This is a genomic window from Amycolatopsis sp. NPDC005003 (genome assembly GCF_053600695.1).
Genome location: NZ_JBSGAI010000052.1, coordinates 1 through 53,710 on the forward strand (window position 1 = coordinate 1; position 53,710 = coordinate 53,710).

General features: G+C 73.5%; 60 protein-coding genes (1 of these 60 cut by a window edge). 28 read left to right on the forward strand and 32 right to left on the reverse strand.

Going from position 1 to position 53,710, the window contains the following annotated elements:
- Positions 1–121 precede the first annotated feature (121 nt).
- The 6 genes from ACWED2_RS40360 to ACWED2_RS40385 all read right to left on the reverse strand — a co-directional run bounded on the left by ACWED2_RS40360 (position 122) and on the right by ACWED2_RS40385 (position 5,257).
- Positions 122–1,549, reverse strand: coding sequence for a glycoside hydrolase family 76 protein (locus ACWED2_RS40360; RefSeq protein WP_449695796.1), 1,428 nt, complete (start codon positions 1,547–1,549; stop codon positions 122–124).
- 93 nt (positions 1,550–1,642) lie between these two features.
- Positions 1,643–2,254: a plastocyanin/azurin family copper-binding protein gene (locus ACWED2_RS40365; RefSeq protein ID WP_449695797.1), complete on the reverse strand. Its 612-nt coding sequence runs from the start codon at positions 2,252–2,254 to the stop codon at positions 1,643–1,645.
- On the reverse strand, positions 2,251–2,703 hold the full coding sequence (locus ACWED2_RS40370) for a hypothetical protein (protein WP_449695798.1): 453 nt from the start codon (positions 2,701–2,703) through the stop codon (positions 2,251–2,253). The genes ACWED2_RS40365 and ACWED2_RS40370 overlap by 4 nt, the downstream gene beginning before the upstream one ends.
- A 56-nt stretch (positions 2,704–2,759) precedes the next feature.
- Complete coding sequence (locus tag ACWED2_RS40375) at positions 2,760–3,731, reverse strand: cupredoxin domain-containing protein (RefSeq protein ID WP_449695799.1); 972 nt, start codon at positions 3,729–3,731, stop codon at positions 2,760–2,762.
- 23 nt (positions 3,732–3,754) lie between these two features.
- On the reverse strand, positions 3,755–4,663 hold the full coding sequence (locus ACWED2_RS40380) for a copper resistance D family protein (RefSeq protein ID WP_449695800.1): 909 nt from the start codon (positions 4,661–4,663) through the stop codon (positions 3,755–3,757).
- A 3-nt stretch (positions 4,664–4,666) separates the two neighbouring features.
- On the reverse strand, positions 4,667–5,257 hold the full coding sequence (locus ACWED2_RS40385; RefSeq protein WP_449695801.1) for a hypothetical protein: 591 nt from the start codon (positions 5,255–5,257) through the stop codon (positions 4,667–4,669).
- A gap of 392 nt (positions 5,258–5,649) precedes the next feature.
- On the opposite strand from ACWED2_RS40385, the gene ACWED2_RS40390 reads away from it, so the two are divergent.
- From ACWED2_RS40390 to ACWED2_RS40405, 4 genes are all read left to right on the forward strand, one after another.
- On the forward strand, positions 5,650–6,186 hold the full coding sequence (locus ACWED2_RS40390) for a copper resistance CopC family protein (RefSeq protein WP_449695802.1): 537 nt from the start codon (positions 5,650–5,652) through the stop codon (positions 6,184–6,186).
- 29 nt (positions 6,187–6,215) lie between these two features.
- The gene (locus ACWED2_RS40395; RefSeq protein WP_449695803.1) at positions 6,216–6,554 is read left to right on the forward strand and encodes a hypothetical protein; all 339 of its coding nucleotides are present in this window, start codon (positions 6,216–6,218) and stop codon (positions 6,552–6,554) included.
- A gap of 4 nt (positions 6,555–6,558) precedes the next feature.
- The gene (locus ACWED2_RS40400; RefSeq protein WP_449695804.1) at positions 6,559–7,197 is read left to right on the forward strand and encodes a phosphoribosyltransferase; all 639 of its coding nucleotides are present in this window, start codon (positions 6,559–6,561) and stop codon (positions 7,195–7,197) included.
- Positions 7,198–7,280: 83 nt separating this feature from the next.
- A complete protein-coding gene (locus ACWED2_RS40405; RefSeq protein WP_449695805.1) occupies positions 7,281–7,703 on the forward strand; it encodes a DUF6292 family protein in 423 nt (140 codons plus the stop codon).
- Between the two features lies 1 nt (position 7,704).
- Here the strand turns inward: ACWED2_RS40405 and ACWED2_RS40410 are convergent, their stop codons facing one another.
- The 5 genes from ACWED2_RS40410 to ACWED2_RS40430 form a co-directional block, all read right to left on the reverse strand.
- A complete protein-coding gene (locus tag ACWED2_RS40410) occupies positions 7,705–8,067 on the reverse strand; it encodes a VOC family protein (protein WP_449695806.1) in 363 nt (120 codons plus the stop codon).
- Positions 8,064–8,492 (reverse strand): hypothetical protein, encoded by a 429-nt coding sequence (locus tag ACWED2_RS40415; RefSeq protein ID WP_449695807.1) that lies wholly within the window; start codon positions 8,490–8,492, stop codon positions 8,064–8,066. Before ACWED2_RS40415 ends, ACWED2_RS40410 begins: the two co-directional genes overlap by 4 nt.
- Complete coding sequence (locus ACWED2_RS40420) at positions 8,489–8,656, reverse strand: hypothetical protein (protein ID WP_449695808.1); 168 nt, start codon at positions 8,654–8,656, stop codon at positions 8,489–8,491. The genes ACWED2_RS40415 and ACWED2_RS40420 overlap by 4 nt, the downstream gene beginning before the upstream one ends.
- Positions 8,657–8,720: 64 nt before the next feature.
- Positions 8,721–9,158 carry a DUF4383 domain-containing protein gene (locus ACWED2_RS40425; protein WP_449695809.1) on the reverse strand — a complete coding sequence of 146 codons (438 nt, stop codon included), beginning with the start codon at positions 9,156–9,158 and terminating at the stop codon, positions 8,721–8,723.
- 165 nt (positions 9,159–9,323) lie between these two features.
- Complete coding sequence (locus ACWED2_RS40430) at positions 9,324–10,148, reverse strand: SDR family oxidoreductase (protein WP_449695810.1); 825 nt, start codon at positions 10,146–10,148, stop codon at positions 9,324–9,326.
- Between the two features lie 78 nt (positions 10,149–10,226).
- Between ACWED2_RS40430 and ACWED2_RS40435 the strand changes: the two genes are divergently transcribed.
- Together ACWED2_RS40435 and ACWED2_RS40440 are read left to right on the forward strand one after the other, a co-directional pair.
- A complete protein-coding gene (locus ACWED2_RS40435; RefSeq protein ID WP_449695811.1) occupies positions 10,227–11,246 on the forward strand; it encodes a Ppx/GppA phosphatase family protein in 1,020 nt (339 codons plus the stop codon).
- A gap of 60 nt (positions 11,247–11,306) precedes the next feature.
- On the forward strand, positions 11,307–11,495 hold the full coding sequence (locus tag ACWED2_RS40440) for a DUF2795 domain-containing protein (RefSeq protein ID WP_449695812.1): 189 nt from the start codon (positions 11,307–11,309) through the stop codon (positions 11,493–11,495).
- 37 nt (positions 11,496–11,532) lie between these two features.
- Here the strand turns inward: ACWED2_RS40440 and ACWED2_RS40445 are convergent, their stop codons facing one another.
- A complete protein-coding gene (locus ACWED2_RS40445; RefSeq protein WP_449695813.1) occupies positions 11,533–12,579 on the reverse strand; it encodes a glycosyltransferase family 9 protein in 1,047 nt (348 codons plus the stop codon).
- A complete protein-coding gene (locus tag ACWED2_RS40450) occupies positions 12,576–14,054 on the reverse strand; it encodes an HAD-IIIA family hydrolase (RefSeq protein WP_449695814.1) in 1,479 nt (492 codons plus the stop codon). Before ACWED2_RS40450 ends, ACWED2_RS40445 begins: the two co-directional genes overlap by 4 nt.
- 90 nt (positions 14,055–14,144) lie before the next feature.
- Between ACWED2_RS40450 and ACWED2_RS40455 the strand changes: the two genes are divergently transcribed.
- The gene (locus ACWED2_RS40455) at positions 14,145–15,494 is read left to right on the forward strand and encodes an aldehyde dehydrogenase family protein (protein ID WP_449695815.1); all 1,350 of its coding nucleotides are present in this window, start codon (positions 14,145–14,147) and stop codon (positions 15,492–15,494) included.
- A complete protein-coding gene (locus tag ACWED2_RS40460; protein ID WP_449695816.1) occupies positions 15,491–16,630 on the forward strand; it encodes an FUSC family protein in 1,140 nt (379 codons plus the stop codon). Before ACWED2_RS40455 ends, ACWED2_RS40460 begins: the two co-directional genes overlap by 4 nt.
- A 4-nt stretch (positions 16,631–16,634) precedes the next feature.
- On the opposite strand, the gene ACWED2_RS40465 is transcribed toward ACWED2_RS40460, so the two are convergent.
- The 9 genes from ACWED2_RS40465 to ACWED2_RS40505 all read right to left on the reverse strand — a co-directional run bounded on the left by ACWED2_RS40465 (position 16,635) and on the right by ACWED2_RS40505 (position 25,156).
- Positions 16,635–16,814, reverse strand: a complete 180-nt coding sequence (locus ACWED2_RS40465) for a hypothetical protein (RefSeq protein WP_308675666.1) — start codon at positions 16,812–16,814, stop codon at positions 16,635–16,637.
- A gap of 97 nt (positions 16,815–16,911) precedes the next feature.
- Positions 16,912–17,517, reverse strand: coding sequence for a flavodoxin family protein (locus tag ACWED2_RS40470; protein ID WP_449695817.1), 606 nt, complete (start codon positions 17,515–17,517; stop codon positions 16,912–16,914).
- Entirely contained in the window at positions 17,514–18,824 is a 1,311-nt protein-coding gene (locus ACWED2_RS40475; RefSeq protein WP_449695818.1) for a UDP-glucose dehydrogenase family protein, read from the reverse strand. The genes ACWED2_RS40470 and ACWED2_RS40475 overlap by 4 nt, the downstream gene beginning before the upstream one ends.
- Positions 18,817–19,767, reverse strand: a complete 951-nt coding sequence (locus ACWED2_RS40480; protein ID WP_449695819.1) for a glycosyltransferase family 9 protein — start codon at positions 19,765–19,767, stop codon at positions 18,817–18,819. The genes ACWED2_RS40475 and ACWED2_RS40480 overlap by 8 nt, the downstream gene beginning before the upstream one ends.
- Complete coding sequence (locus ACWED2_RS40485) at positions 19,758–20,444, reverse strand: SDR family oxidoreductase (RefSeq protein ID WP_449695820.1); 687 nt, start codon at positions 20,442–20,444, stop codon at positions 19,758–19,760. Before ACWED2_RS40485 ends, ACWED2_RS40480 begins: the two co-directional genes overlap by 10 nt.
- A gap of 36 nt (positions 20,445–20,480) precedes the next feature.
- Complete coding sequence (locus tag ACWED2_RS40490) at positions 20,481–21,848, reverse strand: PfkB family carbohydrate kinase (protein WP_449695821.1); 1,368 nt, start codon at positions 21,846–21,848, stop codon at positions 20,481–20,483.
- Complete coding sequence (locus ACWED2_RS40495) at positions 21,845–22,405, reverse strand: D-sedoheptulose-7-phosphate isomerase (RefSeq protein ID WP_449695856.1); 561 nt, start codon at positions 22,403–22,405, stop codon at positions 21,845–21,847. The genes ACWED2_RS40490 and ACWED2_RS40495 overlap by 4 nt, the downstream gene beginning before the upstream one ends.
- On the reverse strand, positions 22,405–24,078 hold the full coding sequence (locus ACWED2_RS40500) for a carbamoyltransferase family protein (RefSeq protein ID WP_449695822.1): 1,674 nt from the start codon (positions 24,076–24,078) through the stop codon (positions 22,405–22,407). Before ACWED2_RS40500 ends, ACWED2_RS40495 begins: the two co-directional genes overlap by 1 nt.
- Positions 24,079–24,190: 112 nt before the next feature.
- Positions 24,191–25,156 (reverse strand): UDP-glucuronic acid decarboxylase family protein, encoded by a 966-nt coding sequence (locus ACWED2_RS40505; RefSeq protein ID WP_449695823.1) that lies wholly within the window; start codon positions 25,154–25,156, stop codon positions 24,191–24,193.
- A 73-nt stretch (positions 25,157–25,229) separates the two neighbouring features.
- Between ACWED2_RS40505 and ACWED2_RS40510 the strand changes: the two genes are divergently transcribed.
- From ACWED2_RS40510 to ACWED2_RS40535, 6 genes are all read left to right on the forward strand, one after another.
- A complete protein-coding gene (locus ACWED2_RS40510) occupies positions 25,230–26,087 on the forward strand; it encodes a polysaccharide pyruvyl transferase family protein (protein ID WP_449695824.1) in 858 nt (285 codons plus the stop codon).
- Positions 26,084–26,950, forward strand: coding sequence for a glycosyltransferase family 2 protein (locus tag ACWED2_RS40515; protein WP_449695825.1), 867 nt, complete (start codon positions 26,084–26,086; stop codon positions 26,948–26,950). Before ACWED2_RS40510 ends, ACWED2_RS40515 begins: the two co-directional genes overlap by 4 nt.
- The gene (locus tag ACWED2_RS40520) at positions 26,929–27,819 is read left to right on the forward strand and encodes a glycosyltransferase family 2 protein (protein WP_449695826.1); all 891 of its coding nucleotides are present in this window, start codon (positions 26,929–26,931) and stop codon (positions 27,817–27,819) included. Before ACWED2_RS40515 ends, ACWED2_RS40520 begins: the two co-directional genes overlap by 22 nt.
- A 156-nt stretch (positions 27,820–27,975) precedes the next feature.
- On the forward strand, positions 27,976–28,233 hold the full coding sequence (locus ACWED2_RS40525) for an acyl carrier protein (RefSeq protein ID WP_449695827.1): 258 nt from the start codon (positions 27,976–27,978) through the stop codon (positions 28,231–28,233).
- Positions 28,234–28,274: 41 nt separating this feature from the next.
- Entirely contained in the window at positions 28,275–30,125 is a 1,851-nt protein-coding gene (asnB, locus tag ACWED2_RS40530) for an asparagine synthase (glutamine-hydrolyzing) (protein WP_449695828.1), read from the forward strand.
- A 53-nt stretch (positions 30,126–30,178) separates the two neighbouring features.
- Positions 30,179–30,733 carry a sugar O-acetyltransferase gene (locus ACWED2_RS40535; protein WP_449695829.1) on the forward strand — a complete coding sequence of 185 codons (555 nt, stop codon included), beginning with the start codon at positions 30,179–30,181 and terminating at the stop codon, positions 30,731–30,733.
- 15 nt (positions 30,734–30,748) lie between these two features.
- On the opposite strand, the gene ACWED2_RS40540 is transcribed toward ACWED2_RS40535, so the two are convergent.
- Positions 30,749–31,957 carry a glycosyltransferase family 4 protein gene (locus tag ACWED2_RS40540; protein ID WP_449695830.1) on the reverse strand — a complete coding sequence of 403 codons (1,209 nt, stop codon included), beginning with the start codon at positions 31,955–31,957 and terminating at the stop codon, positions 30,749–30,751.
- A gap of 23 nt (positions 31,958–31,980) precedes the next feature.
- Entirely contained in the window at positions 31,981–32,922 is a 942-nt protein-coding gene (locus tag ACWED2_RS40545) for a glycosyltransferase (RefSeq protein ID WP_449695831.1), read from the reverse strand.
- An 89-nt stretch (positions 32,923–33,011) separates the two neighbouring features.
- Between ACWED2_RS40545 and ACWED2_RS40550 the strand changes: the two genes are divergently transcribed.
- The 6 genes from ACWED2_RS40550 (at position 33,012) to ACWED2_RS40575 (ending at position 40,635) form a co-directional block, all read left to right on the forward strand.
- Positions 33,012–33,626 carry a DUF47 domain-containing protein gene (locus ACWED2_RS40550; protein ID WP_449695832.1) on the forward strand — a complete coding sequence of 205 codons (615 nt, stop codon included), beginning with the start codon at positions 33,012–33,014 and terminating at the stop codon, positions 33,624–33,626.
- On the forward strand, positions 33,627–34,622 hold the full coding sequence (locus ACWED2_RS40555) for an anion permease (RefSeq protein ID WP_449695833.1): 996 nt from the start codon (positions 33,627–33,629) through the stop codon (positions 34,620–34,622).
- A 63-nt stretch (positions 34,623–34,685) separates the two neighbouring features.
- Positions 34,686–35,870, forward strand: a complete 1,185-nt coding sequence (locus tag ACWED2_RS40560; RefSeq protein ID WP_449695834.1) for a zinc-dependent alcohol dehydrogenase — start codon at positions 34,686–34,688, stop codon at positions 35,868–35,870.
- A gap of 21 nt (positions 35,871–35,891) precedes the next feature.
- Positions 35,892–37,916 (forward strand): CocE/NonD family hydrolase, encoded by a 2,025-nt coding sequence (locus tag ACWED2_RS40565; RefSeq protein ID WP_449695835.1) that lies wholly within the window; start codon positions 35,892–35,894, stop codon positions 37,914–37,916.
- Between the two features lie 34 nt (positions 37,917–37,950).
- Entirely contained in the window at positions 37,951–39,024 is a 1,074-nt protein-coding gene (locus ACWED2_RS40570) for an NAD-dependent epimerase/dehydratase family protein (RefSeq protein WP_449695836.1), read from the forward strand.
- An 18-nt stretch (positions 39,025–39,042) separates the two neighbouring features.
- On the forward strand, positions 39,043–40,635 hold the full coding sequence (locus ACWED2_RS40575) for a phytoene desaturase family protein (protein WP_449695837.1): 1,593 nt from the start codon (positions 39,043–39,045) through the stop codon (positions 40,633–40,635).
- Positions 40,636–40,897: 262 nt separating this feature from the next.
- Here the strand turns inward: ACWED2_RS40575 and ACWED2_RS40580 are convergent, their stop codons facing one another.
- Positions 40,898–41,365 (reverse strand): SRPBCC family protein, encoded by a 468-nt coding sequence (locus ACWED2_RS40580; RefSeq protein WP_449695838.1) that lies wholly within the window; start codon positions 41,363–41,365, stop codon positions 40,898–40,900.
- Positions 41,366–41,450: 85 nt separating this feature from the next.
- Between ACWED2_RS40580 and ACWED2_RS40585 the strand changes: the two genes are divergently transcribed.
- Both ACWED2_RS40585 and ACWED2_RS40590 read left to right on the forward strand, forming a co-directional pair.
- The gene (locus tag ACWED2_RS40585) at positions 41,451–42,431 is read left to right on the forward strand and encodes a YihY/virulence factor BrkB family protein (protein WP_449695839.1); all 981 of its coding nucleotides are present in this window, start codon (positions 41,451–41,453) and stop codon (positions 42,429–42,431) included.
- 4 nt (positions 42,432–42,435) lie between these two features.
- Complete coding sequence (locus ACWED2_RS40590) at positions 42,436–42,816, forward strand: VOC family protein (RefSeq protein ID WP_449695840.1); 381 nt, start codon at positions 42,436–42,438, stop codon at positions 42,814–42,816.
- A gap of 67 nt (positions 42,817–42,883) precedes the next feature.
- On the opposite strand, the gene ACWED2_RS40595 is transcribed toward ACWED2_RS40590, so the two are convergent.
- Both ACWED2_RS40595 and ACWED2_RS40600 read right to left on the reverse strand, forming a co-directional pair.
- Complete coding sequence (locus ACWED2_RS40595; protein WP_449695841.1) at positions 42,884–43,213, reverse strand: hypothetical protein; 330 nt, start codon at positions 43,211–43,213, stop codon at positions 42,884–42,886.
- A gap of 81 nt (positions 43,214–43,294) precedes the next feature.
- Positions 43,295–44,308, reverse strand: coding sequence for a DNA topoisomerase IB (locus tag ACWED2_RS40600; protein WP_449695842.1), 1,014 nt, complete (start codon positions 44,306–44,308; stop codon positions 43,295–43,297).
- Positions 44,309–44,399: 91 nt separating this feature from the next.
- Here ACWED2_RS40600 and ACWED2_RS40605 point away from each other — a divergent pair, with 91 nt between their 5' ends.
- On the forward strand, positions 44,400–45,194 hold the full coding sequence (locus ACWED2_RS40605; RefSeq protein WP_449695843.1) for an SDR family NAD(P)-dependent oxidoreductase: 795 nt from the start codon (positions 44,400–44,402) through the stop codon (positions 45,192–45,194).
- Positions 45,191–45,715, forward strand: coding sequence for a DUF1360 domain-containing protein (locus ACWED2_RS40610; protein WP_449695844.1), 525 nt, complete (start codon positions 45,191–45,193; stop codon positions 45,713–45,715). Before ACWED2_RS40605 ends, ACWED2_RS40610 begins: the two co-directional genes overlap by 4 nt.
- Before the next feature lie 34 nt (positions 45,716–45,749).
- Here ACWED2_RS40610 and ACWED2_RS40615 read toward each other — a convergent pair whose 3' ends face one another.
- On the reverse strand, positions 45,750–47,252 hold the full coding sequence (locus ACWED2_RS40615) for an FAD-dependent oxidoreductase (protein WP_449695845.1): 1,503 nt from the start codon (positions 47,250–47,252) through the stop codon (positions 45,750–45,752).
- 83 nt (positions 47,253–47,335) lie between these two features.
- On the opposite strand from ACWED2_RS40615, the gene ACWED2_RS40620 reads away from it, so the two are divergent.
- The gene (locus ACWED2_RS40620) at positions 47,336–48,610 is read left to right on the forward strand and encodes an ATP-grasp domain-containing protein (RefSeq protein ID WP_449695846.1); all 1,275 of its coding nucleotides are present in this window, start codon (positions 47,336–47,338) and stop codon (positions 48,608–48,610) included.
- A gap of 70 nt (positions 48,611–48,680) precedes the next feature.
- On the opposite strand, the gene ACWED2_RS40625 is transcribed toward ACWED2_RS40620, so the two are convergent.
- The gene (locus tag ACWED2_RS40625) at positions 48,681–48,845 is read right to left on the reverse strand and encodes a hypothetical protein (protein ID WP_449666131.1); all 165 of its coding nucleotides are present in this window, start codon (positions 48,843–48,845) and stop codon (positions 48,681–48,683) included.
- Positions 48,846–48,997: 152 nt separating this feature from the next.
- On the opposite strand from ACWED2_RS40625, the gene ACWED2_RS40630 reads away from it, so the two are divergent.
- Both ACWED2_RS40630 and ACWED2_RS40635 read left to right on the forward strand, forming a co-directional pair.
- On the forward strand, positions 48,998–49,717 hold the full coding sequence (locus tag ACWED2_RS40630) for a methyltransferase (protein WP_449695847.1): 720 nt from the start codon (positions 48,998–49,000) through the stop codon (positions 49,715–49,717).
- The gene (locus ACWED2_RS40635) at positions 49,704–49,916 is read left to right on the forward strand and encodes a CDGSH iron-sulfur domain-containing protein (protein WP_449666129.1); all 213 of its coding nucleotides are present in this window, start codon (positions 49,704–49,706) and stop codon (positions 49,914–49,916) included. The genes ACWED2_RS40630 and ACWED2_RS40635 overlap by 14 nt, the downstream gene beginning before the upstream one ends.
- A 38-nt stretch (positions 49,917–49,954) precedes the next feature.
- Here the strand turns inward: ACWED2_RS40635 and ACWED2_RS40640 are convergent, their stop codons facing one another.
- Both ACWED2_RS40640 and ACWED2_RS40645 read right to left on the reverse strand, forming a co-directional pair.
- Positions 49,955–50,947 (reverse strand): iron-containing redox enzyme family protein, encoded by a 993-nt coding sequence (locus ACWED2_RS40640; protein WP_449695848.1) that lies wholly within the window; start codon positions 50,945–50,947, stop codon positions 49,955–49,957.
- An 8-nt stretch (positions 50,948–50,955) separates the two neighbouring features.
- Positions 50,956–52,089, reverse strand: a complete 1,134-nt coding sequence (locus ACWED2_RS40645; protein ID WP_449695849.1) for a carboxylate-amine ligase — start codon at positions 52,087–52,089, stop codon at positions 50,956–50,958.
- 113 nt (positions 52,090–52,202) lie between these two features.
- Here ACWED2_RS40645 and ACWED2_RS40650 point away from each other — a divergent pair, with 113 nt between their 5' ends.
- Positions 52,203–52,583: an STAS domain-containing protein gene (locus ACWED2_RS40650; protein ID WP_449695850.1), complete on the forward strand. Its 381-nt coding sequence runs from the start codon at positions 52,203–52,205 to the stop codon at positions 52,581–52,583.
- 68 nt (positions 52,584–52,651) lie between these two features.
- On the opposite strand, the gene ACWED2_RS40655 is transcribed toward ACWED2_RS40650, so the two are convergent.
- On the reverse strand, positions 52,652–53,710 hold the 3' portion of the coding sequence (locus tag ACWED2_RS40655; RefSeq protein WP_449695851.1) for a carboxylate-amine ligase. Its footprint extends 36 nt past the window's final position; only the last 1,059 of its 1,095 coding nucleotides appear in the window; its start codon lies beyond the right edge, outside the window; the stop codon is at positions 52,652–52,654.

Sequence of the window (53,710 nt, forward strand, 5' to 3'; positions counted from 1 at the left end):
TGGGTTGTTTTAAAACTGGTCTCGCAGGCGGATTTGGAGAAAACTGTTTTGGTTGTGGTCGGGTTTTTTTTGTTTTTTTGTTTTTTTAGGGTTCTAACCCGAATTACCACTCACGACACGGTCAGGGGGCGGCGTTCATCAGGTCCAGGGCGCTCTGCTGGCGGGCCGCGTCGGGCTGGTCGAACGGGCCTGCCCACAGCAGGCCGTAGGCGTCCGCGCTGTTCCGGTCGTTCGCGTACGCCGAGTTCGCCTGTCGCTGCAGGTAGGCCGTGTACGGGTGGTCGGAGAGGGCCGCGTTCAGCACCGCCAGGTCGCGGACGTACACGCCCTTGAAACTCGGGCCGTCGACGCCGCCACCGCCCGCCGTCTCGCCCGGGTCGCGGAGGATGCCGCCCGGGTTCAAGCCCGTGTTCGTCGTCGACGCGTTCGCCATCGCGCGGGCCTTCGCCAGCAGGCTCGCATCACCGGTGGCACGGGACAGCTCGGTCAACGCCGCCAGCGGCACGCCCTGGTTGTACGTCCAGGTGGGCTGGCCGTTGTTCGCGCAGGCCGACGTCAGGCCGTCGTTGACCAGGTTCGAACCGTTGATCATCCCGCTGCCGGCGAACCACGCCCAGCCCGCCCGGGCCCGCGCCAGGTACACCGTGTCGCCCGGGATCCGGTTGTGCAGGGCCGCGTTCAGCTGGACGTACAGCGAGTTCGGGATGGCGTTCTTGTAGGTGCGGCTCGTGCTCCACCACACCCCGCCGCCGCAGACGCCGTCCCAGTAGGCGTACATGTGGTCGGCGTCGGCGCGGGCGGTGTTCAGGTACTTGCCGTCGCCGGTCAGGTCGTAGGCGTCGACCCACGCGAGGCCCCACCACCCGGTGTCGTCGAGGTAGTCGTTGCGGAAGCTGCCACCCTGCGCCGCCAGGTTCTTCGTGTACGTCGTGTCGATCGCGTAGCGGTAGCTGCCCATGCCGCTGATCCGGACGTTGTCGATGATCGCGGTGAGCGCGTTCGCCGAGTTCCACCACCCGGTGGTGTCGAAGAGGCCGGTGCCGAGGTTGTACCGCTCCATCAGCGCCGTGGCGGCCGCGGTGCGGCGGTCCCAGGCGTTCCACGCCGGACGCGCCCAGCCGGTGCAGGCGATCGTGCCCGACCCCGCGGGCTGCCCGCACGCCCGCAGCACCCCGACGCCCTTGTTCGCCCAGTCGTCGGTGTTGTACATCAGCGTCCGCCAGCCCGTCGCGCCGGACGGTGTCGCGGTGTCGCCGAGTTTGCTGCCCGACGCCCAGGTGCGTCCGGCGTCGAACGAGCGGTCCAGCCAGACGTGGTCGCCGGCCGCGCCGCCGGTGATCGCCGCCCAGCCCATGGCGTCGCCGTCGTCGAGGTGCAGGGCGATCCGGCGGCCGCCGACGCCGGCCGACGAGCCCTCGCGGTCGCCCGGTGACGACGCGGGATCCCTTGCGTCGCAGTACTTGTTGCAGATCGTCGCGGCGGCCGCGGCCGACGTGGCGGTCGGCGTGGCGGCCAGGACGAGGGACAGCAGGGGAATGAGGAAGTGCATCAGTCACCTTCCGCGCTGAAGGGCGATGCTCCCCATTTTCCGGTGCCGATATTATTGGTCCAGTCCTTTTCGGGACAGGTTGCGGACAGGAATTCACACCCGCCGGGAGCTCAGCAGGAGCAGGCAGCCCACGGCGATCGCGGTGACGAGCCCGGCGACCAGCAGCATCGGGTCCAGGGTCGCCGGCGTGGCCGCGGTCGCCTGCTGGACGGCGGGCTGCGCAGCTGCGGGCTGGGTGGCGGTGGGCGTGGCGACGGCCGGGGATGTGGCGGGAGAGGGCGAGGGCGTGGTCACGGGGGCAGCGGCGGCCGGGGTGCCGGAGGTCCGCGGCGGCGTGGTCCGGGCAGCCGTGCTCGGCGGCGCCGACGTGGGCGCGGGCAGCACCGTCACCGAGGCCCGCATGTCCGGGTGCACCGAGCAGTAGTACTGGTAGGTGCCCGGCTGCCGGAACGTGTAGCTCCAGCTCTGCCCGGCCGAAAGCTGCGGGCTGCGGAACGCGACCGGCGCGCTCGTCGTGACGACGTCGTGCGGGGCTTCGTCGTGCTGCATCCACGTGACGGTGTCCCCGACCCGGACGGTCAGCGCCACGGGGGAGTAGGCGTAGCCCTGCATCATGACCTGTTGCGTCGCCGCGGCGGCCGGGCTCGCGAGCGGCACGTTCAGGAACACCAGCAGGCCGGCGACGGCCAGGGCGGCGCGCCTCATCGGACGAACTCGATCGCGATTTCGACGCGCAGCCGGCGCCGGGCCAGCAGCCGGACGAGCCGTCCCGCCCCCGCCGGTTTCCGGCGGGCCGGGAGCACGTACCCGCCGGCCCAGACGACGACACCGCCGGCGTCCCGGTGCCGGACGTCGCCGCGCAGGCGCACGGCCCGCCCGGCCACGGTGCCTTCGACGGCGAACGGGTCCTCGGTGACGTCGTCGGCGGTGAAGGTCAGCTCCTCGCCGCGGAACGCCCGGCCGAGGAACGGGATCGGCGTCCTCAGCGAGCCGGGGTCGAGGGTGACCGTGAGCGCGGCGCCGGGTGTCCAGTGCCCGCCGGTCGCGGTCAGCCGGCCGCGGACCAGCGGCGGGCGCGGGGAAACCTCGATGACGCAGCGGTCGCGGCGCAGGGCGTAGCCGGTCGGAGCGGGCAGGACGGCGGTGTCGGACATGTGGCCTCCGGGGAAGGGGTGCGGGTGGCCCGGCGCCGCCGGGCCACCCGCGGGGATCAGCAGCTCGCCTGGCCGAGCAACGGCGTGAGCACGTTTTCGAGCCACACCGTGTGCGTCTTGATGTACTGGTCGAGGTTCAGCAGGTCGGTCACCTGCTGTCCCAGCGACGTCTCCAGGTGCGCGCTCTTGATGTGCGCGACGATCGGCGCGAGGGTGTCGGTGAGCACCTGGCTGCCCGACCCGTCGAACGCCGGGGCGAGCACGGTCTCCAGCCACACCGTGTGGGTCTTGATGTACTGGTCCAGGTTGAGGATGTCCTGCACCTGCTGCCCGGGTGAGGTCTCCAGGTGCGCGCTCTTGATGTGGTCGAGGATCGGCTGCAGGACCGCCTTCGGCACGCAGGAGCCGCCGCCGGCCGGGGTGGACGGCGCCGGCATCGAGTGGCTCGGTGCCGAGGTCGGGGCGGACGTCGGGGTCGAGGCCGGCGGGGCACTGGTGGGGGCCGCGCCGGTCACGGTGACCGTCGCCTTCATGTCCGGGTGGATCGAGCAGTAGTAGGAGTACTTGCCCGCCTTGGTGAAGGTGTGGCTGAAGGTCTGGCCGGTCTGCAGGGTCGGCGAGGTGAACTTCTCCGGCCCGTCGGTGACCACGATGTTGTGCGGTGCGGTGTCGTGGTTGGTCCACGTCACCGTGTCACCGACGTCGATCGTCAGGTCGGCCGGCGAGAACTTGTAGCCCATGGCTTCGACCGATTTGCCGGACGGCGCCGCGGCCGCAGCGGCGCCGCCGGCCTGTTCCTGCACGAGTCCCTGGTAGAGCGGGACGGCCAGCGGACCCTGCTGGGCCAGCGCGGCGAGGTCGACGTTCGCGGCCTGGCTCGGCGCGGCCTGCTCGGTCTGCCCGCCGCGCAGCGCGGCCAGGCTGAACAGCGCCGTCGCCAGTGCGGCGATCGCCACGGCGACCGGCCAGTTCCGCCGTCGCCGCACCACCTCCGGCTGCTCGGGGGCGGTGGGGGTGGGGTTGTCCATCGAGGACTCCTTTCGCAGGGCGATCAGCGGCCGGGGCTGGCCGTGACGAGGAAGCTCGCCGCGAGGAGGACCACGAGCACGAGCGTGGTCTCGGCGGCGACGGAATGGACGAAGGGGCGCACGGTGCCGGCGTCCCCGCGCAGGACGACGGCGAAGTCGAGACGGCGGCCCACCCAGCGGCGGCTGAACTGGGCGGCCAGCAGCACCACGGCGAGCACGGCCAGCTTGACCAGCAGCGTCCGCCCGTAGGCGGTGCCGAACACCCGGGCGACGCTGCCGACGGTCTGCCACGCCAGCACCACGCCTGCGGCGACGACGACGGCCACCGACGTCATGGCCAGCTTCGAGTAGCGGGGGATCACGGTGGCGAGCTCGTCGGGGTCACGGCGGGCCAGGACGCCGAACAACAGCACGGCCAGGCCGCCGATCCACGCCGAAGCGCCCGCCAGGTGCGCGAAGTCCGCCAGCTGCGTCAGCCACGGCCTGGTGCTTTCGACGGCGTGGCCGGTGAGCCCGGTCGTGCGGAGGAGGCCGACCAGGACCGCTCCGGCCCCGACCCGCCAGGCCAACGCCGTGGCGGCGGCCCGGCCGCGCTGCAGCAGCCAGGCCAGCACCACCCCGCCGAGCAGCCACAGCAGCGCCCTGGCGAACCAGATCCGCCCGAACTGGCTGTCCAGTGCCTGGCTGAGCAGGTCCCAGGTCAGGGCGTCACCGGGCGGGCGCTGCGCGGCCCACGCCGCCTGCAGGCCCAGGCCGGCGAGCGTGCCGAGCAGGCCGAGGCCCCAGCCGGTGCCGAGCACCGAACGGGCGCCGCGGTGCCCGGCGCCCGCCGGCCAGAGCACGGCCAGGAACAGCAGGCCACCGGCGAACAGGGTGAGACCGGCGTAGTCGGCGGCGCGGGCGAGCACGTACCACGCCTTGACGGGTTCCACCCCTCACCGTCCACTGGGGACGGCCGGGGCGGGCACCATCGCGGGTTCCAGGCCGCCGTCGGGTGTGCGGCAGTAGCCGAGGACGAGCGCGCCGACCCCGCCCGGCCCGGTGACCCCGAGCCCGGTGGTGACGGCGCCGAGCAGGGGCAGCCCGCCGACGGTGTCCAGGACCTGTTGCGGCACACCGGGTTGGCACGCCGGTACGTCGGTGCCGGGTGGCGGGGGTGCCGGCGTGGTCGGCTCGGGCGGGGACGGGGCCGGGGAAGGACCGGGGTCGAGGGGCCCGGGATCCGGGACCGGCGCCACGCCGGTGTCGCCGGGCATCGACGGCATCGGAGCGCCCGGCTGGTCGCCCACCGGCAGCGCGGGCAGCGGGGAAACCGGGCCACCCGCGGGCGGCAGGCCGGCCGGAACGGTCTGCGGCGCCGGGGTTTCGGGGGCGGCCGGATGCCCGCCGTCCGCGACCACGGGTGGGGTGGCCGCGGCGGTGCCCGGGCGCAGGCCGATGCCGGACGCGTAGCCGACGACGACCACGACCGCGCCGGCCAGGCTCGCGGCGATGACGTGGTCACGGCGCAGGGCGGGTCCTCGCACGGGTTCGTCCTCCAAAGAACGGGAATGCGCTTCCCGGAAAAGGGTTCTCGGCAATTCCGGAGCGGCGGGGAAAGAAGTGGATGTGGGAGCAATAAACCAGCCGGCATGTTTCGTGGGGTGATGTTCACGTGAAGGCCGGGTAAAGTCGACCGGCCCGAAGGCGGCGCTCCGCGGTGAGATGCTGGGCCGAAAGCCGGTTCGACTGGGCTGTTCGGGGGTCCGGCGGTGCGGACTACCGGACTAGTGGCCCGATTTGCCCGGTTGCCGGGCCGCGCTCCGCCCCGGCGGTGAGAATTGCTTAACACAGTCGTTTCACGGCCTTCCGCGGCGGCACCCGATCCGGTCGTTACGGTTCCGGGCATCGCGCGAATTCCGAGAAGGCGAGAAAACACATGACTTCCCGCTGGTCTGTCCCGGTCCGGATCGCCGCCGCGCTGGCGGCCGCCGGGTGCACGGTCCTGCTGGGCGCGCCGGCGGCGGCCGCGCACAGCGTCCTGGTGTCCAGTTCGCCGGCCTCGGGCGCGTCGGTCGCCGCGGGGCCGGCCGAGGCCGTCCTCGAGTTCAACGAGCCGGTGGAAAACCGCTTCACCGAGCTCGCGGTGCTCGGGCCCGACGGGACTTCGCACTGGGAGGCCGGTCCGGCGTCCGTTGTGGACGCCCGGGTCTTCGCGCCGCTGCATCCCCTCGGGCCGGCCGGCACCTACACCATCCGGTACCGCGTCACCTCCGCCGACGGCCACCCCGTCTCGGGCACCGTCCCGTTCCGGCTCGCCGTGGCGGGCCCGGGGACGGCCACCCCGGCCGCCGCGGTGGTGGCGACTCCGGGCGGGGACGATCCGGTGTCGCTGTGGCCGTGGATCACCGGGGGTGCCGTCCTGCTCGGCACCGGGTTCGCGGTGGCCAGGCGGCTGAGCCGCGCGGACGCTTGAGGCCGTGGTCGCGCGGGTATCCCGGGCCCATGACGAATCTCGACGACACCACGACCGCGAAGCTCGACGAATTCGTGCTCGCCCGGCTCGCGGAGGACGAAGAGCGCGTCCGGGCGGGTGAACTGCCGCTGATCGACGAGGCCGAACGGCGCGGGCGGTTGCGGATCATGTACGCCGACGACGGCGACGGGCTGCTGCTCGCCGGTGGGCCGGTCGAGGCGATGGAGGACCGGCACCCGGTGCCGTTCGCCGAGAAGGTGGAATTCCTGCGCCGCGAGATCCGCGACGCCCACGACGACACCTCCGTCAAGCTGATCGCGTCGGTGTACGAAGCCCATCCGGACTGGCGCGACGAGTGGCGTCCGTGACCTGATGCCGGTGCGCCCGCGGATCTTCGCCGACCGGGAGGACGGCGGCCGGTGGCTCGCGGGCGAACTGCGGCGGGACTGGGCCGACCCGGTCGTGCTCGGGCTCGCCCGCGGCGGGGTGCCGGTGGCCGCCGTCGTCGCGCGGCGGCTCGGCGCCGAACTGGACGTCGCGGTCGCCCGCAAGATCGGTGCGCCGGCCCACCGCGAATACGGCGTCGGCGCGGTCACGCCGGACGGCCCGGCCGTCTACGACGAGGCCGGCCTGCGCACGCTCAGGTTGACCGCCGCGCGGATGGCCCGGGCCGAGGCACGGGAGCGGGCGGAGGCACGCCGCCGGCTCGAGCGGTACCGCGCCGGCCGGGCGGCCGCCGGTCTGACCGGCCGTGACGTCCTCCTGGTCGACGACGGGCTCGCGACCGGCGTCACCGCGACGGCGGCACTGCGTGACGTCCGCGCGGCCCGTCCCCGGACGCTCGTCTTCGCGGCACCGGTCGCCGCCCCCGGGGCCGCCGCGCGGGTGCTGCGCGAGGCCGACGACGTCGTCTGCGTCACCGAGCCGCCGGATTTCCGCGCGGTCGGCCAGTGGTACGCCGATTTCCGCCAGCTGAGTGACGACGACGTCCTGGCCCTGCTCGCCCCGTGACGCCACCCGGGGTGCACCGGGTTGACCGGGTGGGTGATGGGGTATCACCCGATGGGGGCGCCGACCGAAGAGGCGGGAGCGGGATGAGCGAACGGGACGGGCTCGGCGCGGCGGCGCGCGGGCTGCGGCAGTACCTGCTGGCTGTCGCGGCCAAGCTGGACGCGCCCGCGTGGTTCTGCGAGGTGGACGTCCCGGCCGGCGCGTACGTCGCGCTGGACCGGCGGCTCGCCCGGTTCCCGGACCACGAGACGGCGCTGCTGTGGGACGAACGCGACGGCTGGGCCGCGGCGGTCGAGTCGGCGAGCGGCGACGAAGTCATCGTGCTGGCGTACCTGGGCGAGGACGTCCTGCCCCCGCCGGACGCGGTCGTCGAGTTCGTGACCGGCATGTACGGCGAGAAGTACCCCGGACGGCCGGATCCCCCCGACTTCCGCAGACCCGGCACCGCGGACGGTTTCGACGAGCGGTTGGCCGAGTACGCCGGCGACCCGGTCGGCCAGGCCTGAGTCACCGGGCGGGCAGGACGCAGAACTCGTTGCCCTCGGGGTCGGCGAGCACGATCCACGGGTCGTCGGCCGGGTCGTCGAGGACCTTCGCCCCGAGCATCACCAGGCGTTCGACCTCGGCCCGCTGATCGCCTGCCACCGGCGCGAGGTCCAGGTGCAGCCGGTTCTTGCCCGCCTTGTCCTCCGGCACCGGCTGGAACAGCAACGCCGGGCCCTCGGGGAAATCGACCTGGCGGTACGTCAGGCCGTGGGAGTCGGTCCACGTGCGGGTTTTCCCGTCGCCGAGCGCGGCCGCCCAGAACTCGGCCAGCAGGTCCGGCTGACGGCAGTCGACCGCCACGGCCAGGATGCGGGCCGCCGTCACGAGTCCGCCACGATCCGGTTGACGGCCTCGGCGACCAGGTCCGGTTCGGACACCGTCACCGTGAGGCCCGGGTGGCGGAGCCGTCCCCACGGCTCGATGCCCCGGACGGGTTCGCGGAACCGGAGGCAGACGCCGCCCCGCGTCGTCGTCCCGAAGGTGAGGCCGCGGTCGGCGAGCGAAAGCCGGACGCCGAAGACCCGCAGCGCCCGGTACGGCCCGGTGGCCTCCGCGCCGGCGAGGTTGCTCAGCGGGGTCTCGACCAGCCACGGTCCGAACCGGACGCGCAGGCCGGCCGCGTCCAGGTCCAGGCCGGCCCGCGGGCCGAGGAGCCCGCGCAGCCACCCCGGACCGGCGAAGTCCGCGTGCAGCCGGTAGTGCACGACGACGGCGGGTTCACCCACCGCCGCCGGTTCGGTCGTGGTCATGCGCCGCCACCCAACGGCGGGACGTCCGCTTCGTCGTCGGCCGGGAGTTCGGGGTCGCGCCAGTCTTCGGCGCGGGACGGGCCGTTGCCCTTCAGGGTCCCCTGGAGCTCGGCCTTCATCGCGTCGTCTTCCCGGGGCGAATGCCGGTCGCTTTCGCGGTGCATCGGAACCTCCTTCACGCGTGTTCTTCTGCGGCTACCCGGTGATCGCCCGCCGAAACGAGCGGGATCACCGTGCGCGCGTGGCGGTCCGGTTGAGCGCCCGCGCGGCGACGATGCCGAGCACCAGCGCGGCGGCCGCGGTCAGCCCGTGCAGCCAGTTGTCCGCCCAGTTCAGGTTGATCGGGTCCTCGGGGTTGACGAGTGCGGTGGCGAGGATGCCGTAGGCGGTCATCCCGGTGAAGCCGACGAACAGCACCCAGCAGTAGATGATCGACCCGGTGCGCCGGGTCGCGGCGAGCAGCCCGAGCACGCCGACCGCCGTGTGGACGAGGTTGAGCAGCGGAGTCACGCTGAAGATCCACACGGCCCGGCTGGTTTCGTGGCCGACCGCGGCGGTTTCCGGGGCCAGGAACCCGGCGATCCCCAGTGCCAGGTACAGCAACCCGAGGACGGCGACGACCGGGCGGAGCCAAGCCGCCGGGGAGCGGGTTTCGGCGGACGACATGGGCGTCTCCTTTCCTCCACCGGCGGATACCCCGGCACGCGTGCGGAAAACGGACAAGTGGAAGGGGCCGGACGACGGGCTGGGAGTCCGCCGTCCGGCCCGCGGCCGGGACCCGCGCCGGTCCCTGCAGCCAGGACGCGGGCCCCTGGTCTCAGGGGGGCAAGCTCAGGGGGAACGCCAGTCGTGCTCGCGGTGGGCGGTCCCGTGCTGGGCACCCATCAGCAGCAGCCCGCCGTCGACGACGAGCGACGTGCCGGTGATGTAGCCGGCCGCCGGGGTCGCCAGGAAGGCGACCGCGGCCGCCACCTCGGCCGCGTGGCCGGGGCGGCCGAGCGGGATGCCGGGCCGGTCCTGCTCGCGCGGGTCGGCGTCGGTCTGGCCGGTCATCGGCGTCGAAATCTCGCCGGGGGCCACGGAGTTCACCGTGATGCCGTGTTCGGCCAGCTCCAGGGCGAGCACCTGGGTCAGCGCGCCCGCCCCGGCCTTCGCGGCGCAGTAGGGCGCGGCGCCGACCCGGGGCACGTGCTCGTGCACGCTGGTGATGGTGATGATCCGGCCGCCGCGCCCGGCGTCGATCATGTGCCGGGCCGCGCGCTGCGAAAGCAGGAATACCCCGTCGAGGTCGACGTCGAGGACCTGGCGCCACTTCTCGTAGTCGAGGTCCATCGCGAGCTGGCTGCTGCCGGTGCCGGAGCAGTTGACGAGGACGTCGATGCCGCCCAGGTCGTCGGCGAACGCGTCGACGACGTCGGCCGCACCGGGCAGCTCGGTCAGGTCGAGCTGCCGGACGTGCGCGGTCACCCCGTGCGAGCGGGCTTCGGCGGCGGTCTCCGCCGCGCCGTCGGCGTCCGAGTGGTAGGTGATGCCGACGTCCAGACCCCCGCCGGCGAGGGCGGCGACGACCGCACGGCCGTTACCGGAGTCGGCACCGGTGACGACGGCGCGCCGCGGCGAGGCGGCTTCGGCGGGCAAGGGGGCCGGGAGCGACACGGGCGTCTCCTTTCGTTCTCGGTCGGCTACCACCCCGGCGGGGGACTAAACGCGGGCGTCGCGGGGTAACCCGTCCCGATGAGACTGGCCGTGCTGGACATCGGGTCGAATTCGGCTCAGCTGCAGGTGGTGGACGTGTCCGCCGGGGCGCCCCCGCTCCCGGCGCACGCGGTCAAGGAACCGACGCTGCTCGCCGAGGAGCTGCTGCCCGACGGAACGCTGAGCGACGCCGGGATCGAGCGGGTGACCGCCGCGGTCGGCCGGGCCGTGGACGCGGCGGTGCGGCTCGGTGTCGACCAGCTCTACCCGTTCGTCACCGCGGCCGTGCGCGACGCGGTGAACCGGGACGAGGTGATCGACCGCATCCAGGCGGCTTCCGGGATCCGGCCCCAGTTCCTCTCCGGCGAGGAGGAGGCGCGGCTGACGTACTTCGCCGCGCGCCGCTGGTACGGCTGGTCGGCCGGGCGGCTGCTGCTGATCGACATCGGCGGCGGCTCGATGGAGCTGGTGCTCGGCCGGGACGTCGAGCCGGAGCTGGCGGTTTCGCTCCCGCTGGGGGCCGGCCGGCTGACCCGGGAGTTCCTCACCGCCGATCCGCCGACGCGCAAGCAGCTGAAGAGCCTGCGCCGGCACGTCCGCGACACGCTGTCCGAGGTGCTCGACCGGCTGCGCTGGGAAGGCCCGCCACGCCGGGTCGTGGCGACGTCGAAGACGTTCAAACAGCTGGCCCGGCTCACCGGTGCCCCGCCGCAGCGCAAGGGGCCGTTCGTCACCCGGGAACTGGTGGTCGCCGACGTGCGCGGGTGGATCCCGCGGCTGGCCCGCGTCCCGGCGGCGGAGCGGGCGGGCCTGCGCGGCGTTTCCAAGGCGCGGGCCCGGCAGGTCGTGGCCGGTGCGGTGGCGGCGGAGGTGACGCTGTCCACCCTGGACGTCCCGCGCGCCGAGGTCTGCCCGTGGGCGTTGCGGGAGGGAATCCTGTTGCGGCACCTGGAACAGCTCGCCGAATCGACACCGTTGCCGCTGCAGCCGTTGACGCGCCACCCGGACGCCACCGTCCGCAGGCTTCACCCGGCGGGGGAGCAGCCGGTGCCGTCCTGAGCGTGTGCCGGCCGCCGGGCGGGGTAACCACGCCGTTCCCCGAACGGAAGGAGAGCTCCCGTGAGCAAGCCGAACCCGATCGAACTGCAGAAGTACCTGTCCGGTGTCGACTACCCGGCGAACCGGGACGACCTGGTGCGGGCGGCCGAGAAGAACGGGGCCGACTCGGACACCCTCGACGTGGTACGCCGCCTGCCCGACCGGACCTACGAGGGGCCGAGCGGCGTGAGCAAGGAGATCGGCGGCTGACGACCCGGCGGCCCGGGCGGGTGCGCCCGGGCCGCGATCACCCCGAGGCCAGTTCGGCGGTCTCGGGAACGACGGCACCCGGCTGCGCGAGGGCCGTCACCGCGCGGCAGACGTCGGCCGGGTCGATCGTGTCGAGGCAGGGATGGCCCGGGACCGGGCAAACCCGCGCGCGAGTGGCGCGGCAGGGCGCCCGCTGGTCGCCGAGCACCACCGTGGGCACGCCGTAGGGCGCCCACCGTTCCTGCGGCACCACCGGGGCGAACAGCGAAACCACCGGGGTGCCCGCCGCCGCCGCGAGATGGGCCGGGCCGGTGTTCGGCGCCACCACGACCTGCGCGCCGGACAGCACCGCCGCGAGTTCCGCGAGGGACGTCCGGCCGCCGAGGTCGACCGCCGACGTCCCGGCCACCTCCCGGGTCAGCGCGCGTTCCGACGGCGCGCCCGTCACGAACACCCGGTGCCCGTCGGCGGCCAGTGCCCGCACCGTCTCGCGGCTCCAGGCCGCCGACGGCTGCCGGGCGGGCACCGAGGCCGCGGGGTGCACGACGACGTACGCCCCGCCGCCGGTCAGCCGGGTGATGGGCGGCAGCGGGCGGCGTAGGGCCAGGGCGCCGTGGTCGTCCGGCGGCAGCGAGAACCCGGCGGCTTCGGCGAGCGACAGCATGCGGACCGGCTCGGGTGGATCGCCGTCGACGCGGTGGCGCAGGTCGAGCAGGCTGCCCGGGTAGTCCTCGGAAATCGCGCCGATCCACGGCACGCCGGCCTGCCGCAGCAGGAGGGCGAGCGGCAGCGGGGACTGGTGGAACGACGTCAGGACCAGCGCGCGGTCGAACGCCTTCGCGCGGATCAGCGAAACGAACGCGCCGGTGTCCTCGGCGGTGACCGGCGGCGGCTCGGGGTCGATCCAGGGTGCGGTCCAGGTGACCACTTCGGCCACGCCCGGCAGCAGTTCGCCCGCGGCGCGCCCGTGCGGCCCGGTCAGCAGCGTCACCCGCGCCCCGGACGCGGCGACCGCGCGGACGCAGGGCCCGGCGAGCAGGACGTCCCCGAGGTTGTCCTGGCGGGCGACGAGCACCCGGCTCATCCGGCGACCCCGGCGACGCGCAGCGCCTCGGACAGGTCACGGGCGACCGCGGCGTGCCGGCGGGCCCGGGCGATCTCCGGTTCGAGCGTGCGGCCGGTCGGCACGAGCACCGCGCGGGCGCCGGCGGCGAGCGCGGCGTCGACGTCGGCGCCGGTGTCGCCGATGACCACACAGGACGCCGGGTCGACGCCGAGCTCGCCGGCGGCCCGCAACACCATGCCCGGAGCGGGTTTGCGGCACGCACAGCCGTCGCCGTCGTCGTGGACGCAGACCTGCCAGGTGCCGAACGGGCCGAACAGCTCCCGGACGCGGGCGTTCACCGCGTCGAGCTGTTCGGGGGTGATCAGTCCTTTCGCGACACCGGACTGGTTGCTCACCACGCCGACCGGGATGCCGCGAGCGCGCAGCCCCCGCACCAGTTCGACGGCGCCGGGCACCGGGCGGACGCCGTCCGGGTCGTTCAGGTACGGGACGTCGACGATGAGCGTGTCGTCCCGGTCGAACAGCACCGCGACCGGGGGCCGGGGCCGCCGGGCCGCGAGTTCCCCGCGCAGCCGGTGGTAGCACGCGGCCGGCGGGATCAGGGCGCTGGTGACGACCATGCGCGCCACTTCGCCGGGGGTCCGCGGGCCGGGCAGGATCCGGCGGGTGGCGAACTCCGCCGTCAGCCCGGCCCAGACACCGGCCGCCAGCAGGGCTTTCCCGCGCTGCTTGAACAGCGGCAGTGCGAGCGCGGCGAGGCCGGCCACTGTGGACAGTGCGTGCCGGCCGAGCCTGCCCTGCCCGGCGCCGGTGCGCTGCCGCCAGAGCACGCCGTGTTTCGCGCGCATCAACGCGTTGTCGGCGTTGCCGCGCTGGGTCTTCAGGCTGTAGAAGAACCCGGCCCGCCGGGCCGGGTGCGTGGTCAGCCGGTCCCCTTGGCCGATCCGGTGCCCGGCTTCGGCGACGCGCAGCGCGAGGTCGGAGTCTTCGCGGAACGCGCGCGGGAACCGCTCGTCGAAGCCACCCGCCTCGACCAGGGCACTGCGGCGGTACGCCATGTCGGCGGTGATCCACCGGGCGTGCTCGAGGCCCGCGGTGCCGCGTTCGTCGTCCGTCGGGCGCCGGTCCGCCGGCAGCGGGACGGTGATCCGGCCCTGGGAGGCGGCCACATCCGGCGGCAGCGAACCGAGGTCGCGGGCGAGCTGCCGCACCCAGTCCGGGGCGAGCACGACGTCGTCGTCGACGAAGGCGATCCACTCGCTCTTCGCGGTGCGCCAGCCGAGGTTGCGCGCCGCCGCCGGGCCGCGTCCGCCGGAGCGGAGCAGGCGGACGCCGTCGGGGACGTCCAGTTCGGACCCGCCCGGGCGGTCGTCGACGACGAGGATCTCGGCCGGCCGCGGGTCCGGGCCGGTCAGCAGGGTATGCAGCAGTGGCCGAAGCGTCTCCCGGCCCGTCGTGGGGATCACCACGGTGTAGTCGAGCGAAGCAGTCACCGCGACCGGTTACCCGGGGCGGCGGTGGTCAAACGGCGTGTCGAAGTCCCCGCGCCCGGGTAACCGCCGGGCGACGACGAGGAGGTGCGGATGACCGCGGGAACGATCGAAATCCGGAACCCGGCCGACGGCAGCGTGGTGGGCACTGTGTCGGCCGCGGGCGAAGACCGGATCGACGCGGCGCTCGCGCTGGCCCGCCGGGCCGGGGCGCGGTGGGCCCGGACCCCGGCCGCCGAGCGCGGGGCGCTGCTGCACACGGCGGCCGAACGGCTGCGGGCCCGCGCCGGCGAGCTGGCGGAGACGAACGAAGCGGAGACGGGGAAGCCGCGCGGCGAAGCGCGCGAAGGCGTGCTCGCCGGCGCGGGCACCCTGGCCCAGTACGCCGAACTCGGCCCGGTCCACCGCGGCCGCAGCCTGCTCGGCGACGTCGGTGCGACGGACCTGATGGTGCCCGAGCCGCGCGGCGTCGTCGTGGCGCTCACGCCCTGGAACGACCCGGTCGCGGTCGCCTGCGGGCTTCTGGGAGCGGCGCTGGCCACCGGGAACACCGTGGTGCACAAGCCGAGCGAGCGCGCACCGCACACCGGCCAGCTGCTCGGTGAGGTGCTCGAAGGCGTGTTCCCGGACGGCGTGCTGCAGACCCTGCACGGCGACGGCGGGGTCGGCGCGATCCTCGCGATGCACGCCGGCGTCGACGTCATCGCCCACGTGGGGAGCACGGCGACCGGCCGGTCGATCGCCGCGAGCGCGGCCGCGACGGGGGCGAAGACGCTGCTGGAGAACGGCGGCAACGACCCGCTGGTGATCGACGAGGACGTCGACCCGGCGTGGGCGGCCGGGCAGGCGGCGCTGGGGGCGTTCGCGAACTCGGGGCAGATCTGCGTGGCGGTCGAGCGGATCTACGTGTGCCCGGCGGTGGCCGAGCCGTTCCTGGCGGCGCTGGTGAAGGAGGCGGAGTCGCGCACGTTGGCCCCGCTGGTGGACCGGCGGCACCGCGACCACGTGCATTCCCAGGTGGCGGACGCGGTTTCCCGGGGTGCCCGGCTGTTGACGGGCGGCGAGGTCCCGGACGGTCCGGGCGCGCACTACCCGGCGACGGTGCTCACCGGCTGCGGGCCGGAGTTGCGGGTGATGACGGAGGAAACGTTCGGCCCGGTGGCCCCGGTCCGGGTGGTGGAGAGCTTCGACGAGGGCCTGGCCGAAGCGGCGAAGGGCGAGTACGGCCTGGCGGCGACGGTGCTGACGGGCTCGATGGCACACGCGCAGCGGGCCTGGCGCGAGCTGCCGGCGGGGACGGTCAAGGTGAACAACGTGTTCGGCGGCGCCCCGGGCGGAGCGGCGCACCCGCGCGGCCGGAGCGGGAACGGCTACGGGTACGGGCCGGAGCTCCTGGACGAGCTGACCCAGACGAAGCTCGTGCACATCGCACCGCCCGCATGACCGGACGACGGCCGGTGGCGGGGGAGGAGCGGCCGGGCGCCGGAGTCGTGAAGAACGCCGAGCGGCCCGACCGCACCCCGATCGGCTGGCTGGGCCGCGCCCTCCGCGTCCCGGGCCGGGAACGCCGCATCCTCGTCCAGAGCGCCAAGGCCACCTTCGCCGCGACCGCCGCCTGGTTGCTCGCCACCCTCGTGCTCCGGCTGCCGCAACCGTTCCTCGCGCCCTACGCCGCCGTCTTCCTCGTCGAAGCGACCGTCTACCGGTCGCTCCGCGGGTGGCTGCAGCAGGTCGGCTCGGTCGCCTCCGGTGTCGTGCTCGCCGCCGTCGCCGGGCAGCTCATCCCGTGGCAGGCCGTGGCGCTCGCCACTGTCGTCTTCCTCGGGCTGCTCGCCGGGAGCTGGCGGCGGTTCGGCGACGCCGGTGTCTGGGTCGGCGTCACCGGCATGCTCGTCATCTCCTACGGCACCGCCCGCGAACCCGTCCTGCTCGGCGACCGCCTCCTCGAAACCGCGCTCGGCGCGGCCATCGGCGTCGCCGTCAACACGCTGATCTTCCCGCCGCTCTACGGGGAACGGCTGGCCACGGCCGCCGGGCGGCTCGGGAAGGCCCTGGCGGAGCTCCTCGAGTGGCTGTCCGACCTGATCCGCCGGGACGAGCCGCCCGAAGACCTCGACGGCCTGCAGTCCCGGGTGCAGGACGCCCGCAGCCAGGTGCTGGCGGCCGAGGAAGCCGTCGGCCTGACGCGGGAGGGGCGGATGCTGAACCTCCGCCGCGGACGGCCGTCCGCCGGGACGCGCCACGAACGTCCACTTCGGACGCTCATCTGGTTGTGGCCGGCGATGTCGCAGCTCATCGCCGCCGTGCGGACCACTGCCGGCGGCCGCGAGCACCCGTTCGAGTACCCCTGGCCGGACGCGCGCGAGGCACTGGCCGATCTGATGCACCACCTGGCCGGGGCCGTGCAGGCGGTGGCGGTGGCCGGCGAACCCGTCGAGCTCGACGAATGCCGGGCGCTGCTCGAGAAGCTGGAGAAGCGGCTGGTGACCGCCGAGGAGGACGGCGTCCCCGCCCGGCTGGGTCTGGGCACCTTGACGCTGCCCGCGCGGCTGCTGCTGGAGCAGCTGGAAAAGCGCTGAGAACCTACTGGATGGCGATCGCGTCCGCTTCGGACCGGTGCCGGCGGCAGGCCGTGCACACCATCGTCTGGCCCAGCAGCGTGCCGTCCCCGGACACCAGCCGCGCGACGTGCAGCGTCGGCAGGCCGCACTCTTCGCAGGGGATCGGCTTGCTGTCGCGGCTGATCATGACTCGGTTCGGCATGGTGGAGCCCCCTGACAAGGTTGGAAGGTCCCAGCGGGTTACCCCCGTGTCCTGCGCCACACTCGTCCGGCGCAGCGATGTCACTCGAACGGCGTAGTCACTTGGCCGGGTACTGCTGCTCGCGCAGGAGCTCGGCGAGGTGGACGGCGTTGCGGACCAGCGTCGCGTTCGTCGAGGCCACGGCCTCGGGCGTCTCGTCGAGGTCCTGGTAGTCGCCGCCCTGCATGGCCTCGCCGTTCCAGTAGGTCGCGCCCTGGGCCGGCACCGTGAAGCCGACGTCGTTCAGCGCCTGGAACAGGTCCGCGATGATCTTGTGGGCGCCGTCCTCGTTGCCGACGACCGCGGCCACCGCGACCTTGCCGAACATTGCCGGCCGGCCTTCGTCGTCGGTTTCGGACAGCTCGGCGTCGAGGCGTTCCAGGACCCGCTGCGCGACGCTCGACATGTGCCCGACCCACGTCGGGGTGACGATCAGCAGGACCTCGGCGGCGGCGATCTTCCGCCGGATGTCCGGCCACGCGTCCCCGTCGCCCATGTCGGCCTCGACGCCGGGACGGATGTCGTGGTCGACCACGCGGACCAGCTCGCCGGTGGCGCCGCGTTCGGCGAAGAGGTCGAGCAGCTGCCGCGCGATGAGGTCGCTGCTCGACTTCGCCGGCGAGGGCTTGAGCGTGCAGGTCAGCGCGAGGACGCGCAGGGTCATGACTGCCTCCTGGGATGGGTGCCGACGCCGACGTGGGCGAACCCGGCTTCGGCGAGGGCGTCGGGATCGAGCAGGTTGCGGGTGTCGACGACGACCGCCCGGTCGGCCGACGCGGCCAGCCGGGCCCAGTCGAGGTCCCGGAACTCGGGCCACTCGGTGAGCACGACGAGCGCCGCGGCGTCCTTGGCCACCAGGTACGGGTCGTCGACGACCTGGACCGAGCTCATGCCGGGCACACACGCGACGGCCGGGTCGTGCGCGGTCAGCTCGGCGCCCGCGCGGGCCAGGTCGTCGGCCACCGCGAGGGCGGGGGAGTCGCGCAGGTCGCCGGTGCCCGCCTTGAAGGCCAGGCCCAGCAGCCCGATGCGGGCCCCCGCGAGGGATCCGGCGGGAGAGCCGGTCACGGCCTGCCGGACGGCCCGCACCACCCGGGCGCGCTGCCGGGCGTTGACGCGGACCGCGTCGCGCAGGATGCCGAAGTCGACGCCCGCCGACTCGGCCGCGTGCAGCAGGGCGGAGGTGTCCTTCGGCAGGCACGACCCGCCCCAGCCGGGGCCGGGGGCGAGGAACCCGGGACCGATCCGCGCGTCGAGGCCCATGGTGCGCGAGACCTCGCGGACGTCCGCGCCGAACCGCTCGCACAGCTCGGCGAGCACGTTCACGTAGGACAGTTTCACGGCGAGGAACGCGTTGCTCGCGTACTTCGCGAGTTCGGCGCTCGCCGAGTCGGTGGCCACCACCGGCGCGCCGGTCGGCTCGTACAGCCGCGCGACCCGCTGCGCCGCAGGCGAATCCGCCGGGTCGGTGCCGACCACGACCCGGTCCGGGTGCAGGAAGTCTTCGACGGCGTGGCCTTCGCGGAGGAATTCCGGGTTGGCGACCACCGGCAGGTCGTCGCGGCGCAGCAGGTGCGGGAGCCGCGCCGCCGTGCCGACCGGCACCGTCGACTTGGTCACCAGCACGCACCCGGGCCGCAGCAGCCGCCCCAGTTGCGGCACGACGGTTTCGAGCACCCCGAGGTCGGGGCGGCCGTCCTCGGCGGGCGGCGTCGGCAGGCACAGAAAGACGAGGTCCGCGCCGTAGAGCTCGGCTTGCGCCGTGGTGAAGCTCAGCGTGCGGTCGGCGATGCCCTCGCCGACCAGTTCGGCCAGGCCGGGCTCGGCGATGGACACCACTCCCCGGCCCAGCTCGTCCACTTTGGACTCGTCGGCGTCCACGCAGGTGACGCGGTGCCCGAGGCGGGCGAAGCAGGCGGCACTGGTCAGGCCGACGTAGCCCGCGCCGACGATCCCGATGTGCTCACCCATGGGCCACCCGCATTTCCAGGGCCGAGCGCGTCGCGGCCAGCACGCGCTCTTCGCCGAGCAGCAGCAATCCGCCGTCGGGCTCTTCGCCGTGCGGGTCGCCGACGTTCCCGGCCCAGAGCACCACGTGCTGCCGGGCGGACGGCGGTGGGCCCCACAGCCGGGGCGGGGTCGGGCCGAACAGCAGCACCGACGGCGTGCCGAACGCCGTGGCGAGGTGCCCGACACCGGTGTCGCCGCAGACGACGAGCGCCGCCCCGGCCACCAGCGCGGCCAGGTCCGCCAGATCGGTGCGCCCGGCCAGCACGGCGTCCTCGCCGAGCCCGGCCGATTCGGCGATCGACAGCGCCAGGTCGCGTTCGGCGGCGCTGCCGGTGAGCACGACGCGGTGCCCGTCGGCAGCGAGGTGCCGGACGACGGTCGCGAACCGCTCGGGCGGCCAGCGCCGGGCCGGGAACGCCGCGCCGGGGTGCACCACGACGGCGTCCGGGGCCGGGCTCGGGCCCGGCGGCACGGGCAGGTGCAGTGCCGAGCGGTCCGCCACCAGGTGGTGGTACTCGACGAGCCGGCACCAGCGGTCCACCTCGTGGACGTCGTCGCGCCAGTCGAGGCCCGGCACGTCGGGGAAGTCCGGGTGGCGGTGGGTCAGCAGTTCGGCCGGGTCGGTGCCCAGGAGGTCGTGGACGCTCTCCGGGCCGCTGCCGTGCAGGTTGACCGCCAGCCGCGGCGGGGAGCCCGGCCAGGCGAGCTCGCCGAGCCGTGGTGTCGGCAGCAGCTCGTCGACGGCGTCGATCAGCTCGACGAGGTCCCGCAGCTGCTCCGGCGCGGCCAGCACCAGCCGGTCGTCCGGGTACGCCGCCCGCAGGGCCCGCAGCGCGGGGACCGCGGTCAGCAGGTCCCCGACGCCGAGGGCGCGCAGTACGAGGACCGCGGAGCTCACGGCCACGACCCCTCCTCGGACGCGCACACGACCAGCTCGCGGACCTCGGCGCCGGGCGGCTGCTGCAGCGCGAACACGACGGTGTTCGCGACGTGCTCGGGCTGGTTCAGCTTCGCGTCCGGCGGCGGCTTGTACTGGTCGGTGCGGTCGTCGAAGAAGTGCGTCCACATCCCGCCGGGGATGAGCAGCGTGACGCCGACGCGCCCGGCCAGCTCGGCGGCCAGCGCCCGGGTGAAGCCGACGACGCCGAACTTCGAGGCGCAGTAGGCGGTCGCGTCGCTCACCGCCTTGATGCCCAGGGTGGACGCCACGGTGACGACCGTGCCGCGCGAGCGTTCCAGGTAGGGGAGCGCGGCGCGGATCACCGCGGCCGTGCCGAACAGGTTCACCTTGACAACCCGCTCCCAGTCCTCCGTGGACACACCGGACAGTGGCCCGCAGGCGTCGGTGCCGGCGGCGGTGAAGACGCCGTCCAGGCCGCCCGCGCGCTCGGCGAGCTCCCGGACCGCGGCCTCGGTGGCGGCGGTGTCGGTCAGGTCGGCTTCCACGTACTCCGCCGGGTCTTCGGGGCGGACGCGGTCGAGGACGTACGGGGTGCCGCCCGCCTTGCGGACGGCGTCGACGGTGGCGGCGCCGAGGCCGGAGGCGCCACCGGTGATCAGGACGTTGCCGAGGGGTCGCATCGCACTCCTTCGGGGTCGGAGTCGGGGTCGGAGGGGTCAGGCACTGGCCGCCGCGGCGACCAGCCGGGAGGTCGAGTAGCCGGGCACGGTCGGGACGAGCACGACCTCGCCGCCGTGCCGTTCGACCACTTCGCGTTCGGGCAGGTCCGCGTCGGCGTAGTCGCCGCCCTTCACCCACACGTCCGGGCGCAGCTTCGCCAGGACGGCGGCCGGCGAGGGCTCGTCGAAGACCGCAACGGCGTCCACAAAGGACAGTGCGCTGAGCAGCCGGGCCCGGTCGCGGTCGCGGACCAGCGGACGGCCGGGCCCCTTCAGGCCCCGCACCGACGCGTCGGAATTGAGGCAGACGACGAGCGCGTCGCCGAGGGCGCGGGCCTGCCGCAGCAGGCTGACGTGCCCGGGGTGCAGCAGGTCGAAGCAACCGCCGGTGGCGATCAGCCGGCCGCCGGTTTCGCGGATCCGCTCGGCGAGGCCGAAGGCGTCGGTCGCCGGCTGCGGATCGGGCACCGGGCCGTCGTTCGTGGACAGCGCGGTGGCCCCGCCGGCGGCGACGAACCGGGCGGCCGCTTCGACCGCCGTCACCACGGCTTCGGTCGTGTCCGCCCCGCCGAGCAGGGCCGCCGTGGCCGCGGCGGCGAACCGGTCGCCCGCGCCGCAGGTGTCCGGCGCGGTGTGCCCCGGCGTCCGCGCCGCGGCGGGGATCGGGACGGTCGTTTCGCCGAGGCCGTCGGAGAGCACCGCACCACGGGACCCGACGGTCACCGCGACGGCGTCGGCGTGCCAGTGGCCGCGCAGCAGCTTGGCGAGCTCGGCCGGTTCCTCGTGCCCGGCCAGCACCGCGCGGGCCTCGGCGAGGTTCGGCGTGACCAGCCGCGCGCCGGGCACCGGCTGCGCGCCGCGGGGATGCGGGTCCCACACGACCGGGATCCGCTCGGCCACCTCCCGCAGGAGGCGGCGGACGCCCGGGTGGCGCGTCAGGCCGCGGCCGTAGTCGGCCACGAGGATCGCGCCGGCGTCTTCGAGGACTTCGTGCACCCGGGCGGGCAGCGGGTCGGTGGCCGCCGTGCCGTCACCGGAATCCAGGCGCAGCAACGACTGCCCGCCCGCGCGGACGCGGGTCTTGCACACCGTCGTGCCGCGCAGCGGCAGCGGCAGCACGGTGACGTCCGGTTCGAGCAGCCCGGTGAGCGCGTGGCCGCCTTCGTCGTCGCCGAGCGGCGTGACCAGCACGACCTCGCCGGCCGACCGCGCGGCGAGCAGCGCGGCCAGGCCGGCCCCGCCGGGACGGCGGCGCCGGGCCGTCAGGTCGACCACCGGCACCGGCGCCTCGGGGCACAGCCGCTCGGCGGTGCCTTCGGCGTCGACGTCCAGCAGCGTGTCGCCGAGGACGACCAGCGGCCTCACGCGGTCACTCCGAGCGCGTCGTCGAGGGCCGCGCAGAGGCCGTGGACCAGCACCAGGTGCATTTCCTGCACGGTCGCGACGGTCGGCGCCTCGACGGTGACAGCGTCGTCGCACAGGGCGGCGAGCGGATTGGGGGCCGGGCCGGTCAGCGCCCACGTCGTCACGCCGAGTTCGTGCGCGGCCTTGGCCGCGGCGACGACGTTCTGGCTGGTGCCGCTGGTGGACAGGCAGACCAGCACGTCACCCGGCCGCCCGTGCGCGCGCACCTGGCGGGCGAACACCTCGTGGTCGCCGTAGTCGTTGACGATCGCGGTGGTCGCGGACGTGTCCGCGTGCAGGGCGATGGCCGGCAACGGCCGCCGTTCGTGGCGGAACCGCCCGACGAGCTCGCCGGTCAGGTGCTGGGCTTCGGCGGCGCTGCCACCGTTGCCGCAGGCGAGCAGCTTGCCGCCGGCTTCGAACACGCCGGCGAGGTGCCGTCCCCACGCGGTTATCCTGTGGGCGGATTCGCGGGTCCGCTCGGCGGCTTCGGCCAACGCGGCGAGATGGTCTTCCATCACGGCACCTCCTTTTCCTCCGGCGACGCCGCGCCGGTTCGGGTGGTTCGGGGACGCCGGAGCACGAACGGCCCCAGCGCGAGCAGGTCGATCGGGGCGGAACCGAAACATTCGAGGGCGTCGCGGGGCGAGTCGACCATCGGGCGGCCCGCGGTGTTGAGGCTGGTGTTGATCACGACGGGCAGGCCGGTCCGGCGCTCGAAGGCGGCCAGCATCCGGGCCAGCACCGGGTTTTCGCGCTCCTCGACGGTCTGCACGCGGGCCGTGCCGTCGACGTGCGTGACGGCCGGGATGCGGTCGCGCCAGGCTTCGGCGACGTCGTGCACGAACAGCATGTACGGGCTCGGCAGCGGGCCGCGGGTGAAGATCTCGGCCGCCCGCTCGGCCCGCACCATCGGCGCCACCGGGCGGAACTGCTCGCGGCCCTTGACGTCGTTGAGCCGCTCGAGGTTCGCCTTGCGGCCCGGGTGGGCCAGCAGGGAGCGGTGCCCGAGCGCCCGCGGGCCGAATTCGGCGCGGCCCTGGAACCACGCGATGACCTCGTCGTCCGCCAGCGCTTCGGCCACGGTCTCGGCGAGGTCGTCCGGCCGCTCGTACGGCAGCTTCGCCTTGATGAGGATTTCCTCGAGCTCCTCGTCCGTCCACCCGCGACCGAGCCCGGCGTCGCCCATCGGCGTCCCGCGTTCCCCGGCTTCGGCGGCCAGCTGCAGGGCCGCGCCGAGCGCGGTACCCGCGTCCCCGGCGGCGGGCTGCACCCAGATCCGGTCGAACGGGCCTTCGGCGTGCAGGCGGGTGTTGGCGACGCAGTTGAGCGCGATCCCGCCCGCCATCGCCAGGTCGCGCTGCCCGGTGGCCTCGTGCAGCCAGTCCGCGAGTTCCAGCAGGATGTCCTCGAGGACTTTCTGGACGCTCGCGGCGAGATCGGCGTGGCGGCGCGTGAGTTCTTCGCCGGGTCCGCGACGCGGGGCGAGCGCGGCCAGGTCGACGCCGGAGGCGTGGAACCCGCCGTCGCCGGTCACGTGGACGTGCTCGCAGAGTTCGTCCAGGAACTCCGGCGTGCCGTAGGACGCCAGCGCCATGACCTTGTACTCGTCGCTGGACCGGGCGAAGCCGCAGTGCTCGGTGAGGTCTTCGTAGAGCAGGCCGAGCGAGTGCGGCAGCTTCTGCGCCGCCAGTTCCTTGAACCGGCCGTCGCGGTACTCACCGGCCAGATACGACGTGCTCTCGCCGCGTCCGTCGGCCACGAGCACGGCGCAGTCGCCGAAGGGCGCGGCGAGCGCGGCCGACGCGGCGTGCGCGACGTGGTGCCGGACGAACTTGACGATGCCCGGGTCCAGGCCGGGCAACGCGGACTTCAGGAACAGGGGCGCCCGCTTCGCGAACTCCGTCCGCAGCTCCTCGCCGCTCGGGTCGTGCCCGGGCAGGCCCGGCTCGACGAGCGCGGGGTCGTAGGAGTACCCGACGGCGTCGAGGTCCTTCGCGGACAGTCCCGCCTGAGCGAGGCACCAGGCGGCGGCCTGCGCGGGCTGTTCCCACGTGGAGAACGGCACCGCCTGCTTGCCGTGCTTGCGGCGGCTGAACCGCTCTTCTTCCGCCGCGGCGACGATCTCCCCGTCCACCACCAGCGCTGCGGCCGGGTCGTGGAAAACGGCGTTGATCCCGAGTATGCGCATCGACCTGCCTCTGGCGTTTCGGTGCGGACTCGTGAGGCCCGCTCTCGCCTATAGCGCTACCCGGCGAAGTCGTTGATAAACGATGGCGCGCAAAAGCCCTGGGCGTCGCTACTCAGCGCGACGGCGCCCGGCGGAACCACGCCGCAGTGCGACGGAGGCCGTCGTCCGCGTCGACCTTCGGTTCCCAGCCGAGGACGTCGCGGGCGAGAGCGATGTCGGGGCAGCGGCGCTGCGGGTCGTCGACGACGGCGTCGATGTTCTCGATGGGGGAGCCGGAGCCGGTGATGTCCTTGATCCGCTCGGCCACCTGACGGACGGTCAGCTCGTCCGGGTTGCCGATGTTCACCGGCCCGGGGTGGCCCGACCGCGCGAGCGCGAGCAGCCCGCGGACGGTGTCCTCGACGTAGCAGATGGACCGGGTCTGTTCGCCGGTGCCGGTGACCGTGATCGGCTCGCCCTTGAGCGCCTGGTCGAGGAAGGCGGGGATCATCCGGCCGTCGTGGGCGCGCATGCCGGGGCCGTAGGTGTTGAAGATCCGCGCGATCGCCGTGTCGACGCCGAATTCGCGGCGGTAGGCCGAGGTCAGCGCTTCGGCGTAGCGCTTGGCTTCGTCGTAGACACTGCGCGGCCCGATCGGGTTGACGTTGCCCCAGTACCGTTCGCGCTGCGGGTGTTCCAGGGGATCGCCGTAGACCTCGCTGGTGGAGGCGAGCACGAACCGGGCGCGAGTGCGGCGGGCCAGCTCCAGCGCGTTCTCGGTGCCGTGCGAGCCCGCGCGCAGCGTCTCGATCGGCAGGGCAAGGTAGTCGCGGGGCGAGGCGGCCGAAGCGAGGTGGAACACGACGTCGGCCGCGCAGCCCAGCGGCATCGGCTGCGTGACGTCGTGGCGCACGAACCGGAACCGCTCGTGGCGGCGCAGGTGGTCCAGGGTGTCCGCCGAGGACGTCGCGAGGTTGTCGACGGCGACCACCTCGACGTCCTCTTCGAGCAGCAGCTCGCACAGGTGGGCGCCGACGAAGCCGGCACCCCCGGTCACCACCGCACGTTCGAACCGCCTGGTCACTCCCGGATCCGTCATGCCGGAGCGGCTACCCGGCCCTGGTGGGCGCAAACCCGTGTAACGGCGCGGGCAGCGGGTAAGCGCCCCCACCATGCGAGTTCTGCTCACCGGTTGGGCCAGTTTTCTGCACGGGGAAGCGACGGCGGGTGACGTCCTGAGCCTGCGCGCGGCGGCGGCCGCGCTGGCGGAGGCCGGGATCGACCACCGCGTCGCGTGGAGCCCGGGCTTCCGGCCCGGCACCCTGCACCTGCCCGACGCGCCACCCGGCGACTTCACGCACGTCGTCTTCGCCTGCGGCCCGGTCCACGGGCCGCAGGTGCGCGCGCTGCACGAGCGCTACGCCTCCTGCCGCCGGATCGCGGTCGGTGTGTCCGTACCCGACGCCGGCGACCCGGCTGTGACGGGGTTCCACCGGGTTCTCCCGCGCGACGACGGTGTCACCGCCGAGCTCGACCTGTCACTGGGCGCGCCGGTGTCACCCACTCCGGTGCTGAGCGTGATCCTGGCGCCGCACCAGCCGGAATACGGCAACGCGGGACGGCACGGCGACGTCCACGAGGCACTGACCGGCTGGCTCGCCGGGCTGGACTGCGCCCGCGTGCCGCTGGACACGCGCCTGGCGCACGAGGACTGGGAGCGCTGCGCCACGCCGGACCAGTTCGCCGCTCTGGTGTCCAAAATGGACGCCGTGGTGACGACCCGGCTGCACGGCCTGGTCTTCGGGCTCAAGGCCGGGGTGCCGGTGCTCGCCGTGGACCCGGTGGCCGGCGGCGGGAAGGTGACCGCGCAGGGGAAGGCGCTGGACTGGCCGGTGGTGGCCGCCGAGGACGCCCACGACACCGCGTTGCTCGATGCGCGCCTGAAGTGGTGCCTGGCCGCGCCGGTGCGGCCGCCCGCGCACCCGGCTTCCCTGGCCGCGCTGGTGGACGAGCTGGCGGGGCCGCGGTGAGCGCGCGCACGACCGTCGTCATCGCCACCCGCAACCGCGCCACCGAGCTGGCGCGCACCCTCGCTCGGCTGTCCTCTTTGGACCCGCGGCCGCCGGTCATCGTGCTCGACAACGCGTCCGAGGACGACACGGCCGGGGTCGCGCGGCGGCACCCGAACGCGCGGGTGATCCGCCTGCCGCAGAACCTCGGCGCCGCCGCCCGCACCCTCGGCGTCATCGCGGCGGACACGCCGTACGTCGCCTTCAGCGACGACGACTCGTGGTGGGCACCGGACGCGCTGGCCGAAGCGGAGCGGATCTTCGACGAGCACCCGAGAACCGGCCTGCTCGCCGCGCGCACCCTGGTCGGCCCGGAATGCCGGGACGACCCGGTGACGCCCGAAATGGAGCGCAGCCCGCTGGGGCACCCGGACGGCGCGCCCGGGCCGCTGGTGCTCGGCTTCCTGGCCTGCTCGGCGATCGTGCGCCGCACGGCGTACCTGCAGGTGGGCGGCTTCAGCCCGCTGCTGCACTTCGGCGCGGAGGAACAACTGCTCGCCTACGACCTGGCCGCCCGCGGCTGGGAGGTCTGCTACGTCGGGCGCCTGCGCGCCCACCACCACCCGTCCCGGTCGCGGCCGCCGTCGTCGTGGCGCCGCCGGGCCGAACTGCGCAACCGGCTGCTCATCGCCGTGCTGCGCCGTCCGCCGCGGGTGTGCCGCCGCGAAGTGGCGCGGACGCTGGTGCGGGCACCCGGCGCCGTCCTCGGTGCGGTGCCGCGCCTGCCGCGTGCGCTGAGCTCCCGCCGCGTCCTGCCCGCCCACGTCGAACACCAGGCCCGGACTCTGGAAAGGACCGCCGAATGGCGCGAACCTCGGTCGTGATCATCACCTGCAACCGCCGCGAGCAGCTGCGCGAGACCCTGGACCACATGACGTCCTTGCCGGACGCCGCGCCCCTCTTCGTCGCCGACAACGGCTCCGCGGACGGCACGGCCGAGATGGTCGCGCGGGAGTTCCCGGGTGTCCGCCTGTTCCGGCTGGCGGAGAACCTCGGTGCGGTGGCGCGCAACATCGCGGTCGAGCAGGTGACGACCCCGTACGTGGCCTTCTGCGACGACGACACGACGTGGCAGCCGGGCGCGCTGACCCGGGCGGCCGACCTGCTGGACGCGTACCCGGGGCTGGGCTCGGTGACCGGACGCTGCCTGGTCGAGCCCGGCCTGGCCGAGGACCCGATCACGCCGGAGCTGCGCGAGTCGCCGGTGCCCGGGCCGGACTGGCTGCCGGGGCCGGCGCTGCTCGGCGTCATGGCGGGCCTGACGACGGTGCGCGTCAGCGCGTTCCGCGAGGTCGGCGGCTTCTCGACTCGGATGTGGCTCGGCGGCGAGGAGGAGCTGTTCGCGCTGGACCTCGCCGCGCGCGGGTGGTGGATGTGCTGGGCGGAGGACGTCGTCATCCACCACGCGCCGTCGAAGCTGCGCGACCCGCGCCACCGCCGCCGCCTGGGCATCCGCAATACACTGTGGACACTGCTCCTGCGCCGCCCCTGGCCGGCGGTCCTCCGCCGCGGCCGGGACGTGCTGCGCACCGCGCCGCGCGATGCCACCACCGCGGCGGCCCTGCTGGACGTGGCCCGCGGCCTGCCGTGGGTGCTGCGGGACCGCCGCGTGGTGCCGGCGCACGTCGAGCACGGGTTGCGCCTGCTGGAAGCCCCGCAGCGGGAATCGAAGGCACGCCGCTACGTGGGCTGAAAGTCCGGGTTGCCCGAATTTCGGAAGCCGCGGAATAATGTCGATTTCGATCTCCCCGGCAACATCAATTTCCGGGCGCAATTGCGGAGAAGCCCCGGCTCGGCTCGCCCTGCCAGAATATTGGCGACTGTGGCGGTGCCGAGCGGAGGAAGTCCGATGCAATTCACCATGACTGAGCTGCTCGATCTTCTTTTCTCGCTCACCGGCGAAGCCGAGGCGCCGGACCGCCCGGCAGAGGAGCTCGCCGACCTGGAGTTCGCCGAACTCGGCATCGACTCGCTCGCCCTCTTCAACGCCCTGCACCGGATTGAGCAAAAACACGGTGTCGAGCTTCCCGCCGACATCGTCATCGAGCTCGAAACTCCGCGCGATCTTTTCGACGAAGTCGTCCGGCAGCTCGCCATCGTCGCCTGAGCCCGGGCCACGGTCTGCCACAGCTACGGAAAGGCGTCGACGTGTGCGGTGTGCTCGGCTGGGTGGACTTCGAAAGCGATCTCACCCGTGAGTCCGCGACCCTGCGGGCCATGCTGGCCACGCTGGCCGACCGGGGGCCGGACGACGAGGGGCTGTGGACGGGACGGCACGCCGCTCTCGGCCACCGGCGGCTCGCCGTCATCGACCCCCAGGGCGGCCGGCAACCGATGGTGGCGTCCCTCGGCGGCCGTGCACCGGTGGTGCTCACCTTCTCGGGAGAGGTCTACAACTACCGAGAGCTGCGCGAGCACCTGGTCTCCCGCGGACACTCGTTCCGGACCAGGACGGACACCGAGGTCGTGCTGCACGCCTACCTCGAGTGGGGTGCCGGGTTCGCCTCCCACCTGAACGGCATGTTCGCGCTGGCGGTCTGGGACACGGCGAACGAAGAGCTGCTGCTCGTGCGGGATCGCCTGGGCATCAAGCCGCTGTTCTACTTCCCGACGCGTCACGGCGTGCTGTTCGGCTCCGAACCGAAGGCGATCCTGGCCAACCCGGCCGTGCCCAGGCGGGTGAACGCCGAGGGGCTGCGGGAGATCCTGGACATGGTCAAGACCCCGGAGGTGTCGGTCTTCGCCGGCATGCACGAGGTCCGTCCGGGTGGGATCGTCCGCGTCCGGCGCGGCGGTCTCCGGAAGTCGGCCTACTGGCGCCTGGAGGCCCGCGAGCACCCCGACGACCTGGACACCACGGTCGCGCACGTCCGCGGCCTGCTCGAGGACACGGTGGCCAGGCAGCTCGTCAGCGACGTCCCGCTCTGCGCACTCCTGTCCGGCGGCCTCGACTCGTCGGCCGTCACCGCCATGGCCGCCGCAACGCTTTCCCGCGCCGGCGCGGGCCCGGTGCACTCGTTCTCGGTCGACTTCCTCGCGCGGGACTCGGGTTTCCAGCCGGACGCCGTCCGCGGCGTCCCGGACGCGCCCTTCGCGCGAGCCCTGGCCGCGCACGTCGGTGCCCGGCACCGCGAGATCCGCCTGGACACCTCGGAGCTCACCGCGCCCGCGGTGCGCGACGCGGTCCTGCACGCCGTCGACACGCCACCCGCGTTCTGGGGCGACATGTGGCCCTCGCTCTACCTGCTCTTCCGCTCGTTGCGGGAGAACTCGACGGTCGTGCTCTCCGGCGAGGGCGCGGACGAGCTCTTCGGCGGGTACCGCTGGTTCAGCAACCCCCGCGCCGTCGGCGCCGAGACCTTTCCGTGGCTCACCTCCGGTTCCTCCCGGTATTTCGGCGGCGACGGCCTGTTCGCCCCGGAAGTGCTGGCGGAACTGGACCTCCCGGGTGCCCGGCGCGCCCGCTACGCCGACGCCCTCGCCGAGGTCCCGGCGCTGCCCGGCGAACCGCGGCACGAACGCCGGATGCGCGAGATCACCTACCTGAACCTGACCCGCTTCATGCAGACTCTGCTGGACCGCAAGGACCGGATGAGCATGGCGGTCGGCCTCGAGGTCCGCGTCCCGTTCTGCGATCACCGCCTGGTCGAGTACGTCTTCAACGTGCCATGGCGGATGCGCTCGTTCGACGGACGCGAGAAGAGCCTGCTGCGGGCGGCCACCGCCGACCTGCTTCCGCCCGCGATCCTCGACCGCCGCAAGACGCCGTACCCTGCCACCCAGGACCCGGCGTACGAGAAGTCCTTGCGCCTCGAACTGGCCGACGTGGCGGCGGATCCCGCATCGCCCGTGATGCGGCTCCTGGCCCGCGACAAGGTGGAGAAACTGGTGAACCGCCCCCTCGGCGAGTACAGCATGCCCTACGACCGCGGAAGCCTGGAACTGGCGCTGTGGTTCGACCGCTGGCTGCGCGACTACGACGTCACCCTGGATCTCTAGGCCTGTCCCGCTCCCACCCCACCACCGAACGCCGCGCCGAAGGAGCACCGACGATGAAGCTGTACCAGGACTGGGACCAGGGTCTGCTGCACCGCCGCACCAGGGCGGCGAAGATCGTGGCCGAGTACAACGCCGCCTATGGCAGCGATCTCGAGGAGCGCAGCGACATTCTGCGCCCGCTGTTCAAGCACCTGGGCCGGGGAGTCCACTTCGACCAGACGCTGCGGTGCGAGTTCGGCGACGGGATCAGCGTGGGCGACGGCGTCATCGTGGGCCCCGACTGCATCCTCTACGACGGCGGCACCATCACGATCGGGAACAACTGCCTCATCGGTCCCCGCGTCGGCATCTACACGTCGAACCACGCGACCGACGCCGCCGAGCGCGTCGCGGGCGGGTGCTGGGACCTGCCCGTGCGGATCGGCGACCGCGTGTGGCTGGGCGGCGGTGTGACCGTCAACCCCGGTTCGGTCATCGGTTCCGACACCGTCATCGCCTCCGGGAGCGTGGTGCGCGGCCGCATCCCCTCCGGCGTCATCGCCTCCGGCTTCCCCGCGAAGGTGGTGCGCGAGATCACCGAAGCCGACAAGACCGGCTTCACCGGCTGACCCGACGATCCCGGGTCAGCGGGCGTTGGCGGTGATCGCCGTCTGCGGGACCAGCTTGTGGTAGGCGCGCAGCGTGTCGGCGGCGACGCGGTCCCACGAATACCGGGCCACCGCGCGGTCGTGGCCCGCGGTGCCGTAGGCGTGGCAGAGCGCCGGGTCGTCGATCAGCCGGCGGACGCGGGAGGCGAGTTCCTTCGGCTGGTGCGGGCGGACCAGCAGCCCGGTGACGCCGTCGACGACGGTGTCGGTCAGGCCGCCCACCGCGGCCGCGACCACCGGGACGCCGCAGGCCATCGCCTCCAGGGGCACGATCCCGAACGGCTCGTACCACGGCGTGCACACCACGGCGTCGGCCGAGCGCAGCAGCGCCGGCATGTCCTCCCGCGACACCTGGCCGGGCCAGCGGACGCGGTCGCCGACGCCGAGCTTCTCGGCCAGCCGGCGCAGCCGGCCCGCCTCGGGGTCCTGGGACAGCTTGCCCCGTTCCGGGCCGCCGGCGATGACGAGCTCGGTGTCCGGCAGCTGGGCGAGCGCGGTGATCGCGATGTCGAACCCCTTGCGCGGGACGAGCCGGCCCACGGCGACCAGCCGGTGCGGCAGCCGTCGGCGCGCGATCGGCCCGTCGGGGGAGAACCGGCCGAGGTCGACGCCACAGGGGACGATCGAGATCCGCGACCGCGGCACACCGAGGCGGGACAGCTCGAAGACCTCGTCGGAGCAGGTGGCGATCACCCGTCCGGCCTGGCGGCCGATGATCCGCTCCAGCCGGATGCGGTCGGCCGGGCTGGTGTCCTTGTCGCCCTGGTAGCGCCGCTTCACCACGCCCAGGGCGTGGAAGGTCTGGGCCACCGGCGTCCCGGTCGCGCTCGCGGCCAGTGACGTCGCGAGGCCGGACATCCAGAAGTGCGCGTGCGCCAGGTCCGGGCGATCGAGCGCCCACTGGTCGCGCAGGAAGCTGCCGAACTCGCCCATGTAGGGCAGGAGGTGGTCCTTCGGCTCCTTGCGCGGCGGCCCGGCCGGCACGTGCACGACCCGGTAGCCCTGCGGCGTCCGCACCTCCGGCGGCTCGTCGCGGCTCTCCCGTCGCGTGTAGACCGTGACGTCGTGCCCGGCGCGCACCAGCGCGGCCGACAGCTCCGCGACGTGCACGTTCTGGCCGCCGGCGTCGGCTTCGCCCAGCGCGGCGAGGGGGTTGGCGTGCTCGGAGACCATCGCGATCTTCATCGGTGAGGCGTTCCCTTCGAGGTTCAACGGGCCGTCTCGGCGAGGAGGTGGTCCCAAGCGGTCAGGAAGGCGTCCAGGCCGTAGTGCTTCAAGGCGTGTTCGCGGGCGTTCTTGCCGGCGAGCGCGGCGAAGTCGGGCTCGTGCAGCAGCTCGCGGAAACCCCGGGCCAGCACGGCGACGTCGGTGGAGAGGACGCCGGCGTCGGCCGGCACCGCCTCGACGGCCTCGGTGGCGGCGAAGACGACGACCGGCATCGCCAGGTGCATCGCCTCCAAAAGGGACAGCCCGAGCGACGTCCACCGGGCGGTGTGCAGGTAGACGCGGCGGCGGGCGATCTCGTCGTGCAGCTTCGGCGCCGGGACGTCACCCAGGCCGCGCAGCGGCGCGCCGAGCTCCGCGGTCCCCATGCCGAAGACGTCGACCGGGGCGGCCTCGGCGAGCGTGCCCAGCAGGTCGGCGCCGGTGACGCGCTCCCGCCGCACCGGCTCGTTGATCATCGACACGCCGGCGGCGAGCTCGCCGGTGTAGCGCGGCCCCGGATCGGGGATGCCGTGCGGCACGACGGTCACCGGTGCGCGGCCGCAGTCCCACATCGCCGCGTTGAAGTGGGTCACGTGCGCGACGGTGATGTCCGGCCGGCCGGCGAGGGGGTGTTCGCTGGACGCGGCGTACGGCCGGGGCGCGTTGTGTTCCACGTAGACGGCCGGCACGCCCAGCCGCGCGGCGAACTCCAGCTCCTCCGGGCGTTGCAGGACGACGACGTCGGGCTCGGCCCCGGCCAGCCGGTCCAGCGGAACCTCGGTCACCGACGGCCAGTTCCGCCCCGCCTTGCCGAGGCCCCACGGCGCACCGTCGGGTGACACGGGCAGGAGGTAGTCGTGGCGGCCGCGGACGAAAGCGTCGGTCCACGAGCCGTGCACGTGCCAGAGCAGTACTCTCAGGCGCCGGGATCCGGGATCGGTCATGACTCCTGATTTCCCGGAGATCGGCCGTTAAACGTCCGGCCGGACGGGGTACCCGGCCCCGGACGGGCGTGCGCGACGAAGGGACATCCATGCGCTTCACCCCACGGGGCACCCGGTTCTTCGACCTCCTCGCCGACGCGGCGAAGAACCTCGTCACGGCGACCGCCCTGCTCAGGGAACTCGTGGCCGCCGACCCGGCCGACCGGGAACCGATCGCGAAACGCCTGCACGAGGTCGAGCACCAGGGCGACGAGCTGACCCACACGATCATGGTGGAGCTCAACAGCTCGTTCGTGACCCCGTTCGACCGCGAAGACATCCAGGCCCTCGCCGCCAAGATCGACGACGTGCTGGACTTCATGGACACCGCGGCGGACCTGGCCGTGCTCTACCGCATCGGCACCTTCCCGCCGGGCACCGACGTGCTGATGCGGGTGCTCTGCCGCGCCGCCGAGCTGACGGCGTCGTCGATGCCCGGCCTGGCCAAGGTGGGCGACCTCGAGCCGTTCTGGATCGAGATCAACGAGCTGGAGAACGAGGCCGACCGCGTCTACCGGCGGATCCTGGCCCACCTGTTCGAGCCGGGCGGCGACGCCCTCGAGGTGCTGAAGACCAAGGAGGTCGTCGAGCAGTTCGAGCTGGCCGCCGACGCGTTCGAGCACCTGGCCGACGTGGTGCAGACCATCGCGGTCAAGGAGTCCTGAGTGACGGGGACCGCCGCCCTGGTCACCGTGATCGTGCTGACGCTCGTCTTCGACTACACCAACGGGTTCCACGACGCGGCCAACGCCATCGCCAGCGCGGTGTCGACCCGGGCGCTGACCCTGCGCGCCGCGCTCGTGCTGGCCGCGGTGATGAACCTGGCGGGCGCGCTGCTGTCGACCGGCATCGCCGCGACGGTGGCCAAGGGCATCATCGACGTCCCGGTGGGGCCGGACGCGCTCACCGTGGTGTTCGCCGCGCTGGCCGGGGCCATCACCTGGAACCTGATCACCTGGTACTTCGGGCTCCCGTCGTCGTCCTCGCACTCGCTGATCGGCGGCATGGTCGGCGCGGCGCTCGCCGCCGCGAGCACCGTGCACTGGTCGGGGATCGGCGAGAAGGTGCTGATCCCGATGGTCGCCTCACCGCTGCTCGGGCTGGGGCTGGGCTACCTCGCGATGGTCGCCGCGCTGTGGCTGCTGCGGCGGGCCAACCCGCACCGCAGCGGCCGGGTGTTCCGCCGGTTCCAGATCGTCTCCGCGTCGGCGCTCGCGCTCGGCCACGGCCTGCAGGACGCCCAGAAGGGCATGGGCGTGATCGTCCTGGCGCTGGTGGCGGCCGGGCAGCAGCAGTCGTTCGACGTCCCGCTGTGGGTGACCCTGGCCTGCGCCGGGGCCTTGTCGCTGGGCACCTATTCGGGTGGCCTGCGGATCATGCGGACGCTCGGCAGGCGGGTGTTCCCGCTCGACCCGCCGCACGGGTTCGTCGCGGAGTCGGTGGCGTCGTCGGTGTTGTACGTGACGGCGTTCGCGGTGAAGGCGCCGATCTCGACCACGCACGTCATCACGGCGGCGATCATGGGCGTCGGCGCGACCAAGCGGCTTTCGGCGGTCCGCTGGGGCATCGCGCGCGACATCGTCATGGGCTGGGTGCTGACCTTCCCGGCCGCCGCCGCGGTGGCCGCCGCCGTGTACCTGGTGGCCGACCTGCTCACCTGAGTTTGGCTCCCGCCACTCCCGGGAAGCCGGGGCGGAGACCCCCGTCCGCGGAAAGGGAGAGCCATGAAGGCAGTGACCTGGCACGGCAAACGCGACGTCCGCGTCGAGGAGGTGCCGGACCCGAAGATCGAAGAGGCGACCGACGCCGTCGTGCGGATCACCTCGACCGGGATCTGCGGCTCCGACCTGCACCTGTACGAGGTGCTGGGCGCGTTCATGACCGAGGGCGACATCCTCGGCCACGAGCCGATGGGCGTGGTCGAGGAGGTCGGCCCGGAGGTCACGAACCTCAAGCCGGGCGACCGCGTCGTGGTCCCGTTCAACATCTCCTGCGGCCACTGCTGGATGTGCGAGCGCGGCCTGCAGTCGCAGTGCGAGACGACCCAGGTCCGGGAACAGGGCAAGGGTGCCGCGCTGCTGGGCTACACGAAGCTCTACGGCCAGGTCCCCGGCGGCCAGGCCGAGTACCTGCGCGTCCCGCAGGCCCACTACGGGCCGATCAAGGTCCCGGACGGCCCGCCGGACGAGCGGTTCGTCTACCTGTCCGACGTCGTCCCGACCGCCTGGCAGGCCGTCGAGTACGCGAACGTCCCCGACGGCGGCACGGTCGTCGTCTTCGGCCTCGGCCCGATCGGGCAGATGTCCTGCCGGATCGCCCGGCACCGCGGGGCCGGCCAGGTGATCGGCGTCGACCTGGTGCCCGAGCGCCTCGCCCGCGCCCGGGAGCACGGCGCCACCGCGCTCGACACGCGGGACCACAAGGAAATCGGCGACTCGATCCGCCAGCTGACCCACGGGCGCGGTGCGGACTCGGTGATCGACGCGGTCGGCATGGAGGCGCACGGCGCCCCGGTCGGCAAGCTCGCGCACACCCTCGTCGGGCTGCTGCCGCAGCCGCTGGGCGAGAAGATCACCGAGAAGGCCGGGATCGACCGGCTGAGCGTGCTCTACGCCGCCATCGACAGCGTCCGCCGCGGCGGCACGATCTCGCTGTCCGGCGTCTACGGCGGGATGGTCGACCCGATGCCGATGATGGAGCTGTTCGACAAGCAGATCCAGCTGCGGATGGGCCAGGCCAACGTCCGGCACTGGCTGGACGACGTCATGCCGGTGCTCACCGGCGACGGCGACCCGCTCGGCGTCGAAGGCTTCGCCACGCACAAGCTGCCGCTGGAAGACGCGCCGCGGGCGTACGAGATCTTCCAGAAGAAGCTCGACGGCGCCCAGAAGATCCTGCTGCAGCCGTAACCCCCGGGAGGGAACTGACTCTTGCGAGCCGTCACCTCGCTGCCGTGCGAAATCACCGAGGAAGACCACGTCCGGATCCCGATGTCCGGCGGGACCGTGCTGTCCGCCCGCATCTGGCGGCCGGTCTCGTCGGACACCGAGCCGGTGCCGGCGATCCTCGAATACATCCCCTACCGCAAGCGCGACCTCACCGCGCCCCGCGATTCGATCCACCACCCCTACCTCGCCGGGCACGGGTACGCCTGCGTGCGCGTGGACATCCGCGGCACCGGCGAGTCCGAGGGCGTCCTGGCCGACGAGTACCTCGAACGCGAGCAGCTCGACGCCGAAGAAGTCCTCGAATGGATCGCCGGGCAGCCGTGGTGCACCGGCGACACCGGGATGATGGGGATCTCCTGGGGCGCGTTCGCCGCGTTGCAGGTCGCGGCCCGTAAACCGCCGAGCCTGCGCGCGATCGTGATCTCGTCGTTCACCGACGACCGCTTCGCCGACGACATGCACTACATGGGCGGCTGCCTGCTCTCGGACAACGTCGCCGAGTCCGGCACGATGTTCGCCTACGCCACGCTGCCGCCCGATCCGGCGGTCGTCGGCGAGCGGTGGCGGGAAATGTGGCTGGAACGCCTCGAAAACTGCAGCCTGTGGATCGAGAACTGGCTCGGGCACCAGCGCCGCGACGACTACTGGCGGCACGCGTCGGTGTCGGAGAACTACACCGACGTCCAGGTCCCGGTGCTGGCCTCCAGCGGCTGGGCGGACGGCTACTCCAACGCCGTGATCCGGTTGCTGGCCCACCTCGACGTGCCCCGGCGCGGGCTGATCGGCCCGTGGTCGCACAAGTACCCGCACCTCGGCGAGCCCGGGCCGGCGATCGGCTACCTCCAGGAGGTCGTGCAGTGGTGGGACCACTGGCTGCGCGGCGAGGAGAACGGCGCCATGGACGGCCCGATGCTGCGCACCTGGATGCAGGAGAGCGTGCCGCCGTCGACGTCCTACGAGGACCGGCCCGGCCGCTGGGTCGGGGAGGCCACCTGGCCGTCGCCGCACGTCGAGGCGCAGGAACTGCCGCTGGCCCGGCACCGCCTCGCGCGGCCGGGCGAGGACGTCGCCGACGAAGCCCTGACCGTGTCTTCGCCGCTGTCGGTCGGGCAGTTCTCCGGCAAGTGGGCGTCCTACAGCGCCCCGCCGGACCTGCCCTACGACCAGCGTGAAGAGGATGGCGGGTCGCTGGTGTTCGACACCGACGTGCTCACCGAGCGCTGCGAGATCCTCGGTTCGCCGAAGGTGCGGCTGGAGGTCTCGGCCGACCAGCCGGTGGCGATGATCGCGGCGCGGATTTCGGACGTCGCGCCGGACGGGCGGGCCACCCGCGTCACCTACGGGCTGCTCAACCTGACCCACCGCGACGGCCACGACGAGCCGGCGCCGATGGAGCCGGGGGAGCGGTGCGCGGTCGAGATCGAGCTGAACGCGGTGGCGCAGGCGTTCCCGGCCGGGCACCGGATCCGGCTTTCGCTGTCCACGTCGTACTGGCCGCTGGCCTGGCCGCCGCCCACGCCGGTGCTGTTGAGTGTCCACACCGGACAGAGCGCGCTGGAGCTGCCGGTGCGCCCGGTCGCCGAGCCGGACGAGCTGCCGGCCCGGCCGTTCGGCGAACCCGAAGGCGCGCCGCCGATGGCCGTGACGGCCGTGACGCCGGGGGAGCAGCGCTGGACCGTCTCGCGGGACCTCGTCGACTACCAGTCGGCGCTGGACATCGTGAAGGACGCGGGAACCGTCCGATACGACGACCTCGACCTGGAGGTGACCCGGGACGTCCGCGAGCGGTACAGCTGGGTCGCCGACGACTTCTGCTCGCCGGTGGCGGAGGCCGCGTGGGACGTCACGTTCGCGCGCGGCGACTGGGTGGCGCGCAGCGAGACCCGCACCCGGGTGTCCTGCACGGATACCGAGTTCGTCGTCGACGCGCAGCTCGACGGCTACGACGGCGCGCGGCGGATCGTTTCGCGGAACTGGCACCGGCGGATTCCGCGTGACCTCGTCTGAGTTTTACGACCGCGACACGGGGTAAGCCTTCCGGGTGCGCATCGTGATCACCGGAGCCACCGGGAACGTCGGAACGGCCCTGCTGAACGCGCTCGAGCCCGGCCACGACGTGGTCGGGCTCGCGCGGCGGCTGCCGGACACGACCGTCGAACCGTACCGCCGGGCGGGCTGGCGGGCCGTCGACGTCGGCCTGCCCGGCGCGGAGGAGGAGCTGGCGGAGGTGTTCGCGGGTGCGGACGCCGTCGTGCACCTGGCGTGGGCGATCTCGCCGGTGCGCGGGGACCCGCCGATGTGGCGCACCAACGACCACGGCACCCGGCACGTGCTCGCCGCGGCGGCGGCCGCCGGGGTGCCGCGCCTGGTCGCCGCCTCGTCCGTGGCCGCCTACGGGCCGGCGCCGCGCTGGGAGAAGGTGGCCGAAGATTTCCCGTGCGAGGGGATCCCCGGCAGTGCCTACAGCCGGGGCAAGGCGGCGCTGGAAACCCTGCTGGACCGGTTCGTAGAGAAGTACCCGCAGGTCAAGGTGGCGCGGATCCGGCCGTGCGCGATCCTGCACCGGGAAGCGGCGGGGGAGTTCGCGCGCTGGCTGCTCGGCCCGGCAGTGCCCGCCCATCTCGTCGGCGGGCGGCGGCTGCCGGTTCCGCTGTGGACGGACCTGCGGGCGCAGATCGTGCACACCACCGACGTCGCCGAAGCGATCCGGCTGATCCTCGACCGCGTTTTCGCGGGTGCGGTCAACCTCGCCGCGCGAGAGGTGCTGGACGCCGACGCGCTGGCCGGTGTCCTGGGTGGTCCCCGCGTACCGGTGCCGAAGCCGGTGGTGCGGTTCGCGACCCGGGCGGCCTGGCTGGGCGGGGTCCTGCCGGTGCACCCCGGCTGGCTCGAGCTGGCCGATCGCGCCGCGCTCGCCGACACCACGCTGGCGGAGACCGCGCTGGGCTGGCAACCTCGGTATGACGCCGCGGCCGCGCTCGCCGACCTGGTCACCGGGCTCCGGTCGGGCGCGGGTGCGGCGAGCCCGCCTTTGGCCCCGCCGCGCCGCGACGGGGTCCTGGCCAGGCTCCGCTCGCTCACCCGGGTCGGGCCGAGCCACCAGTCGCAAGCCTGAGGCAACCGGGAGGCCGGAGTGAGTACGGAAGCCGTCGACGCGGTGGTGATCGGCGCCGGGCACAACGGCCTGGTGGCGGCGAACCTCCTGGCCGACGCGGGCTGGTCGGTGCTCGTGCTGGAGGCGACCGAGCACGCCGGCGGGGCGGTCCGCACCGCGGAGGTCACCGAGCCGGGCTTCCGCAACGACCTCTTCAGCGCGTTCTACCCGATGAGCGCGGTGTCGCCGGTGATGCGGGGCCTGCACCTGGAAGAACACGGCCTGCGCTGGCGGCACGCGCCCGACGTCCTGGCGCACGTGCTGCCCGACGACCGGTGCGCGCTGCTGTCCCGCGACCTCGACCGCACGGCGGCGTCGGTCGAGGAGTTCGGAACCGGCGACGGCGCGGCCTGGCGGCAGCTGTTCGCGCAGTGGCAGGAGATCCGGGAGCCGCTGCTCGACGCGTTGTTCACGCCGTTCCCGCCGGTCCGCCCGGCACTGAAGCTGCTGCGCCGCACCGGGACGGGCGACGCGCTGCGCCTGGCGCGCATGCTGACGCTGCCCGCGCGCCGGTTCGGCGACGAGCTGTTCGACGGCGAAGGCGCCAAGCTTCTCGTGGCGGGGAACTCCGCGCACAGCGACCTTTCGGTCGACAACGCGGCCAGCGCGGTCTTCGGCTGGCTGCTCGCGATGATCGGGCAGGACGAGGGGTTCCCGGTCCCCGAAGGCGGCGCCGGCGAACTGGCCGCGGCGCTCGTCCGGCGGCTGGAGTCCCGCGGCGGTTCCGTCCACTGTGGACGTCCGGTGCGTTCGGTCCTCGTCGGCGGCGGGCGGGCGCTGGGCGTGCGGGACGCGGCCGGCGCCCCGGTCCGGGCGCGCAAGGCCGTGCTCGCCGACGTGCCGGCGCCGGTGCTGTACCGCGACCTGGTGGGGGAGGAGTGGCTGCCGTCCCGGCTGGTCGCCGACCTCGGCAAATTCGAGTGGGACAGCGCGACGGTGAAGGTGGACTGGGCGCTGTCCGGCCCGATCCCGTGGACGGCGGAGGCGGCCCGCGGCGCGGGCACGATCCACCTCGGGGCGGACCTCGACGGGCTGTCCGCGTTCGGCGGCGAGCTGGCCAGAGGACGGACGCCGCGTCGGCCGTTCCTGCTGGTGGGCCAGATGACGACGACCGATCCGACGCGGTCCCCGGCCGGAACGGAAGCCGCGTGGGCGTACACGCACGTGCCGCGCGGCACGGTGGAGAACCGCCCCACCCTGGAGCGGCGGGCGAAGCGGATCGAGGAGACGATCGAGGCGCACGCGCCGGGGTTCACCGGCCTGATCAAGGCCCGCTACTGCCAAGGACCGGTGGAACTGCAGGGCCACAACCCGGGCCTGGTGGGCGGCGCGGTCAACGGCGGCACGACGGCGATCCACCAGCAGCTGTTCTTCCGCCCGGTGCCCGGCACGGGCCGCGCGGACACCCCGGTGGACCGCCTGTTCCTGGCGGGCGCGTCGGCCCACCCCGGCGGCGCGGTCCACGGCGGCCCGGGCTCGAACGCGGCCCGCGCGGCCCTGGCCAGGTCCGGCGGCCTGGGCGGCGGCTACGCGGCGGTGATCCGGGCGGCCCACCGCGCGATCTACGGCTGACCCCGCTCGCGCACCCCGGCGCCCCGGCCCGCGCCGTGTCGCCCCTCCAATCACGCGTGATGCCCCTCCAGACACGCGAGCCGACCCTCCGGACACGTGAGTCGACCTTCCAGGTACGCGAGCCGACCCTCCGGACACGTGAGCCGACCCTCCGGACACGTGAGCCGACCTTCCAGACACGCGAGCCGACCTTCCAGGTACGCGTGTCGACCGTCCCGGCACGTGGGCCGACCGTCCGGGGCCGTCCGGATCGAGCGGTTCGCTACGGGCTCGGATGGCCGTGCCTGGCGCGGGCGTGCTTGCCCGTCGCCAAGTCCGCCAGCCTGGCCAGGGACTCCGTGTTGCGGGGCTTGGCGATCAGCGCCTGCACCGCCTCCGGGAGCACCTTGCCGGGCCCGCGGATGATGTGCTCGGTCATCCGGACCAGCGTCTGCCCGTCGCCGTGCGGGACGAGCGTCAGGCCCACCGCGGCGGCGCCCAGGGGCCAGCCGCGGGCTTCCAGGGACAACGACAAGCCCGGTTCGACCGCGCGGACCACCGTCACGTCCTGGATGTGCACCGGCCACGGGCCGACGCTGTGGTGGATGCGGGACCCCACCGCGGGCCAGTCCTCGTCGACGTCGCGGATGTGGGAGCTGCCCACCACCCAGCCGGCGTAGAGCCAGCCGTCGGCGAGCACCGCGTACACGGCGTCGGGCGGTACGTCGATCACGCGGCTGACCTCGGGCACGGCTTCCTCCTGGTTCGGGTGACGAAACAGGCATACCCACTCCCGGACGGGGTATGCCCGCCGGGACGGAGCAGGAGGTGTGCTGGTGGCCAGACACGGGAAAGAACCCGAAGGACCGGGCGAGCTGTCGAAGCGGTCTTGGGGTGCGGCGCTCAAACGGACGTTCAAGCAGTTCAACCGGGACAACCTCACCGACTGGGCCGCGGCGCTCACGTACTACGGCGTGCTGTCGCTGTTCCCGGGCATCATCGTGCTCACCGCGATCCTCGGCCTGCTCGGCCCGGACAAGATCCAGGTGGTGATCGACAACGTCAACCAGGTCGTCCCCGGCCAGGGCAAGGACATCCTCGTCGGCGCGATCAAGGAGCTGACGGGCTCGCGCAGCCTGGCCGGCCCGCTGGCGATCATCGGCCTGCTGGGCGCGCTGTGGTCGGCTTCGGGCTACATCGGCGCGTTCATGCGGGCGTCGAACGCGATCTACGGCATGCCGGAGGGGCGGCCGGTGTGGAAGACGATCCCGCTGCGGGTCGTGTTGACGATCGGGATCGTGGTGCTGCTGGCGGCGTGCGCGCTGGGCGTGGTGGCGACGGGCTCGGTGGCCCGCCGGATCGGCGACCTGATCGGCCTCGGCTCGACCGGCGTGCTGGTGTGGGAGATCGCGAAGTGGCCGGTGATCGCGCTGCTGGTGAGCCTGGCGTTCGCGTTGCTGTACTGGGTGGGCCCGAACGTGCGGCTGCCGGGGTTCAAGTGGCTGACCCCGGGCGGGTTGCTGGCGGTGGTGCTGTGGGTGCTGGCTTCGGCCGGCTTCGCGCTGTACGTCGCGAATTTCGGTTCCTACAACAAGACCTACGGTTCGCTGGCCGGGGTGATCGCGTTCCTTGTATGGTTGTGGATCTCCAATCTGGCGATCCTGCTGGGGGCCGAGCTGGACGCGGAGCTGGCCCGCGGCCGCACGATCGAGGCGGGGCACGAGGACGACCAGGAGGAGCCGTTCCTGCCGCCGCGGGACACGAAGGCGATGGACGAAGACGAAGCCGCGGCGGTGGCGGAGTCGGAACGGACGTGAGCGGATGCCCTGCCGGATCACCGAACTGGTGCTGGACTGCCACGACCCGGACCGCCTGGCGGAGTTCTGGTGCGCGGTCCTGGGTTACGAGGTGATCGGCCACGAGCCGGACGGCCTGGAACTGGGCCTGCCGGGAACTGCTTTCGGTGAAGGGCCGGTGACGCTGATCCTGGCCCGCACGGACCACCCCCGCCGAGGCAAACTCCCGCTGCACCTCGACGTGAGCCCGGCGGGGGTGGACCAGGAGACGGAACTGGCCCGCCTGACGGCATTGGGCGCGCGGCCGGCGGACGTCGGCCAGACCGGCGAGGAGTCGTGGGTGGTGCTGCAGGACCCGGAGGGCAACGAGTTCTGCTTGCTGCGCAAGGATGTGGGCAAGGCCTGATCCCGCCGCCGAGACACAAGCGCCCCAAGGCCGCCTTGGGTCGCATCTCCGGCTGCCGGCGCGGCTCTCAGCGGTCGTCGGCCGCGCAGCGGCGCCACTGCACCGCGTCCCCCGCCCGGTCGGCGTGCCACACCGGCGCCGCCTCCGGTTCCCACGTCGGGACCAGGTGGTCCGTCACGATCCGGCCTCGGGCCACCCGGCCGAACAACTCCACCCCGTCGCGTCGCCGGGCCGCCGGGATCCACGCCGGGAACCTGGTGCGGGGCAGCTTCCGTTCGATCCACTCCCGCGCCGAGCCCTCACTCCCGTGGTCGGACTCGACGATGCTCGACACCACCCCGTCGCCGCCCACGGTGAGGGCGATCGAGGCGCGCCAGCGGACTGCGGAAGATGTCATCCCCTCCAGGTTCCCCGACGCACGCTGCCGCCTGCCAGTACACGTTCGGATGGATCCCACCGTTCCTCCCACTCCACACCGTCACGACGCGTTCAGCAGCCGCGCGCAGGCTCGCTCCAGCGCCGCCCGGGCCTCGTCGCCGTCCAACCGCGCTGCGCGCTTCAGCGCCGGCGCGATCGTCTTCTCCTCCCGGTACGCCTCCACCAACCTGGGGTCCACATAGGACGACCGGCACACCGCCGGGGTGTTGCCCAGCGCCGCCGAGACCTCCTTCATCACCTTCGCCTCCGCGCGCTTGCGGGCCGTCTCGGACGTCGGCGGGTCCGCCGCCGCGAACGCCGCGGCCGCCAGCACCGTCGCGTTCCACGTCCGCATGTCCTTGGCCGTGCAGTCCTCGCCCGCCAGCTCCTTGAACCGCTCGTTGACGTCGGCCGCGTGCACCTCGTGCCACGTGCCGCCCTCGCGGTAGACCAGCAGCCGGTCGCTGCCGGACCGGCTGCGCAGCAGCGACTTCACCACCGCCGCCAGCTCCGCGTCGCGGATCGCCACCTCGCGGTCCAGCCCGCCCTTGGCGACGTAGCAGAACCGGCATTCGTCGCCGCGGACCGCCGCGTGCGAACGCAGCAGCGTCGCGACGCCGTGGGTGCCGTTCTCCTCCGCGTACTCCTCGCCGCCGGTGCGGAAGATCCCGCGGTCGAGCATCCGCAGCGCCGCCGCCAGTACCCGCTTCCGGCTGAGACCGGATCCCGCCAGATCGGAGGCCACCGAAGCGCGCCAAGCCGGCAGCCGGCGGGCCATCTGCAGCACGCGGTCGTGCTTTTCCTCGTCACGGTCGCGCCGCCACTGCTCGTGGTAGAGGTACTGGCGCCGCCCGGCGTCGTCGGTGCCGACCGCCTGGACGTGCCCGTTCGGGTACGGGCAGATCCACACGTTCCGCCAGGCCGGCGGGATGACGAGGTCCTTGATCCGGGCCAGGAGCTCGGCGTCGGTCACCGGTGAGCCGTCGGGCATGGCGTAGGAGAACCCGCGGCCCCGGCGGATGCGCTTGATGCCCGGGCCGCGCAGGTCACTGCGCCGGAGTCTGGTGCGTCCCACCGCCGCGAAATACCCGCCCGGCGTACCGGGAAACCATGATTGCCACCCGCGGCGGCGGGTAGCCGACGGGAAAGCACCGGAAGGAGCACGGATGACCACCGCAACCAAGCCGCTCGCCGTCGTCACCGGCGCGTCGAGCGGGATCGGGCTGGAGCTGGCGAAGCAGTTCGCCCGGCACGACTTCGACCTCGTGCTCGCCGCCGAAGACGCCGAGCTCGACACGGCGGCCGCCGAGGTCCGCGCGTGCGGCGCGCGGGTCGAGGCGGTCCGGACCGACCTGGCCGCCCCGGAGGGCGTCGAAGAGCTCGTCCGCCGGCTCGCGGACCGCCCGGTCGAAGCGCTGGCCGTCAACGCCGGCGTCGGCATCAACGGAGAGTTCGCCGGCGGCACCCGGCTGGAGGACCAGCTGACGGTCGTCGACCTGAACGTCCGCTCGGCCGTCCACCTGACCAAGCGGGTCGTGCCCGGCATGGTCGGCCGCGGCCACGGCCGGGTGCTGTTCACCTCCTCGATCGCCGGCACGTCGCCCGCGCCCTACCAGGCCGTCTACGCCGCCTCCAAGGCGTTCCTGACGTCGTTTTCCGAAGGCCTGCGCGCCGAAGTGAAGGACAAGGGCGTCACCGTCACCGCGATGCTGCCCGGCCCGGTCGACACCGAGTTCTTCGAGCGCGCCGACATGGAGGACACCAAGATCGCCGCCGGCAGCAAGGACACCCCGGCCGAAATCGCCGAAGCCGGCTACGAAGCCCTGATGGCCGGGAAGGACAAGATCGTCCCCGGTGCGGTGAAGAACAAGCTCCAGGCGGCCGGTTCCCGCGTCCTGCCGGACGAGGCGAAGGCGAAGCAGCAGGGCAAGATGATGAAGCCCGGATCGGCGGACGAATGAGCGTCATCGAGGACGTCACCGAGAAGGCGAAGCAGGTCCAGCGTGCTTACGCCGGCGGCGAGGACAGGCCGCTCGGCGGGTACGTCGTCGCGATGGGCGCCTACAGCGCGCTGGTCGGCGGGCTGACCCTGCTCGGCCGCGCCGTCGGGGCCGAGGTGCCGCCGCGGTTCGGCCTCGGCGACACGGTCCTGCTGGGCGCGGCGACGTTCAAGGCCAGCCGCCTGCTGGCCAAGGACGCCGTCACCAGCCCCCTGCGGGCCCCGTTCACCCGGTACGAAGAGCCGGCCGGGGACGACGAGCTGAACGAGTCCGTGCCGGCCGAGGGGCACGTCGAGCACGCGGTCGGCGAGCTCGTCTCGTGCCCGTTCTGCCTCAACGTCTGGGTCGGCACGGGCCTGGCCGCGGGCCTGGTGATCGCGCCGCGGGCGACCCGCCTGGCGGCCACCGTGCTGACGGCCGTGGGCGTGGCGGACGCCCTGCACCTGCTCTACGACGCGGGCAAGAAGCTCGCGTCCGGTTAGCCGGTCGGGCCGGCGGGGGAGCGCCCCCGCCGGCTCATTCCGGACCGCGCCGCAGCGGGCGGACCGCCGGCCCCTGCACCACTTCGCCGTCGACGCCGAAGCGCGAGCCGTGGCACGGGCAGTCCCACGTCCGTTCGGCGTCGTTGAACGAAACCAGGCACCCCAGGTGGGTGCAGTGCGCGCCGACGGTGTGCAGCTTCCCGGCGTCGTCACGGTGGGCCGCGACGAGCTCGCCGCCCACCCGCACGACCTCGGCCTCGCCCGGCCGGAGGTCGTCGAGCTTCTCGGACCGCCACAGCGCGGCGACGTGGTCGCCGACGAGGTACTTGGCGACCGTCAGGTTGTCCTGGGCCACCTCGAGCACCGAGCGGACGTCGAAGCGGTTGGGGTCGAACAGGTCCGCGGCCGGGTGCGGCTCGCCCAGGATCCGCGCCGCCAGCACGTGGCCCGCGGCCGTGCCGCCGGTCATGCCCCACTGGCCGAACCCGGTGGCCACCCACAGGTTCTTCGTCCCCGGCAGGTAGCGGCCGACGTAGGGGAGCAGGTCGGGCGTGGACATGTCGTGGGCCGACCACCGGTGGGTGACGCGGTGCAGGCCCGCGTGCGCGTCCGCCCACTCCGCGAGCCGCCGGTACCGGCGTTCGACGTTGACGTGCGCCCCCACGCGGTAGTGCTCGCCGCCGGCGATCACCATCGGGGTCCCCTGCTCGGTGCAGGCGCGCACGGAGTGGTGCGTGTCGGCGTCGAGGAACATGCCTTCCGGCGCGGCATTCCCGGCTGCCGGACCCGCGACGACGAGGTCGCGCACCGGGTCGAGCCGGGCGAAGTACAGGCCGCGGTCGAGCACCGGGTAGTGGGTCGCGACGACGACTTCGCCGGCCACGACGTCGCCGCGCGAAGTCCGGACGGTCTGCCCGTTGAGCGCGGTCGCGCGGGCGTTCTCGACGATCGTGCCGCCCGCCCGCTCGATCTCGGCGGCCAGGCCGAGCAGCCACCGGCGCGGGTGGAAGTGCGCCTGCCCGGTGGTCCGCACGGCCCCGAGCGCCGGGACGTCGAGCGCGACGTCCTCGGTGAACGACGCCGGCAGGCCCGCCGCGGCGGCCGCGTCCGCCTCCTGCTTGAGCGAGTCCACGGTGCTTTCCCGCGTGGTGTAGACGTAGCTGTCCGCGCGGGTGAAGCCGCAGTCGATGCCGAGCTCGGCCGCGGTGGCCGCGATCCACTCGCACGCCGCCGTCTGCGTTGCCGCGTAGGTCTTCGCGGCACCGGTGCCGTGGCGGGACGTCAGATCCGCGTACTTGGCCCCGTGCTGGGCGCTGACCTTCGCGGTGGTGTGGCCGGACACCCCGGCCGCGACCCGCTCGGCTTCCAGCACGACCACCGCGCGGCCGGCCCGCGCGAGCAGCAGCGCGGTGGTGAGCCCGGCGATGCCCGCGCCGAGCACCGCGACGTCGGCGGACTCCGGCACGGGGACGCCGGTGCGATCCGGGGAAGGGGCGGTCTCCACCCACAGCGAAAGCGGTTCGGGCAAGGCTGTCATGACTGCGGATGCCCGCTGGGCGGTCGGCCAAACCGGCCATCCGGCCCGTTTCGGCCGCTCGGGGCGTCGGGTAGCCCACCGGCATGAGTACGAACATCTTCGTGATCGGCCTGGACGACGAGAACCGGCGGGTCCTCGAACGCCTGCCCTGGGCCGGGACCTACGCGTTCCACGGCCTGCTGACCCCCGAAGAGTTGCAGCACGGCGAGATCGACTTCGAAGCCCTCCTGAAGACCGCCCAGCACGAGCTGGACGCGTTCGACGGCGAAGTCGGCGCGATCGTCAGCTACTGGGACTTCCCCGCCGCGTCGCTCGTGCCCATCCTGTGCGCCCGCTACGACCTGCCCAGCGTGTCGCTGGAAGCGGTGCTGAAGTGCGAGCACAAGTACTGGAGCCGGCTGGAGCAGAGAAAGGTGATCGACGAGCTGCCGAACTTCGGCATCGTCGACCTCGACGGCGAGCGGCCCGCCCCGCCGGAGGGCGTCGGCTACCCGCTGTGGCTCAAGCCGGTGAAGTCGTTCTCCTCCGAACTCGCCTTCAAGGCCGGGAACGACGCCGAATTCGCCGACGCGGTGGCGGAGATCCGGGCCGGGGTCGGCCGGGTCGGGGAACCGTTCGGCTACGTGCTGGACCAGGTGGACCTGCCGCCGGAGATCGCCCGGGTGGGTGGCGCGGCCTGCCTGGCCGAAGGAGCGCTGCACGGCGTCCAGGCGGCCATCGAGGGGTACGTCTACCAGGGCGAGGTCACCGTCTACGGTGCCCTCGACTCGATCAACTACCCGGACAGTTCGTCGTTCCTGCGCCACCAGTACCCGTCGCAGCTGGGGGAGGAGCCCGTCCACCGGATGCGGGACGTCGCCGAGCGGGTGATGAAGCAGATCGGCTTCGACAACGGCACCTTCAGCATCGAGTTCTTCTGCGACCCCGAGTCCGGCCAGGTGTGCCTGCTGGAGATCAACCCGCGGCACTCGCAGTCGCACGCCGAGCTGTTCGAGTTCGTCGACGGCGTCGCGAACCACGAGATCATGGTCCGGCTCGGCCTCGGCCAGGACCCCGGCCGCCGGCCCACCAAGGGCACCTACCAGATCGCCGGGAAGTGGTACCTGCGCCGGTTCGAGGACGGTGTCGTGACGCGCGTCCCGACGCCCGAAGAGATCGCGACGGTGCAGAACCGCATCGACGGCACCCGGATCGAGATCGTGCCGGGGGTCGGGCAGCGACTGTCGGACCTGCCGGAGCAGGACAGCTACAGCTTCGAGCTGGCGCACCTGTTCGTCGCGGCGCACACCGAGCATGAGATGGTGCAGAAGTACCAGGCCTGCGTGGACGCGCTGCCGTTCGAGTTCGCCGAAGCCTGAGGGCGGCGCACGAAAAGCGGGGGTCGCGTTCGGACAGTCCGAACGCGACCCCCGCGCTTCGCCTGGCGGGTCAGCCGGACTGGGGGTCGCTGTCGTCGTGCTCGTCCCCGCCGGAGGTGCCCTGCTCGCCGCGGAGGGTCTCGCGCTGGGCCTCCGGCGTGTCGCCGTGCGGGTCGTCGCCGCGGGCGCCTTCGGCGGGCTCGGTCGGGTGCTGGGTACGCTCTTCGGACGTCATTTCGTGCCTCCTTCCCGGTCCTTTCCGCACCGGATACCCGGCTGCGCCCGGCTCAACCGCCGGCGTTTGCGGTGATGATCGCCGGGTAAGCGGGAGCGACGCGGTTGTCCGCCGGTGATCGCGCCGGGCCGCGGCGAGTGGAGGAGACCCAGATGACCACGTCGGCGGAACCCGTCCGCCCGGGCCCCCTGGCCGCCCGGTCCGTTGTCCACCAGCCCGTGCCGCCCGCGCCGCGGATGCTGCGGCTGCCCGGCGTCTACCGTCCCCAGGAGGACACCGCCCTGCTCGCCTCCGCGATCGCCGAGCTGGCGATCCCGGCCGGCGCGCGTGCCCTCGACCTGTGCACCGGCACCGGCGCGCAGGCGATCACGCTGGCCCGCCGCGGTGCGGGCACCGTGCTGGCGGTGGACCTTTCGCGCCGGGCGCTGGCTTCGGCGCGGCTCAACGCGTTGCTCCGCCAGCTCGCCGTGCGCCCGTGCCGGGGCGGCCTCGGCAGAGCACTGCGCGAAGGCCCGTTCGACGTCGTCGTGGCGAACCCGCCGTACGTGCCGTCCCCGGCGCCGGCGGTCCGGTCCACCCGGGGCTGGGACGCGGGCCCGGACGGCCGCGCGCTGCTGGACCCGCTGTGCGCGGCCGCGGGCGCGCTGCTGCGCCCGGGCGGGACGATGCTGCTCGTGCAGTCCGCGATGTCTAATGTGGACAAGTCGTGGGAAATGCTGGCGGCGCAGGGGTTGCGGGCTTCGGTGACCCGGCGCGCCCGGATCCCGTTCGGTCCGGTCCTTTCCGGACGGACCGCGTTCCTCGAGGCGGCCGGGCTGATCGAACCGGGTCAGCGGGTGGAAGAGCTGGTGGTGCTCCGTGCCGACCGCTGAGCGGGAACCCCGCCGCGTGACCGTCGTCCCGGGCGGCCCGGTCCTGGTGGAAGGGCCGGTCGAGCTGTGCACGGCCGAGGGCGAGCTCGTGCGGTCCGACCGGTTCCTGGTCGCGGTGTGCGCGTGCCGGCGGAGCAAGCGGTTCCCGTTCTGCGACACCAGCCACCGCAAACGCGTCCGGACCCAGGCGAACGACTGACGAAGATGGCCTCCCGGCGCGCCGGGAGGCCATCGCGGTCACCTCCGCAGCGAAGATTTCCCCGCTTTCCACCGGCTCAGCAACTGCTCGCCGAAACGGCCTTCGAGGAACTCGGTCGCCTGGATGCCGAACACGACGTCGGCGGCCAGCTCGGGCTCCTGTTCCAGCAGGTCGCCGAGCACGTCGTGGCGCATGACCTGCTCGTGTACCGCGTCCGCTTCGATGTGCTCGGTGTAGAAGAACCGGCACGCCTCGGGCGCGTTCAGCCGCTGCAGGGCCTGGTCCATCCGCTGCGCGGACGGCGCCGTGGTGATCTCCGCCGCGGTGAAGTGCCCGCACAGCGCGCCGCGCAGCGACCGGTGCAGGCCGAACAGCGACATCATGTTGACCACCGCCAGCATCGCCGCGGGGACCTGGTCGAGGAGTTCGAGGTAGCCGTCGGGCAGGCCGGCCGCGCGCAGCAGGTCGGCGTAGAGGCGGGCGTGCACGAACTCGGCGCGGCCGCCGCCGAACTCGTCGAACTCCACCGCCACCAGCGCCGCCTTGGCGCGGCCGCGCAGCCGGGGGATCACCCACGCGTGCGGGTCGGCTTCCTTGTGGTGGTAGACCGAACGGTGCGTGAAGTACTCCCGCACCTGCGTCCAGTCGCCGTGGTCGCGGAGGAAGTGCGATACGCCTTCGACGTCGATCGGCTCGACCAGCAGGGCGTCGAGCGCGGCCGGGACGTCGTCGCCGCCCGGGACGTGGTCGCGGAGGGCGGCGAGGAACCGGGCCTCCAGCGCGCCGCGCAGGCGCAGCAGCTCCGGGTCCCACTCCCAGTCGGGGGACACGCCGGGCAGGCCCTGGTAGTGCAGCTCGTAGCACAGGTGCAGGGCCAGTTGGAGGTCTTCGCCGAGCGGGTCGGTGTCGGCGAGGCCGTCGAAGCCGAGATCCGCCTTCGGGTGCGCACGCAGCAGCGTGGACAGCACCGACGCCGAGAGCGGGCCGCGGGCGGCCGGCAGGGTGGCCGCGCCGGTGGTGGAAGTCGTCATGGTCACGGCTACCCCGTGAGCAGCGTTCCATGCGCCGCGGGGACCGTCGCGGCGGCGAGCCACCGCACCGCGGCGGCCGGCTCGAGGTCGGCGACCGCGCGTTGCTGCGCCGCGCCGGTGCCCTCGGTCCGCACCGCGTCGAGGAGCTTCCGCACTTCGGCGAGGTCACCGCTGTCTTCCAGGGGCGCCCGGACGTGCGTCAGGAGCGCGTCGACCAGGGTCCACGCGGGTCGCGGCGCCTCCTCGGCCGTGTCCACCAGCTGCCCGGCCAGGCCGTGGCGCGCGGCGGCCCACACGGCCGCGGCGGCCACCTGGGGCGACAGCGGCGCGGCCTCCCGGCCGTCGGCGAGGTCGGCCAGGGCCCGCTGCACCAGCGCCCGGCTCAGCAGGGCCTGCAGCACGGCGTGGTCGACGGTCAGCGCGGTGTCGGCGACCCGGAACTCGACCGTGGGGAACCGGCCGGACGGGCGGGCCAGCCAGAACGTCTGGTCCGGGTCGACCAGCACGCCGCAGCCGACCAGCGTCTCGACGGCCCGGCGGTACTCGGCGTGCCCACGCAGGTGCGGCGCGACGCCGGAGCCGGGGAAGCGGGACTGCAGCACCATCCGCCAGCTGGCGTAACCGGTGTCCCGCCCGTGGTCGAACGGCGAGTTGGCGGACAGGGCGAGCAGCGTCGGCAGCCACCGGCCGAGGTGGTTCACGACGGCGACCGCGGTGTCGGGATCGGGCACCCCGACGTGGACGTGGCACCCGCAGGCCTCGTAGTCGGCGACGATTCCGCGATAGGCGGCGTCGATCTCGGCGTACCGGCCGGTGCTCGCGGGCGGCGGCGCGGCCGGCCCCGGCCCGACCGGCGTCCCGGTGGCCAGGAGCGCGCAGTCTTCGGCCGCCGCGGCCCCGGCCAGCACCCACCGCGCGGCGGTCAGCTGGTGCCGGAGTTCGTCCGCGCCGGCGCAGACGCCGGTGGCGGCTTCGAGCTGGGTGAGCCGCAGTTCCCGGTGCACGCGCACGCCGTCGGGCAGCGGACCGTGGTGGCGGTACCGGGCCAGCACCGGTTCGGCGCACGCCGAAACGTGCCCGGTGCGGGGGTTCACGAGGAGGAACTCCTCTTCGACACCCATCGTGGGCGGGCCGTCGGACATGGGGCGGGCTCCTTCCGCACGGACGTCCGCCGGGGTTACCCGTTCCGCCCGCGGAAATGCGCCTGGACCCGGGGCTTGTTTCGCCGCTCGCGCACGGCGGGTATCTCGGACCCATGACGACTCACGAGCGGTTGCGGGTGGTCGGCGCTTCGCCGACACACCGCCTGCCTTCACCCCGCGCCCCGTCCGACCACGACCCGGGGAGCCACCTCCGCTGGAAGACCCCCGACGCGGTCGTGGTGGAGGTCACCGGCGAAGTCGACCTGTGCACGGTGGCCCGCCTGGCGGCGCTGCTGGACGAGCACGTCCGCGCCCGCCCGGGAGTGCTGCGGGTCGACCTGGGACAGGTCCGCTTCCTCGGCGCGGCGGGCATCCGGGTGCTGCTGCGCGCCCACCGGCACGCCGAAGCCGTCGGTGTCCACCTGGTGATCGACCCGGGTGGGTCGCGGGCCGCCGTGCGGGCGCTGGAACTGCTGGACCGCCTTCAGGGCTAGGAAGGGCCCTTCCTGGCCGGGCCGGCCGCCAGTCGCTCGGCAGTCCGCGGCTCCGGGGTGCGCCGGCCCTAGTCACCCGTGAGCAGGTCCACGACGTCCTCGGCCCGCTCCCGCTCCGCGAACCGCCGCCGCTGACGGTCGGCGCCGCCGCCTTCGGCGGCCAGCCGGGCCGTTCCCTCCCGGGCGAACTCGAGGTCGCCGGCCGCCTCCAATGCCGGTGCCGTCAGGGAAATCAGGTCGTCGAGCACCGCCTTCGCCGGCTCCGGATCACCGCTCTTGGGGTGCGGGCAGGATCCGGTGACACCCTCCCGCGACGCCCGCCACAGCTGCGCGCGCAACACCTCGTTCGACAGGTGCGGCGCGGGTGAGCCGTCGGCCAGTGCGGTGGCCACCAAGCCCCGGGCCAGTACCCCCAGCAGCACCGCGTCCTCCGGGGTGGCCGCGACGTCGGCGATGCGGAACTCCAGCGTCGGCTGCTTGTCCGACAGCCGGACGTCCCAGTAGATCATTCCGCGGTCGAGGATCGAGCCCGCGCGCAGCCAGCCGTCGACGATGCTCTCGTACTCGTCCAGCGACGCGAACTCCGGCGGCGGCCCGGCCGACGGCCAGCGGCTCCACTGCTGGTAGCGCCAGCTGCAGTAACCCGTGTCGTAGCCGTCGGAGATCGCCGAGTTCGCCGTCACCGTGAGCAGGGCCGGGAGCCACGGGCGGATGCGGTTCAGTACCTGGACGCCGGTTTCCTTGTCGGGGATCGCGACGTGCACGTGGCACCCGCAGGTGAGCGACGTCCGCGCGGTCGCGCCGAAGTGCTCCGCCATCCGCTCGTAGCGCGGGTTCGGCGTGATCACCGGCGGGTTCGCCTCGAACAGCAGCGGGGACGCGGCGGGCAGCACGCGGTACCCGCGCCGCCGGGCGGCGCCGGAGAGGTCGGCACGCAGCCCGCGCAGCTGGCGCAGGGCCTCGGCGTGGGTCCGGCAGACGTCGGTGGCGGCTTCGGCCTGGGACCGGGTCAGCTCGTGCTGCAGCTCGCCTTGGTCATCGCCGGCCGCTTCGGCCGCGTCGACGACGTCGTCGCCGGCGTGGGACAGGTGGCCACGGCGGTCGACGACGAAGAACTCCTCTTCGAT

Coding starts and splice junctions, on each gene's coding strand:
- ACWED2_RS40525 (WP_449695827.1), top strand. CDS start 27,976: ATGCAATTCACCATGACTGAGCTGCTCGATCTTCTTTTCTCGCTCACC.
- ACWED2_RS40540 (WP_449695830.1), bottom strand. CDS start 31,957: ATGAAGATCGCGATGGTCTCCGAGCACGCCAACCCCCTCGCCGCGCTG.
- ACWED2_RS40405 (WP_449695805.1), top strand. CDS start 7,281: ATGAGCGAACGGGACGGGCTCGGCGCGGCGGCGCGCGGGCTGCGGCAG.
- ACWED2_RS40505 (WP_449695823.1), bottom strand. CDS start 25,156: ATGACGGATCCGGGAGTGACCAGGCGGTTCGAACGTGCGGTGGTGACC.
- ACWED2_RS40415 (WP_449695807.1), bottom strand. CDS start 8,492: ATGACCACGACCGAACCGGCGGCGGTGGGTGAACCCGCCGTCGTCGTG.
- ACWED2_RS40605 (WP_449695843.1), top strand. CDS start 44,400: ATGACCACCGCAACCAAGCCGCTCGCCGTCGTCACCGGCGCGTCGAGC.
- ACWED2_RS40365 (WP_449695797.1), bottom strand. CDS start 2,254: ATGAGGCGCGCCGCCCTGGCCGTCGCCGGCCTGCTGGTGTTCCTGAAC.
- ACWED2_RS40395 (WP_449695803.1), top strand. CDS start 6,216: ATGACGAATCTCGACGACACCACGACCGCGAAGCTCGACGAATTCGTG.
- ACWED2_RS40360 (WP_449695796.1), bottom strand. CDS start 1,549: ATGCACTTCCTCATTCCCCTGCTGTCCCTCGTCCTGGCCGCCACGCCG.
- ACWED2_RS40370 (WP_449695798.1), bottom strand. CDS start 2,703: ATGTCCGACACCGCCGTCCTGCCCGCTCCGACCGGCTACGCCCTGCGC.
- ACWED2_RS40470 (WP_449695817.1), bottom strand. CDS start 17,517: ATGACCCTGCGCGTCCTCGCGCTGACCTGCACGCTCAAGCCCTCGCCG.
- ACWED2_RS40610 (WP_449695844.1), top strand. CDS start 45,191: ATGAGCGTCATCGAGGACGTCACCGAGAAGGCGAAGCAGGTCCAGCGT.
- ACWED2_RS40420 (WP_449695808.1), bottom strand. CDS start 8,656: ATGCACCGCGAAAGCGACCGGCATTCGCCCCGGGAAGACGACGCGATG.
- ACWED2_RS40620 (WP_449695846.1), top strand. CDS start 47,336: ATGAGTACGAACATCTTCGTGATCGGCCTGGACGACGAGAACCGGCGG.
- ACWED2_RS40545 (WP_449695831.1), bottom strand. CDS start 32,922: ATGACCGATCCCGGATCCCGGCGCCTGAGAGTACTGCTCTGGCACGTG.
- ACWED2_RS40455 (WP_449695815.1), top strand. CDS start 14,145: ATGACCGCGGGAACGATCGAAATCCGGAACCCGGCCGACGGCAGCGTG.
- ACWED2_RS40615 (WP_449695845.1), bottom strand. CDS start 47,252: ATGACAGCCTTGCCCGAACCGCTTTCGCTGTGGGTGGAGACCGCCCCT.
- ACWED2_RS40640 (WP_449695848.1), bottom strand. CDS start 50,947: ATGACGACTTCCACCACCGGCGCGGCCACCCTGCCGGCCGCCCGCGGC.
- ACWED2_RS40560 (WP_449695834.1), top strand. CDS start 34,686: ATGAAGGCAGTGACCTGGCACGGCAAACGCGACGTCCGCGTCGAGGAG.
- ACWED2_RS40550 (WP_449695832.1), top strand. CDS start 33,012: ATGCGCTTCACCCCACGGGGCACCCGGTTCTTCGACCTCCTCGCCGAC.
- ACWED2_RS40650 (WP_449695850.1), top strand. CDS start 52,203: ATGACGACTCACGAGCGGTTGCGGGTGGTCGGCGCTTCGCCGACACAC.
- ACWED2_RS40485 (WP_449695820.1), bottom strand. CDS start 20,444: ATGCGACCCCTCGGCAACGTCCTGATCACCGGTGGCGCCTCCGGCCTC.
- ACWED2_RS40625 (WP_449666131.1), bottom strand. CDS start 48,845: ATGACGTCCGAAGAGCGTACCCAGCACCCGACCGAGCCCGCCGAAGGC.
- ACWED2_RS40425 (WP_449695809.1), bottom strand. CDS start 9,158: ATGTCGTCCGCCGAAACCCGCTCCCCGGCGGCTTGGCTCCGCCCGGTC.
- ACWED2_RS40645 (WP_449695849.1), bottom strand. CDS start 52,089: ATGTCCGACGGCCCGCCCACGATGGGTGTCGAAGAGGAGTTCCTCCTC.
- ACWED2_RS40520 (WP_449695826.1), top strand. CDS start 26,929: ATGGCGCGAACCTCGGTCGTGATCATCACCTGCAACCGCCGCGAGCAG.
- ACWED2_RS40535 (WP_449695829.1), top strand. CDS start 30,179: ATGAAGCTGTACCAGGACTGGGACCAGGGTCTGCTGCACCGCCGCACC.
- ACWED2_RS40495 (WP_449695856.1), bottom strand. CDS start 22,405: ATGGAAGACCATCTCGCCGCGTTGGCCGAAGCCGCCGAGCGGACCCGC.
- ACWED2_RS40445 (WP_449695813.1), bottom strand. CDS start 12,579: ATGAGCCGGGTGCTCGTCGCCCGCCAGGACAACCTCGGGGACGTCCTG.
- ACWED2_RS40375 (WP_449695799.1), bottom strand. CDS start 3,731: ATGGACAACCCCACCCCCACCGCCCCCGAGCAGCCGGAGGTGGTGCGG.
- ACWED2_RS40435 (WP_449695811.1), top strand. CDS start 10,227: ATGAGACTGGCCGTGCTGGACATCGGGTCGAATTCGGCTCAGCTGCAG.
- ACWED2_RS40400 (WP_449695804.1), top strand. CDS start 6,559: ATGCCGGTGCGCCCGCGGATCTTCGCCGACCGGGAGGACGGCGGCCGG.
- ACWED2_RS40465 (WP_308675666.1), bottom strand. CDS start 16,814: ATGCCGAACCGAGTCATGATCAGCCGCGACAGCAAGCCGATCCCCTGC.
- ACWED2_RS40595 (WP_449695841.1), bottom strand. CDS start 43,213: ATGACATCTTCCGCAGTCCGCTGGCGCGCCTCGATCGCCCTCACCGTG.
- ACWED2_RS40460 (WP_449695816.1), top strand. CDS start 15,491: ATGACCGGACGACGGCCGGTGGCGGGGGAGGAGCGGCCGGGCGCCGGA.
- ACWED2_RS40475 (WP_449695818.1), bottom strand. CDS start 18,824: ATGGGTGAGCACATCGGGATCGTCGGCGCGGGCTACGTCGGCCTGACC.
- ACWED2_RS40590 (WP_449695840.1), top strand. CDS start 42,436: ATGCCCTGCCGGATCACCGAACTGGTGCTGGACTGCCACGACCCGGAC.
- ACWED2_RS40390 (WP_449695802.1), top strand. CDS start 5,650: ATGACTTCCCGCTGGTCTGTCCCGGTCCGGATCGCCGCCGCGCTGGCG.
- ACWED2_RS40630 (WP_449695847.1), top strand. CDS start 48,998: ATGACCACGTCGGCGGAACCCGTCCGCCCGGGCCCCCTGGCCGCCCGG.
- ACWED2_RS40510 (WP_449695824.1), top strand. CDS start 25,230: ATGCGAGTTCTGCTCACCGGTTGGGCCAGTTTTCTGCACGGGGAAGCG.
- ACWED2_RS40500 (WP_449695822.1), bottom strand. CDS start 24,078: ATGCGCATACTCGGGATCAACGCCGTTTTCCACGACCCGGCCGCAGCG.